General features: G+C 69.6%; 53 protein-coding genes (1 of these 53 cut by a window edge). 31 read left to right on the plus strand and 22 right to left on the minus strand.

The genetic code is table 11. The annotated features are described in order from the left end of the window. Positions 1-130 carry the 3' end of a type III effector protein gene (locus OG381_RS04200; protein WP_327714724.1) on the plus strand. The gene continues 548 nt to the left of window position 1, outside the view, so 130 of the gene's 678 nt are visible here — the last part of the coding sequence; the start codon falls outside the window, past its left edge; it ends in the stop codon at positions 128-130. Between the two features lie 244 nt (positions 131-374). On the opposite strand, the gene OG381_RS04205 is transcribed toward OG381_RS04200, so the two are convergent. From OG381_RS04205 to OG381_RS04230, 6 genes are read right to left on the minus strand one after another with little or no spacing between them, the layout of a single operon-like run. Then, positions 375-2033 (minus strand): (2,3-dihydroxybenzoyl)adenylate synthase, encoded by a 1659-nt coding sequence (locus OG381_RS04205; RefSeq protein ID WP_327714725.1) that lies wholly within the window; start codon positions 2031-2033, stop codon positions 375-377. Beyond that, positions 2026-4086 (minus strand): acetate--CoA ligase family protein, encoded by a 2061-nt coding sequence (locus OG381_RS04210; protein ID WP_327714726.1) that lies wholly within the window; start codon positions 4084-4086, stop codon positions 2026-2028. Before OG381_RS04210 ends, OG381_RS04205 begins: the two co-directional genes overlap by 8 nt. Continuing rightward, positions 4083-5636 (minus strand): FAD-dependent monooxygenase, encoded by a 1554-nt coding sequence (locus tag OG381_RS04215; protein ID WP_327714727.1) that lies wholly within the window; start codon positions 5634-5636, stop codon positions 4083-4085. The genes OG381_RS04210 and OG381_RS04215 overlap by 4 nt, the downstream gene beginning before the upstream one ends. A gap of 16 nt (positions 5637-5652) precedes the next feature. After that, on the minus strand, positions 5653-6378 hold the full coding sequence (locus OG381_RS04220) for a maleylpyruvate isomerase family mycothiol-dependent enzyme (protein WP_327714728.1): 726 nt from the start codon (positions 6376-6378) through the stop codon (positions 5653-5655). Continuing rightward, complete coding sequence (locus OG381_RS04225; RefSeq protein ID WP_327714729.1) at positions 6375-7205, minus strand: fumarylacetoacetate hydrolase family protein; 831 nt, start codon at positions 7203-7205, stop codon at positions 6375-6377. Before OG381_RS04225 ends, OG381_RS04220 begins: the two co-directional genes overlap by 4 nt. After that, positions 7202-8278: a cupin domain-containing protein gene (locus OG381_RS04230; RefSeq protein ID WP_327714730.1), complete on the minus strand. Its 1077-nt coding sequence runs from the start codon at positions 8276-8278 to the stop codon at positions 7202-7204. The genes OG381_RS04225 and OG381_RS04230 overlap by 4 nt, the downstream gene beginning before the upstream one ends. Before the next feature lie 121 nt (positions 8279-8399). Between OG381_RS04230 and OG381_RS04235 the strand changes: the two genes are divergently transcribed. After that, positions 8400-9173, plus strand: a complete 774-nt coding sequence (locus OG381_RS04235) for an IclR family transcriptional regulator (protein ID WP_327714731.1) — start codon at positions 8400-8402, stop codon at positions 9171-9173. A 75-nt stretch (positions 9174-9248) separates the two neighbouring features. Here the strand turns inward: OG381_RS04235 and OG381_RS04240 are convergent, their stop codons facing one another. From OG381_RS04240 to OG381_RS04250, 3 genes are all read right to left on the minus strand, one after another. After that, entirely contained in the window at positions 9249-10739 is a 1491-nt protein-coding gene (locus OG381_RS04240) for an aldehyde dehydrogenase family protein (protein WP_327714732.1), read from the minus strand. Positions 10740-10835: 96 nt separating this feature from the next. Beyond that, complete coding sequence (locus OG381_RS04245) at positions 10836-11153, minus strand: hypothetical protein (protein WP_327714733.1); 318 nt, start codon at positions 11151-11153, stop codon at positions 10836-10838. A gap of 21 nt (positions 11154-11174) precedes the next feature. Further along, positions 11175-12710, minus strand: coding sequence for an aldehyde dehydrogenase family protein (locus OG381_RS04250; protein WP_327714734.1), 1536 nt, complete (start codon positions 12708-12710; stop codon positions 11175-11177). 279 nt (positions 12711-12989) lie between these two features. Here OG381_RS04250 and OG381_RS04255 point away from each other — a divergent pair, with 279 nt between their 5' ends. From OG381_RS04255 to OG381_RS04265, 3 genes are all read left to right on the plus strand, one after another. After that, positions 12990-13442, plus strand: a complete 453-nt coding sequence (locus OG381_RS04255; RefSeq protein ID WP_327714735.1) for a MarR family winged helix-turn-helix transcriptional regulator — start codon at positions 12990-12992, stop codon at positions 13440-13442. 147 nt (positions 13443-13589) lie between these two features. Beyond that, positions 13590-14045 (plus strand): MarR family winged helix-turn-helix transcriptional regulator, encoded by a 456-nt coding sequence (locus OG381_RS04260; RefSeq protein ID WP_327714736.1) that lies wholly within the window; start codon positions 13590-13592, stop codon positions 14043-14045. A gap of 4 nt (positions 14046-14049) precedes the next feature. Further along, positions 14050-15024 (plus strand): Lrp/AsnC family transcriptional regulator, encoded by a 975-nt coding sequence (locus OG381_RS04265; RefSeq protein WP_327714737.1) that lies wholly within the window; start codon positions 14050-14052, stop codon positions 15022-15024. Positions 15025-15040: 16 nt separating this feature from the next. Here OG381_RS04265 and OG381_RS04270 read toward each other — a convergent pair whose 3' ends face one another. Then, positions 15041-17461 carry an MFS transporter gene (locus OG381_RS04270; protein ID WP_327722378.1) on the minus strand — a complete coding sequence of 807 codons (2421 nt, stop codon included), beginning with the start codon at positions 17459-17461 and terminating at the stop codon, positions 15041-15043. A 406-nt stretch (positions 17462-17867) separates the two neighbouring features. Here OG381_RS04270 and OG381_RS04275 point away from each other — a divergent pair, with 406 nt between their 5' ends. The 6 genes from OG381_RS04275 to OG381_RS04300 all read left to right on the plus strand — a co-directional run bounded on the left by OG381_RS04275 (position 17868) and on the right by OG381_RS04300 (position 23391). After that, positions 17868-19055 (plus strand): amidohydrolase family protein, encoded by a 1188-nt coding sequence (locus tag OG381_RS04275; protein ID WP_327714738.1) that lies wholly within the window; start codon positions 17868-17870, stop codon positions 19053-19055. A 30-nt stretch (positions 19056-19085) separates the two neighbouring features. Further along, the gene (locus tag OG381_RS04280; RefSeq protein WP_327714739.1) at positions 19086-20150 is read left to right on the plus strand and encodes a quinone oxidoreductase family protein; all 1065 of its coding nucleotides are present in this window, start codon (positions 19086-19088) and stop codon (positions 20148-20150) included. 238 nt (positions 20151-20388) lie between these two features. Beyond that, on the plus strand, positions 20389-21093 hold the full coding sequence (locus tag OG381_RS04285) for a response regulator transcription factor (protein ID WP_327714740.1): 705 nt from the start codon (positions 20389-20391) through the stop codon (positions 21091-21093). A 22-nt stretch (positions 21094-21115) separates the two neighbouring features. Continuing rightward, positions 21116-22255, plus strand: a complete 1140-nt coding sequence (locus OG381_RS04290; protein ID WP_327714741.1) for a sensor histidine kinase — start codon at positions 21116-21118, stop codon at positions 22253-22255. Beyond that, positions 22252-22713, plus strand: coding sequence for a MarR family winged helix-turn-helix transcriptional regulator (locus tag OG381_RS04295; protein ID WP_327714742.1), 462 nt, complete (start codon positions 22252-22254; stop codon positions 22711-22713). The genes OG381_RS04290 and OG381_RS04295 overlap by 4 nt, the downstream gene beginning before the upstream one ends. A gap of 57 nt (positions 22714-22770) precedes the next feature. Continuing rightward, the gene (locus tag OG381_RS04300) at positions 22771-23391 is read left to right on the plus strand and encodes a TetR/AcrR family transcriptional regulator (protein ID WP_327714743.1); all 621 of its coding nucleotides are present in this window, start codon (positions 22771-22773) and stop codon (positions 23389-23391) included. 27 nt (positions 23392-23418) lie between these two features. Here the strand turns inward: OG381_RS04300 and OG381_RS04305 are convergent, their stop codons facing one another. The 5 genes from OG381_RS04305 to OG381_RS04325 form a co-directional block, all read right to left on the minus strand. Further along, on the minus strand, positions 23419-24519 hold the full coding sequence (locus OG381_RS04305) for a zinc-dependent alcohol dehydrogenase (RefSeq protein WP_327714744.1): 1101 nt from the start codon (positions 24517-24519) through the stop codon (positions 23419-23421). Then, entirely contained in the window at positions 24516-25508 is a 993-nt protein-coding gene (locus OG381_RS04310; RefSeq protein WP_327714745.1) for a hypothetical protein, read from the minus strand. Before OG381_RS04310 ends, OG381_RS04305 begins: the two co-directional genes overlap by 4 nt. A gap of 115 nt (positions 25509-25623) precedes the next feature. Further along, positions 25624-26466, minus strand: a complete 843-nt coding sequence (locus tag OG381_RS04315; protein WP_327714746.1) for a hypothetical protein — start codon at positions 26464-26466, stop codon at positions 25624-25626. Next, positions 26459-27298, minus strand: coding sequence for a fumarylacetoacetate hydrolase family protein (locus OG381_RS04320; protein ID WP_327714747.1), 840 nt, complete (start codon positions 27296-27298; stop codon positions 26459-26461). The genes OG381_RS04315 and OG381_RS04320 overlap by 8 nt, the downstream gene beginning before the upstream one ends. Next, positions 27295-27942 carry a VOC family protein gene (locus OG381_RS04325; protein WP_327714748.1) on the minus strand — a complete coding sequence of 216 codons (648 nt, stop codon included), beginning with the start codon at positions 27940-27942 and terminating at the stop codon, positions 27295-27297. The genes OG381_RS04320 and OG381_RS04325 overlap by 4 nt, the downstream gene beginning before the upstream one ends. A 270-nt stretch (positions 27943-28212) precedes the next feature. Here OG381_RS04325 and OG381_RS04330 point away from each other — a divergent pair, with 270 nt between their 5' ends. Continuing rightward, positions 28213-29997, plus strand: a complete 1785-nt coding sequence (locus OG381_RS04330; RefSeq protein WP_327714749.1) for an FAD-dependent monooxygenase — start codon at positions 28213-28215, stop codon at positions 29995-29997. A gap of 17 nt (positions 29998-30014) precedes the next feature. Here OG381_RS04330 and OG381_RS04335 read toward each other — a convergent pair whose 3' ends face one another. Together OG381_RS04335 and OG381_RS04340 are read right to left on the minus strand one after the other, a co-directional pair. Continuing rightward, positions 30015-30593: a TetR/AcrR family transcriptional regulator gene (locus OG381_RS04335; protein WP_327714750.1), complete on the minus strand. Its 579-nt coding sequence runs from the start codon at positions 30591-30593 to the stop codon at positions 30015-30017. A gap of 225 nt (positions 30594-30818) precedes the next feature. Beyond that, on the minus strand, positions 30819-31766 hold the full coding sequence (locus OG381_RS04340) for a quinone oxidoreductase family protein (protein WP_327714751.1): 948 nt from the start codon (positions 31764-31766) through the stop codon (positions 30819-30821). A 307-nt stretch (positions 31767-32073) separates the two neighbouring features. Here OG381_RS04340 and OG381_RS04345 point away from each other — a divergent pair, with 307 nt between their 5' ends. From OG381_RS04345 to OG381_RS04400, 12 genes are all read left to right on the plus strand, one after another. Continuing rightward, positions 32074-32985: an alpha/beta hydrolase gene (locus OG381_RS04345; protein WP_327714752.1), complete on the plus strand. Its 912-nt coding sequence runs from the start codon at positions 32074-32076 to the stop codon at positions 32983-32985. A 175-nt stretch (positions 32986-33160) separates the two neighbouring features. Further along, on the plus strand, positions 33161-33760 hold the full coding sequence (locus OG381_RS04350; protein ID WP_327714753.1) for a flavodoxin family protein: 600 nt from the start codon (positions 33161-33163) through the stop codon (positions 33758-33760). 48 nt (positions 33761-33808) lie between these two features. Next, positions 33809-34201, plus strand: coding sequence for a nuclear transport factor 2 family protein (locus OG381_RS04355; protein ID WP_327714754.1), 393 nt, complete (start codon positions 33809-33811; stop codon positions 34199-34201). A gap of 38 nt (positions 34202-34239) precedes the next feature. Beyond that, positions 34240-34938: a type 1 glutamine amidotransferase domain-containing protein gene (locus OG381_RS04360; RefSeq protein WP_327714755.1), complete on the plus strand. Its 699-nt coding sequence runs from the start codon at positions 34240-34242 to the stop codon at positions 34936-34938. A gap of 180 nt (positions 34939-35118) precedes the next feature. Continuing rightward, positions 35119-35988, plus strand: coding sequence for a helix-turn-helix domain-containing protein (locus OG381_RS04365; RefSeq protein ID WP_327714756.1), 870 nt, complete (start codon positions 35119-35121; stop codon positions 35986-35988). Between the two features lie 137 nt (positions 35989-36125). After that, positions 36126-37382 (plus strand): MFS transporter, encoded by a 1257-nt coding sequence (locus OG381_RS04370; protein WP_327714757.1) that lies wholly within the window; start codon positions 36126-36128, stop codon positions 37380-37382. Positions 37383-37504: 122 nt separating this feature from the next. Continuing rightward, entirely contained in the window at positions 37505-38434 is a 930-nt protein-coding gene (locus tag OG381_RS04375) for an NADP-dependent oxidoreductase (protein WP_327714758.1), read from the plus strand. 153 nt (positions 38435-38587) lie between these two features. Continuing rightward, positions 38588-39604, plus strand: coding sequence for a zinc-dependent alcohol dehydrogenase family protein (locus OG381_RS04380; protein WP_327714759.1), 1017 nt, complete (start codon positions 38588-38590; stop codon positions 39602-39604). 75 nt (positions 39605-39679) lie between these two features. Then, positions 39680-41266, plus strand: coding sequence for a Na+/H+ antiporter (locus OG381_RS04385; RefSeq protein ID WP_327714760.1), 1587 nt, complete (start codon positions 39680-39682; stop codon positions 41264-41266). A gap of 54 nt (positions 41267-41320) precedes the next feature. Then, positions 41321-42280 (plus strand): amidohydrolase family protein, encoded by a 960-nt coding sequence (locus tag OG381_RS04390; protein WP_327714761.1) that lies wholly within the window; start codon positions 41321-41323, stop codon positions 42278-42280. A gap of 37 nt (positions 42281-42317) precedes the next feature. Then, positions 42318-43304: an aldo/keto reductase gene (locus tag OG381_RS04395; protein ID WP_327714762.1), complete on the plus strand. Its 987-nt coding sequence runs from the start codon at positions 42318-42320 to the stop codon at positions 43302-43304. Between the two features lie 312 nt (positions 43305-43616). Continuing rightward, complete coding sequence (locus tag OG381_RS04400; RefSeq protein WP_327714763.1) at positions 43617-44090, plus strand: nitroreductase family deazaflavin-dependent oxidoreductase; 474 nt, start codon at positions 43617-43619, stop codon at positions 44088-44090. On the opposite strand, the gene OG381_RS04405 is transcribed toward OG381_RS04400, so the two are convergent. From OG381_RS04405 to OG381_RS04420, 4 genes are all read right to left on the minus strand, one after another. Then, positions 44068-44829: a PIG-L deacetylase family protein gene (locus tag OG381_RS04405; RefSeq protein WP_327714764.1), complete on the minus strand. Its 762-nt coding sequence runs from the start codon at positions 44827-44829 to the stop codon at positions 44068-44070. The genes OG381_RS04400 and OG381_RS04405 overlap by 23 nt on opposite strands. Before the next feature lie 57 nt (positions 44830-44886). Beyond that, positions 44887-45180: a putative quinol monooxygenase gene (locus tag OG381_RS04410; protein WP_327714765.1), complete on the minus strand. Its 294-nt coding sequence runs from the start codon at positions 45178-45180 to the stop codon at positions 44887-44889. Between the two features lie 76 nt (positions 45181-45256). Continuing rightward, entirely contained in the window at positions 45257-47818 is a 2562-nt protein-coding gene (locus OG381_RS04415) for a GH32 C-terminal domain-containing protein (RefSeq protein ID WP_327714766.1), read from the minus strand. A 216-nt stretch (positions 47819-48034) separates the two neighbouring features. After that, positions 48035-48997, minus strand: a complete 963-nt coding sequence (locus OG381_RS04420) for a carbohydrate kinase family protein (RefSeq protein ID WP_327714767.1) — start codon at positions 48995-48997, stop codon at positions 48035-48037. Between the two features lie 253 nt (positions 48998-49250). Between OG381_RS04420 and OG381_RS04425 the strand changes: the two genes are divergently transcribed. From OG381_RS04425 to OG381_RS04440, 4 genes are all read left to right on the plus strand, one after another. After that, positions 49251-50267, plus strand: a complete 1017-nt coding sequence (locus OG381_RS04425) for a sugar ABC transporter substrate-binding protein (protein ID WP_327714768.1) — start codon at positions 49251-49253, stop codon at positions 50265-50267. A 147-nt stretch (positions 50268-50414) separates the two neighbouring features. Further along, a complete protein-coding gene (locus OG381_RS04430) occupies positions 50415-51428 on the plus strand; it encodes an ABC transporter permease (RefSeq protein ID WP_327714769.1) in 1014 nt (337 codons plus the stop codon). After that, on the plus strand, positions 51425-52261 hold the full coding sequence (locus OG381_RS04435) for an ATP-binding cassette domain-containing protein (RefSeq protein ID WP_327714770.1): 837 nt from the start codon (positions 51425-51427) through the stop codon (positions 52259-52261). Before OG381_RS04430 ends, OG381_RS04435 begins: the two co-directional genes overlap by 4 nt. A gap of 63 nt (positions 52262-52324) precedes the next feature. Beyond that, the gene (locus tag OG381_RS04440) at positions 52325-53371 is read left to right on the plus strand and encodes a LacI family DNA-binding transcriptional regulator (RefSeq protein WP_327714771.1); all 1047 of its coding nucleotides are present in this window, start codon (positions 52325-52327) and stop codon (positions 53369-53371) included. Between the two features lie 47 nt (positions 53372-53418). On the opposite strand, the gene OG381_RS04445 is transcribed toward OG381_RS04440, so the two are convergent. After that, positions 53419-53940, minus strand: coding sequence for a VOC family protein (locus OG381_RS04445; protein WP_327714772.1), 522 nt, complete (start codon positions 53938-53940; stop codon positions 53419-53421). Positions 53941-54136: 196 nt separating this feature from the next. Here OG381_RS04445 and OG381_RS04450 point away from each other — a divergent pair, with 196 nt between their 5' ends. From OG381_RS04450 to OG381_RS04460, 3 genes are all read left to right on the plus strand, one after another. Next, on the plus strand, positions 54137-54751 hold the full coding sequence (locus OG381_RS04450) for a TetR/AcrR family transcriptional regulator (protein WP_327714773.1): 615 nt from the start codon (positions 54137-54139) through the stop codon (positions 54749-54751). A gap of 83 nt (positions 54752-54834) precedes the next feature. Continuing rightward, positions 54835-55506 carry an enoyl-CoA hydratase-related protein gene (locus tag OG381_RS04455; RefSeq protein WP_327714774.1) on the plus strand — a complete coding sequence of 224 codons (672 nt, stop codon included), beginning with the start codon at positions 54835-54837 and terminating at the stop codon, positions 55504-55506. 441 nt (positions 55507-55947) lie between these two features. Beyond that, positions 55948-56145, plus strand: a complete 198-nt coding sequence (locus OG381_RS04460) for a hypothetical protein (RefSeq protein ID WP_327714775.1) — start codon at positions 55948-55950, stop codon at positions 56143-56145. Positions 56146-56354 lie beyond the last annotated feature (209 nt).

Below are 56354 nucleotides of genomic sequence, written 5' to 3' on the forward strand. Positions count from 1 at the left end.
CGCCCCTCTGACGGACGCGCACCCCTACCTGGCAGGCCACCCCGGCCTCGCCGCCCGTGTCGACGACCTCACCCACCACACCGGCCGACTCCGCCGACGCAGCGAAGACCAGCGCCGTAACCGCGCCTGACCCGCTGCGATCTCGTGATGGACGGCCGTACTACGGGCAACGACGGCCCGGGACCTGGGACTTCCAGCACCAGGGCCCGAGCCACCACCTGCCGGCGCTGCGCACAGCGCACCGCGGCCTGCACGCATGCCACCGTGATTTCGAGCGGGGCCTTCACCGCATCGCCGAGCCGGCTCGGGCCGGCGGCCCACCCCGTCGGGGAGTTGGACGCCGCCGCCGATGTCCTCGGTCCGGCCTCCTCGCGTCAGACCACCTCGACCGAGCCGGCCTCGTTTCCGACGATGTCCCGCAATCGCCTCTTGTCGATCTTGCCGACCTTCGTCAGCGGTAGCTCGTCCACGATCCGCAGGTCTTCGGGGAGCTTGTACCGGGCCACCTGCATCGCGGCGAGGGCGGTGCGGACCCCTGCGAGGGACAGGTCAGCACCCGGTTCGGCGACGACGACCACGCACACCCGCTCCCCCAGGTCCGCATCGGGCTTGGCGACAGCGGCGACGCGGGCGACACCCGGCAGGCGGTAGACGAGGTTCTCGACCTCCTCCGCGGAGATCTTCTCGCCACCCCGGTTGATCATGTCCTTGTCGCGTCCTTCGACGACGAGGTTGCCCGAAGGGTGCACCCGGACGATGTCGCCCGTGCGGTACCAGCCGTCAGGGGTGAAGGCGCGGGCGTTGTGCTCATCGGCCCGGTAGTAGCCGCGCGGGGTGTACGGGCCGCGGGTGAGGAGGGCGCCCATGCCTCCGGGGGGTACGGGGTGGTCGGAGTCGTCGACGATGAGGATTTCGTCGTCGGGACACATGGGGCGTCCCTGGGTTTCGATCTTGACGTCGTCGGGGTCGTCCCCGCGCGTGTAGTTCAGCAGGCCTTCCGCCATGCCGAACACCTGCTGGAGCGTGCCCCCGAGCACCGGTTCGGCACGGCGGGCGACCTCCGGGGCCAGACGGGCGCCGCCGACCTGAAGGAGCCGTAGTGCGGGCGGGGCGGGGTGGCGGCCGGAGGTCACGGCGTCGATCCACCGCTGGACGACGGCCGGCACGGCGGCGGTGGCCGTCACTCCCTCGGCCGCCATCAGGGGCAGCACCTTGTCGGGATCCGGGGTGCGGGCCAGAACGACACGGCCGCCGTTCATGAGGGTGCCCAGGATCCCGGGACAGGCCAGCGGGAAGTTGTGCCCGGCGGGCAGTGCCACCAGGTAGACGGAGTCCCGGTCGAAGCCGCAGACTTCGGCGCTGCGCCGCGCGTTGTACTCGTAGTCGTCGTGGGTGCGGGTGATGAGCTTCGGCAGTCCGGTCGTCCCGCCGGAGAGCAGAAAGACGGCGATGTCGCCGCTGTCCGGGGCGATCCGGTCGAGCCGGGCGCGCGCGGCGGCCGGGTCGTCGGCCGGTTCGGCCAGGGCGCGCAGATCCGTGGCGTCGGCGCCGCCCGTGCCACCCGCGACGAGCAACAGCCGTACGCTCGGCGTGGCTTGGGCGACCTCGCGTCCCAGGGCCTGGTGGTCGAAGTCGCCGATGCGGTCAGGTACGGCGATCGACGTGACCTCGGCATGCGCGGCCAGGTAGCGCAGTTCGTGACCGCGGTGCGCGGGCAGCGCCATCACGGGGGCGATCCCGGCCCGCAGACAGGCCAGGGTGAGCGTGACGAACTCCCAGCCGTTGGGCAGCTGCACGAGCATCGCGTCACCGGGGACCAGTCCGGAATCCAGCAGGCGGCACGCCAACGCGTCGGCCCTGTCGACGAGTTGGCGATACGTCAGACGCGTGTCGCCGTCCACGACGGCCACCGTGTCGCCGTAGGCCGCGGCCCATTCGTGCAGGTACGACCCGAGCGGCCGGGCCCGCCAGTACCCGGCCTCGCGATAGCGGTCCGCCGCTTCCTTGGGCCAGGGAACGAATCCTTCACGCATCGTCGGATCCTCCTTGATCCCGGGTGTCACGCAGCAGAAGTACGGCGTCGAGCGCGACGACGTCGCCGTCGGGAAGGACGCGCAGGGGGTTGATCTCGCACTCGGCCACGGCCGCGTCGGCGGCGAGGGAGGCGAGGGCCAGCAGCACGTGGGTGAGTCGTGCGCGGTCGACCGGGGTGGCGCCGCGCGCGCCGAGGAACATCTCGCGGGTGGCGAGCTCGTCGAGCATCGTGTGGGCCTCCTGCGCGGACAGCGGCGCGAGGCGCAGAGAGACGTCGCCGAGGATTTCGGCGGCGGTTCCCCCGGCGCCCAGCGCCAGCACGGGACCGAAGACGGGGTCGCGGCGTACGCCGACGATGAGTTCGGGGCCCGTGGGCGCCATCTGCTCGACCAGCAGCGCGGGGCTGGCGGGCATGCGGGCGAGGGCGTCTTCGAGCTCCTCGTGTGTGCGGATGCCGACCTGGACCCCGCCGACCTCCGTCTTGTGCAGGACCTCCGCATCGAGGATCTTCACGACGACCGGTCCGCCGAGGTCGTCGAGAGCCGCGTGCGCCGCGGCCGGATCGGCGCACACGCGGCGCACGGGCGTACGGATGCCCAGCTCCGCGAGGACGCCCTTGGCGGTGTGCTCGTCGACCGGGCCCGACGGGGGCAGGGTGGGTACTTCGGGGACGGTGACCACGTTGGCCTCGAGACGGAAGCGGGCCGCCGCGTCCTCGACGAGCGCGCGCACCATGGTCGATCCGGAGGCCGGTGTGGCCGCGCAGGGGATTCCGGCTTCGCCGAGTTGTCGGCGGGTCTGCCGAGCCTGCTCCACGGGCCCGCCGACGACGGCGACGAGCGGGGTGGCGGTGCGGGCGCCGGCCAGCGCGGCGGGAAGGTCGACGGCCGTGGGTTCCAGCAGCCCGTACACGGCGGTGACGTCGATGCCGGGATCTTCCGAGACCCGCTCCACGACCTGGGTGAGGGTGGGTGAGGGGCGGCCGGTGTCGACGGGGTTGTTCAGATAGGTGAGGGCCGGGAGCAGGTCCCGCAGCTCCTTCACCGTCCGTTCGACCAGCGGCGGGACCTGAATGCCGTGGGAGCGCAGGTCGTCGGTGAGCAGCAGACCGGGTCCGGCCTGTGCGGTGACCAGGCCGATGCCCGGGCGGGGGTGGGCGGTGAGGCGTACCCGGCTGAGCGCGGTGACGGCGTCGACGAGGTCGCGTTCGTCATCGACGAGGACGGCTCCGGCCTGGCGCAGAGCTGCCCGGGTGACGCGCCAGGAGGTGGCCAGTGCGCCGGTGTGGGAGCGGGCGAAGTCGCCGATGTCGCTGCGGCCGACGACCAGGGCCACGACGGGGACACGACCGGTCAGGCGACGTACGGCCTCGGTGAGGCGACGGCCTTCCGCGGCGGTCTCCACGTGCAGGGCGACGGCCCGTACGTCGTCGTCCTCCGCGAGGTGGCGCAGTACGTCGGCCTGCGTGACGTCCAGGCTGTTGCCCAGCCCGACCCCGAGGCGCAGGCCCACGCCGGCCTCGGCCAGGGCGAAGGCCAGCGCGTGGTTCACGCCGCCGCTCGCGGCCACCACCGCCACCGGCCCCGGAGCCAGGTCGGCCGCGCCCGGCACGAAACTGGCCGTCAGCCGTCGGTGGGGGGCGAGGAAGCCCGAGGTGTTGGGCCCCAGGACACGGATGCCGGTGTCCCGCACCACCTCGGCCAACGCCTGCTGGTACAGCGCGCCCTCGCCGCCGGCTTCGGCGAATCCTCCGGCGCACACGAGGGCGGCGCGGGCACCCGCGGCCGCCGCCTCGCGCAGCGCGTCGGCGGTCACGGCGGCCGGAATGCAGGAGATGACCAGGTCCGGTGTGACGTCGTGGGCCGCGGAGGCTTCGGCGATGCTCGGGAAGAAGCCCCGGTCTGGGTCCGGGCGGCCGGTGTTGACCTTCATCACCGGTCCGGGGAAGGAGGCGAGGGAGTCGGTCATCGCCGCGCCGAGCTTTCCGGGGGTGGCCGACGCGCCGAGTACGGCGATGGCTCGGGGCGCGAACAGCGGTTCCAGGCCGGTCACTTGATGCCTCCGACGAGGTCGGCGCGGCCGGACAGCAGCAGCGTGGTCGCGCTGTCGTCGTCGTACGCGCCGATGACGGCGGAGGGCAGGCCGTGCGCGAGCCGGGCCTCCTCGGCGACCAGCACGCGGGTCAGCGCCGTACCACCGCGTACGCCGATGAGCGGAGCGCCCGCCTCTGCCGTTTCCCGCACCTGATCGAGGGCGAGCGGCAACCCCTCCTCGGTGTCCGGGGCGTCGATCCACACGCCCGCCCCCGACGTCTGGCCGCTGAAGGGGGCCATCGGGATGCCGGTGCCGTCGGTCCCGGTGAGGACCTCGTCGCCGGCTGTCACTCGGCGTGAAGGGAGCCGGAACGGTCCGCCATGGAAGGGTGTCTCCAGGGGTGGTGCGTCGTGGCTCTGCCGCCACCATCCGTCGACGCGGTCCACGTACGCCGCGTCGCGCACGGCGAGTTTGCCGCGCGGGATGCTGCGGGTGAGGAAGTGGAAGGCGAACTGCGTCGGGGCGTCGAAGGAGCGGACGTAGCGGCCGAAGTGCTCCCACCACGACAGGCTGGGCCGCGCCGAGTTCTGGATCTTCTCGACCTTGGGGCGGCGACGCTCCTCGTAGATCTCCAGCGCCTCCGGCACGCTGTGCGGCGCCTCCCCCAGGGCCTCGGCCAGCGCGACCGCGTCCTCCATGGCCATCTTGGTGCCGGACCCGACGGAGAAGTGTGCGGTGTGCGCGGCGTCGCCGAGCAGCACCCATGTGCCCCGTCGCCAGGAACGGGCCCTGCGGGTGGCGAAGTTGGCCCAGCGGGAGTTGTTGCCGACCAGTGGGTGCCCGTCGATCTGGTCGCGGAAGAGGTCTTCCAGGTAGCTCTTGGTCTTCTCGTCGCTCAGGCCCGGCGGGGTCGACGGATCGAAGGCGTCGAGTCCGGCCCTGGCCCAGGAGTCCGCGTCGGTTTCGACGATGAAGGTGCTCAGCGAGTCGCTGATGGGGTAGGCGTGGGCGGCGAAGACACCGTGAGGGCCGACCTGGTGGACGAAGGTGAGCCCGTCGAACAGGTAACTGGTACCGAACCAGATGAACTTCGCGCTCGCCACGTCCGCCGTGGGTGCGAAGTCGTCGGCGAACAGGGTGCGGAAGCGGCTGTTGGCGCCGTCGCACACCACCACCAGGTCGAAGTCGTCCAGCTCGGCGGGATCGCGGACCTCGTGCTGGAAACGCATCTCGACGCCCTCGGCGCGGGCCCTCTCCTGCAACAGGCTCAGCAGCGTCTTGCGCACCACGGCCGCCATACCCATGCCGCCGACGCGCTCGCGGGCGCCGTGCACGCGGACCTCGATGTCGTCCCAGTGCCTGCCGTGCTTGTCCAGCGCCTCGCTGAGGACGGGGTCGGCGGCGTCGATGGCGTCGAGGGTGGCGTCGGAGAAGACCACGCCGAAGCCGAACGTGTCGTCGGGGCGGTTGCGTTCGAAGACCACGACCTCGGCCTCGGGCCGGCTCCGCTTCACCAGCGTGGCGAAGAAGAGTCCTCCGGGGCCTGCGCCGATGCAGGCAACTTTCATCGTCATTCCTTCGCGCTCACAGCCACGCGGGCAGTTTCGGCAGGGATGCCCCACCGGTCGGGTACAGGGGGCCGGGCACAGGTCGCCCGGTCGCGTAGGCGGCCAGGCTGGGCAGGTCACCGCTCACCACGACCGGTTCCGCGCTGCCGGGCGCGCCCAGGGGCCAGGTGCGATCGGCGTCCTGGGTCCGCAGTTCGACGGGGGGACAGTCCTGGCGGGCCCGGAAGGCGGCTGTCACGTCGTCCAGGAGCGCGGCGCACACCTCGTGCGGGACGTCGTCGAAGCTGGTGTCGATGTTCAGGTCGACGGCGTGCACCCACACCTCGCGCACCCGCATCCAGGCCACTTGGGAGGCGGGCACCTCACGGCCTCGCGCGGTGCGGACGGTCGCTGCCCAGCACTCGTCCGGCAGGGCGGTGAGTTCCGCGGCGAGCCGGCTGTCGGCCGCGAGCAGGTCCGCACGCAGCTCCGTGGCCGGGCGCCGGGCGCCCTGCTCGATCTCGCGGGCACGCTGGTCGCCGCTGGTGTACATGGGCGTCTCGACTCCGGTACGCGCCCAGGTCAGCAGATTGACGAGTGCGTCGGCGTTGCGGGCGACGTGGGCGACGAGGTGGGCCCGGCTCCAGCCCGGCAGGGACGAGGGCCTGGTGATGCCCGGGTCGGTCAGCCGGTGCACGGCGGCCTCGAAGGCCGCCGTGCCCTTGGCCGCCTGCTCCAGCATCGGGGCCGGGCGTGAGCTCACCGCGTCTCCCGGCGGCAGGTGTTGCGGGTCTCGCCGATCCCCTCGATCCGGGTGACGAGGAGCGAACCGTCCTGCAGATAGCGGGCGGGCTTGCGGGCATGGCCGACTCCGCCCGGTGTACCGGTGGCGATCACGTCGCCGGGCACCAGCGTGATGATCTCGGACAGGTACGCGACCAGCGTGGCCGGGTCGAAGACGAGGTCGCCCGTGTCGGCCTTCTGGACCGTGTCACCGTCGACTTCACAGGTCAGGCTGAGTCCTTGGGCGGACACCGCGGGGTCGTCGGCGGTCACCAGCCACGGTCCGATGGGTGTGGTGGCCTCGAAGGTCTTGCCCTGGTCCCACTGGGTGGTGCGGTACTGCCAGTCGCGGGCGGTGACGTCGTTGAGCACGGTGTATCCGGCGATCGCGGCGCGTGCCTGCTCCGGGTCGGCGTGCCGGACCTCGGCGCCGATGACGACGCCGAGTTCGGCCTCCCAGTCCATCTGCGCGGACGCGGCGGGCAGGGTCACGTCGTCGTAGGCGCCGACCAGGGCCCGCGCGTACTTGTTGAACAGTGTGGGGTGCGAGGGGAGTTCGCGGCCCATCTCCAGAATGTGGGTGCGGTAGTTGAGGCCGACGCACACGACCTTCTCCGGTGCGACGACCACCGGGGCGTAGGCCAGGGCGCCTTCGTAGGTCTCGCCGTCGGCGCCCGCGGCACGCGCCGCCCAGTCGGCGTGGCGCAGGAAGGCCACCAGGTCGCCCTCGCCGAGGTCCACTGCCTTGTCGTCGTCGACGCGGACGGCGCGCGTGGTGCCGTTGACCCGGATGGTGGCGAGCTTCACTTCTGTTCTCCTCGGGAGGTACGGGCGAGGCCCAGGGCCTCGTAGACGGGCTCGTCGCTGAAGCGGAACAGGTCGATCTGAGTGCGGGCGGACAGCGAGACCTCGCACCAGGACGGGACGACGAACAGGTCGCCCTTGGCGATCTCGAAGACCTTGTCGCCGACGCGGGCCACCGCCTCGCCGTCGAAGACCTGCCAGACCGCGGAGCCGACGGTGCGCACCGGGACGGTCTGGGTGCCGGCCCGCAGTCGGCGCATCTCGGTGCGCATCGTGACCAGGGCGTCCTTGCCGGTGGTGGGGTTGGAGAAGCGGATTCCGGCGTGGCCGGGCTCCAGTACGCCGGGGACGCCTTCGTCCTCCAGCTCCAGCTGGGCGGTCAGGGCGGCGTCGGTGTGTTCCCAGCGGTAGGCGTTCAGTGGGGAGTTGGGCTGGTCGGGCTGGCTGATCGGGCGCAGTCCGGGGTGGCCCCACAGTCGTTCGCCGCGTGAGCGGTCGGGGGTTTCGCGGGTGGAGAGCTCGTCGGGGCCGAACTCGAAGAAGCCGGCGTCCAGTTGGGAGACGAGGGGGATGTCGAGGCCGTCGAGCCAGGCCATCGGCCGGTCGGTGACGTTCTGGTGCTCGTGGAAGGCCCAGCTCGGCGTGAGCAGCAGGTCACCTCGCCGCATCGCCACCGCGTCGCCGTCGACGTTGGTCCACACGCCCTCGCCTTCGACCACGAACCGGAAGGCTCCCTGGCTGTGCCGGTGGGAGGGGGCGACCTCGCGCGGCCCCAGGTACTGGATCGCGGTCCACAGGGTCGCGGTGGCGTAAGGGCGGCCCGGCAGGCCGGGGTTGGACAGGGCCATGGCGCGGCGCTCGCCGCCGCGCCCCACCGGTACGAGTTCGCCGGAGCGCTGTGCGATGGGCAGCAGCTCCGCCCACCGCCACAGGTGCGGGACGGCGGCGGGCTGCGGCGACATCGGCATGAGGCCGTCCACCTGGGTCCACAGCGGGATCAGGCCCGCGTCCTCGAAGTCCGCGTACAGCTCGTCGAGCAGCTTGCGCTCGGTCTGTTCGCTGGTGGTGTCGGTCACGGAAACCTCCACGTCGTGTTGTTCGGCGACCGCCGGAAGAAGCGCGCATCGGTCCGCGCTGTTTCCTGACGCTACGCCGATGTTTCCCCTGACCGGAATCCTTGAAGAGTAGGATTCCGCTATGGAGAATGCAGTGGATAGGTCGGCCACTCCGTCGTATCCGGTGAGTGGCGCCGGCAACGCGCTGCGCGTCGTCCGGCTGCTGCACGAGCTCGACGAGCTGCGGGTGATGGATGTCGCCGACCGGCTCGGCGTCGCGCGCTCGACCGCTCACCGGATCCTCGCGATGCTCGTCTTCGAGGGATTCGCGGCGCAGGACCGCCACAAGGTGTACCGGCCGGGACCCGCCCTGCAGGCGATCAGGGGAAGCCAGGCCGCTCCTCCCCCGGATCTGGTCACGCTCGCCCACCCCCACCTGCGACGGCTGGCGGACACCGTCCGTGAGACGACCCACCTGATGGTGCTCGAGGGCAACGGCGCCCGCTTCCTGGACGGCGTGGAGGGCCCCCAGGCGCTGCGCGTCAGCTACCGCACCGGCACCCTCCTGCCCGCCCACGTCACCTCGGGCGGCAAGGCCCTGCTCGCGGCGTTGCCGGCCGACCGGCTCCGGGCCCTCTTCCCCAACGGGCTTCCCGGGGACCGGGCCAAGGCACCCAAGGACTTCGAGAGCCTCGTGAACGAGCTGGTGTCGGTGCGACGGGACGGCTACGCGATCAACCTCCAGGAGAGCGAGCGCGGAGTGCACGCCGTCGGCGCGTGTGTGCGCGACCGCACGGGAGCCGCCGTGGCCGCCGTGGCGGTCGCCGCTCCGTCGGTGCGGTGCACCCGCGCGAGCCTGGCAGCGTTGTCCCGTCCCTTGCTGGCGGCCGTGCAGGACATCGGTCAGGGTCTGTGAACGACGGCGGCGTGCGGCACCGTCATCCCACCGAGTGCCGCACACCGTCGGCCCCCGCCCGGGAGACCGGGTCGGTCACCGGCCGTGTCCGGTCACCTCGAAAGACGGCGCCCAGCGCGGTATCTCGCCCCTGCCGGAGACCAGGCGGATGTTCTTGCTGTAGCCGTACTCGCGCAGGGTTTCCGCCGAGGTCTCCCGGCCGAAGCCGCTCGCGCCGACACCGCCGAACGGCGCGCCCGTGAAGTTCCGGTTGTAGTTGTTCACGAAGACGAACCCGGTGTGCAGGGCGCGGCTGACCCGTAGCGCGCGCTCGGAATCCGGCGTGAACACCGCCGCGACCAGGCCGAATTCGGTGCCGTTGGCGATCTTGACGGCCTCGTCCTCGTCGCGGAACGGGATCATCGAGATGACCGGGCCGAAGATCTCCTCCCGCGCGATGCGCATGTCCGGGCGGACGCCGGTGAACAGCGTCGGCGCGACGTAGAAGCCGCCCGCCAGCTCGGGGTCGTCGGGGAGCGGTGCCTGCGCCGCGATCGTGGCACCCTCCTGGACACCTATGTCGATGTAGTCCAGCACCCGCTTGCGCTGGGCGGCGGACACCATCGGGCCGATGTGCGTGCCCGGATCGGCGCCGTTGCCGACGCGCAGCCGCTTCACCGCGTCGCCGTAGCGGCGCGCGACCTCGTCGTAGATGTCGGCGTGCACCAGGACCCGGGACGCCGAGGTGCACGCCTCACCCTGGTTGTAGAGGCCGCCCTCGATCGCCCACGGCAGCGCCTGGTCGAGGTCCGCGTCCTCGAAGATGATGAACGGGTCCTTGCCGCCGAGCTCCATCAGGGTCGGCGTCAGGCGGTCGGCCGCGGTCTTGATGACCGAGACCCCGGTGGTGGGCGACCCGGTGAACGAGACCTTGCCGACGAGCGGGTGCCCTGCCAGCCGCGATCCGATCGAGCCGGTGCCCGGAATGATGTGCACCACGTCGTCGGGCAGGACGGACTGGATGATCTCCACCATGCGCAGGGCCGACAGCGGGGCCTGCTCCGGCGGCTTGATCACCACCGCGTTGCCGACGGCCAGCGCCGGGGCCAGTTTGCTGGCGGTGTGAATCGGCGGCCAGTTGAACGGCACGATCGCGCCGATGACGCCGTAGGGTTCGAGCACCGTGATGTCCAGCAGGCTTCCGCCGTCGTTGACCTGGCCGGGCATGGAGTCGCACAGGCTCGCGAAGTACTCGAAGATCCCGATCGCCGCGTTCACGTCTCCGTTGCGCGCCTGGGTCAGGGGCTTGCCGTTGTCGCTGCTCTCCAGGGTCGCGATCTCTTCGGCGTGCTCGCGCACCGCCTGAGCGATCTTCCGTAGCCAGCTGCCGCGTTCGCGGGCGGTGCGAGCCTTCCACGCGAAGTGCGCGTCGTAGGCCGTCTGCACGGCCTGGTCGACCTCCTTGTCGCCGGCGCCGTGCACAACGGCCAGCGGCGCGCCGGTCGCGGGGTTGTCGACGGTGAACTGATCGGCGGCGTCCTCGGACGACCACCGGGTGCGGATCTCGGGTGGTGACGACGTGGCCATGGTCGTGCTCCGTTCAGGGGTGTGCTTGGGTCGACGGCTCGCTCGCAAGACGGGGCGGCCGCCGGTCGGTGACGGCCCCTCAGTGCCTGAAAACGATCATTCCGTTCGTGTGTCGGCGATCAGCGCGGCGAGTTCCCGCAGCACATCGGCGCTCGATGCCGCCGCGCTGCCCTCCGCCTTGGTGCCGTTCCTCGCCGCGCCCGCGAAGTCGATGATCCTGTTGATCCGTCCACTGGGTACGCCGAGTTCCAGCGCCAGTTGTACGTAGGTCGTGGCGATAAGGCTTCGCCGGGTGACCGCGGTCGAGGAGGCGGCGAGTGAGGGCTCGGCTGGGAAAGGACGGCGTGGGACATCGCCGTTCTCCCTCGGTGGTGGCGCGGTGGCTGTCCGGACGCACCATCCGCTCGCGCGCATTCCCCGCTTAACGACTGGCGGTCAGTCGGTCTTCTCGCCGCTCTCGGCCAGGATCCTGTTGCGCACACCGGCGAGAGCTCCCGCCATCGCGCCGGCGGGCCGGCCGAAGGTGGTGGCGGAGAACTGGGCGGGGCCTGTCTTGGCGGTGAAGGAGTGCGGGTAGGCGAACTCACGGAGCCCTTCCTCGCCCTGCTTGCGCCCGTAACCGCTGTCACCGCGACCGCCGAAGGGCACCGCGGGGTTGATGGAGAACACCAGGGCGTCGTTGATGCTGGTCATTCCGACCCGGAGCTGACGGGCGATGGCCTCGCCGCGGTCGCGGCTGAAGACAGCGCTGCCCAGTCCGTAGCGGCCGGTGTTGATGTGCGCGATGGCTTCCTCGGTGTCGGTGACCTTGACGACGGCGAGCGTGGGTCCGAACGTCTCCTCGGTCACCGCCAGGGCGTCGGGGCTCACGCCGACGAGGATGGTCGGGGTGACATAGCGCTCCCCCACTGCCTGGAGGCCGCCGACCGTGGCGGTGGCGCCGCGATCGAGAGCGTCCTGGATGTGCTCCCTGATGATCGGGATCTGGGTGGGCAGCGGAACCGGCCCGATCTCCGCGGCCTCGTCGCTGCCGACGCGCACCTGTCGGGCAAGGTCGCTGATCTTCTCGACGAACGCGTCGTGCACCGACTCCACGACGTAGGCCACTTCGAGGCTGATGCAGCCGTGTCCGGTGTTCTGGATGGCGCCCCAGACGACGTGACTGGCGGCCTCGTCCAGGTCGGCGTCCTCGGCCACGATGACGCCGTCCTTCCCGCCGAGTTCCAGCAGCACGGGGGTGAGGGTCTGCGCGCACTGGGCCGCCACCGTCTTGCCCGTGGCGACACTGCCGGTGAACGCGAGCTTGTGCAGCCCGGCGTCGATGAGCGCTCCGCCAGTGGCCCCGAACCCGTTCAGGCACTGCAGGACGTCCGGGAAGTCGGGGACCGCGCGCCGCCAGGTCCGCACGAGCCACTCACCGACGCCGGGGGTGATCTGGCTGGGCTTGAGGATGGCGGCGTTTCCGGCCGCGATCGCCTCGATCAGGATGGCCCCCGGTGTGAGCAGGGGGAAGTTCCACGGGCCGATGACACCGACGACGCCGTAGGGCTGGTATTCGACCCACGCACGCTGGTTGGGCACGGTGGGGCTGCCGGGCAGCTCCCGGCGTCCCAGCACCCGCTCGGCGTTCTCGACGGCGTACTGCACGTGCTCCAGAATCCCGAGCACCTCCACGCGAGCCTCGTCGAGCGGCTTGCCGTTCTCGGCGTGGATGAGGGCGGCCCCCTCCTCACCGCTCACGGCTATCTCCCGCCGCCATGCGCGCAGCCGCTCCGCGCGGCCCGCGAATCCGAGGTCCCACCAGGGCCCGGAGACCGAGCGGGCGGCAGCGACGGCCGTGGCGGCCTCTTCCTTGCCGGCCACGGGGTAACGGGCGAACTCGGCCCCGGTGGCCTGGTCGACGGTCACCACCTCGCTTCCGTCCTGTCCGATGACGCCATCACGCGTGATCGTTTCAGTGGTCTTGGTCATGGGTTTCTCCCACTTTCTGAGGACTGCCCGCGCCGGAGCACGCCCGGAGGGCGACGGCAGGTGGCGGACACGGTCTTCGGGCAGCGATGGCTCGAAGACCTTGGCAAGCATCAGATTATCAATCCAATGGCTGATGTCAAACGCTTGATAACTAGTAAGATTCTTGTGAATTGACAGCGTGGTCAAGAGGCGCGCAGCGGACGCCGCCCACACCGGAGGCCGCAACCGCTGGGTTTACCTCAAACGCTTGACGCTCATGAAGTGTCGTATCCTTCTCGCGTGACACGACACAACGAGGAGCCCGTCGGGGCCGATGCTCTTGACCGGGTGACCTGGGCCTTGCGCCGCGCGGAGCTGGCGGTACTGACACTCAAGGAGCAACGGCTGCGCCCGCTGGGCATGGCGGCGGCGCACTACACACTCCTGATCTCGGTGCACAGCGACCCGGGACTGACCGGCGCCGAGCTGGCCCGCCGCCTCAACGTGACCCCGCAGGCCGTCGCCTCATTGGTCGCGCGCCTGGAGAACCGGGGGCAGCTGGAGAGGCGCGAGCATCCGCGCCACCGGCACATTCAGGAACTGCACCTCACCGACGCCGGGCGGGAGGCGTTGCACGCCGCCGACGCGGTGATCTCCGGCATCGAGCGGCAGATCACCGACGGCCTCGGTTCGGAGGCCGGTCAGCTGCGGGCACTGCTCGAGAAGGTGGCCGAGGCGGCTCGCGAGACCTGAGTCCCGCACTGCCGTCGACTGACCGGCACCCCGCAAGTCGTGGCCTCCCTGTCCCGGGAGGCCCACCCGCACCTCCCCCAGAGGGCATTCAGGCTGCTGGCTGCCATCAGGCAGTTGATGTGTGTACAGGTGCCGTATTCTCGCCACGTGACACACGATGACGATCGGCCCATCGGTGCCGACGCACTGACCCGAGTGACCTGGGCGCTACGGCGGGCGGAGTGGGCGGCGCAGGCCCGCAAGGATCAGCGGCTGCGACCGCTGGGCCTCGCGGCCGCGCAGTACACCCTGCTGATCTCCGTCCACAGCGACCCCGGACTGACCGGCGCGGAACTGGCCCGCCGCCTCAACGTCACCCCGCAGGCAATCGCCTCCCAAGTGACCCGTCTGGAAGAGCGTGGTCAGCTCGAACGCCGACCGCACCCGCGCCACCGGCATGTGCAGGAGCTGCACCTCACCGACGCCGGGCGCGACTGCCTGCGGGACGCCGACGCCGTGATCGTGGAGATCGAACAGCGCATCGCCGAGAAGCTGGGCGCGAAGAAGGCCGCACAGCTGAGGGCACTGCTCGACGAGGTCGCCGACGTGGTCCGGGAGGCGTAGGACAGTGAGCCTGCCGACCCTCGATCCCCTCGACCTGCAGATACTGCAAGCCCTGCAGCTCGACGGACGCGCCCCGTTCAGCCGTATCGCCGCCGTCCTGGGCGTCTCCGACCAGACCGTCGCCCGGCGGTACCGCCGGCTGCGCAGCACCGTCAACGTGCGGGTGCTCGGCATGACGGACGACAACCGCCTCGGCCGGCAGAGCTGGCTGGTACGGCTGCACTGCACCCCGGACGTGGCGGAACAGCTCGCGGACGCACTCGCCAAACGCCCCGACACGCTCTATGTGAACCTCATCTCCGGTGGCACCGAGGTCATCTGCGGCATGAAACCACGCAGCCCGAAGGAGCGCGACGAGCTGCTCTTCGACCGGCTCCAGCGCACCCGGCAGATCGTCACGGTGACCGCCCACTGCCTGCTGCACTCCTTCTACGGCGGCTCCCTCAGCTGGCTGAACAAGTCCAACGCGCTCAGCCCCGACCAGGAAGCCGCCCTGCGCCGGCCGCCTCCGCCACCGCTCGATGCCCCCGTCGTTCTGGACGCGGCCGACGAGGCGCTGCTCGCGCTGCTGCGCCGCGACGGCCGGGCCACCCTCACCGACCTCCAGAACGCCACCGGCCAGCCGGAGTCCGCGGTGAAACGACGGCTCGAGTCCCTGCGCTCCACCGGCGTGCTGTACTTCGACGTGCAGTACGACCACGGGCCGCTCGGGCAGGAGGTCAGCGCCATGCTCTGGCTCACCGTGGCACCCCGCGCGCTCGCCGAGGTGGGCCGCAGCCTCGCCGCGCACCCGGAGGTGCACTTCGCGTCCGCCACCACCGGCCAGGCCAACATCGTGGCCTCCGTGCACTTCCGGAACGTCGCCGAGCTGTACACCTACCTGAGCGAGACGATCGGCGCCCTCGACGGCATTCAAGCGGTGGAGTCGGCTCTCATCCTGCGCCAGGTCAAGCAGCTCAACTACGAGCCGAGCCGCTGACCCTCGGCCGGCCGGCTCAGCTGTCCGGATGTGCCAGCTCCACGTCGAACTCGCGCCCCGGCCCGTCCACGGCCACCGGCGCGGCGACCGGCGGATAGCCACTGGCGATCACCGAGTACTCGCCCTCGTCCAGGTCGGTGAAGGCATAGCCGCCGTCCGGCCCGGTGGTCGCCGTGCCGATCACATTGCCCGCCTTGTCCACGAGCGTGACCCGTGCCTGGGTCAGCGGCCTGCGGTCCGCGCCGACCCGTACGGTGCCCCGAAGCACCGCCCCCGGCCACAACGCCACATCCAGACGGGCGAGTCGAGGACCGAACACCCGCACCGGGAGCGCTGCGGGCCGGAATCCCGCCGCGTTCACCACCACCGTGACATCACCTTCCGGCAGCTCACCGAACGCGAACGCACCTGATCCATCGGTGGTTTCAGCGGCCAGCGCCTCGCCCCGCACGTCCGTCACCGCCACCGTCGCGCCCGGCAACGGCGACCCGTCCCCGGCGATGACCACCGTGCCGGCCAACCCGCTGTTCGCGGACAGCACGATGTCGTGGGACAGCGGCTCCTCACCCACCACCACGGTGGACGCCTGCGGTTGACGGCCCTCCGCCGCCGCGATCAGGACGTACGATCCCGCACTCGGCACGTCCAGACGGTAACGGCCTCCGGAAGGGGCCACGGCCCGGCCCAACTGCCGCCCGCCCGGAGAGATCAGCGTCACCGTGGCACCCGCCACCGCCTCCCCCGCCGTCCCGCGTATCCGGCCGTGCAGGGCGGGACCCCACTCCCCGTCAGGGACGAATGTGTCACCACCGGTTGCGGAGCCGACCCCACCCGACCGCTGCCCCGACTGTCCCGACCGCCCCCGGGCAGCGGCACCGACCAGCACCGGCTCCGGCGCGAACTCGACGGACGGTGTGGCGTCCTCGGGTGCCGCCTGATCCGCGGAGCCGGCCACGGGCGTCATGGTGCGCTGCGGAGTCCGCAGCAGTACCGCACCCACGAGCGCGGCGACCAGGGCCAGACACGCGGCCACGATCAGGCACAGGTAGAGGCCGTCGAGGAAGGCCTCACCCACCGCGCCCATGGCCCGGCCGGTGTCCTGACCGAGGTTCACGCGGGCCGCCGCTCCCAGACCGCCCGCGTTCACCGCGCCGGTGATCCGATCGGCCACGGGCCCGGTGAGGCCGGCGTCGCGCAGGTGGCCGGGCAGGGTGTCGACACTCCGGGTCGTCAGCAGGGTGCCCAGCACGGCCGGGCCGAGCGCACCACCGACCTGCCGGAAGGCGTTGTTGCCCGCCGACGCCATGCCGGCCAGATGATGCGGCACCGACGCGACCGCCGTAGCGGTCATGGGGGTGATCACCAGGCCGAGACCGAGACCGAGCAGGGCCAGCCGCCAGGCCAGCGGACCGAAGGCGGTCCCGGCGTCGATCGCGGTCAAGGACAGCAGCGATCCCGCGGTGAGCAGCAGGCCGGTGGTGATCATGGCTCGGGGCGGGATGCGGTGCATGAGGCGCCCGGCCAGCGTGCCCACGACCAGGGACACGAAACTGACGACCAGCAGCCGGTAGCCCGCGTGCAGGGTGTCGAGGCGCTGCACGAGGCCGAAGTAGAGGCTGAGGACGAAGAAGAAACCGATCAGCCCCAGGAACGTGATCATGGCGATCAGGGTCGTGGCGCTGAAGGCCGCGCTGCGGAAGAGCGACAGGTCCAGCATCGGGCTGGGGCTGCGGCGCTCGGCCAGGACGAAGGCGAGGGCGCTGACCGCCGCCAGCGTCAGGGCCGCGATCACCCGGCCCTCGGTGAACGATGCGGCGCCGCCTTCGATGACGCCGTAGACCAGCGCGGTGATCGTCACCGCTGCCGTGATCTGACCGGGCCAGTCGAGCCGTCGCTGACCGGGAGCCCGGGAGTCGGTCACCAGCGGTGCCGCGACCGCCAGGGTGACGACCGCGACCGGTACGGCCGGCAGGAAGATCCATCGCCAGGTGGTGTGGTCCAGGATCACCCCGGCGATCAGCGGTCCGACGGCCAGTGCGGCCATCAGGGACGCCGCCCAGAGTCCGACGAACGTGCCGCGCTTGCGCGGGTCGGGCACGGCATGACTGATCAAAGCCAGCGTCGACGGCAGCAACGCGGCCGCGCCCAACCCGGCACACGCCTGACCGACCCACAAGACCTCGACCGACTGTGCCGACAGCGCGATGACGGCTCCCGCGCCGGCCAGCGCGAGGCCCGCCAGGTACACCTTCTTGCGGCCGTGTACGTCACCGAAGACCCCGGCGGTCAGGATGAAGGCGGCCATCGGGAGCTGGAACGCGGAGGAGACCCAGGTCAGTTGGGAGGTGGACGCGTGCAACGCGCTCGCGATGGCGGGCAGGCTCGCCGAGACGGTGGTCACCGGCAGATAGGCGACGAACATCCCGAGACAGGCCATGACCAGCGTGGCCACCTGCCGTTCTCGCGGATCGTTCACCGTGGGCACGACGTTCACGAAGCTCTCCCTTGTGGCGCGGCGGGGCCGCACTCGACTTACAGGCCGCTACCTTCCGGCCCATTCCGCCTTCCGAGCCAGCCACAGCTTCCAGAACCGGGAAAAGCGACATCCGCGGCGGCCTCACGAGGGATATCCGACGGGCCAGGCCCGGAAAGTGGGCGCCGGTCCGGGCAGGTCCGCTTCATGGAAGCTTCATAGGCCGAGTGCTACGTGCTTTATGGGACGGCTGTTACCTGGCGGACATGCAGGGGTTCCCCCGCATCAGCGCCGCACCCGCCTGGCCGCGGCGCCACGACCCCATGCGTACGACCTGACTCCCCCCACAGAACGAAGAGGAGCACCGGAAATGAACCTGCGACGGAACATCTCGCGTCGAAGGGTGATCGAAGCGACCTCGGCCGCGGCGCTCGTCGGGGCGGCGGCCGCCTCCATGCCGGCCGCCATGGCCTCCGGGGAGGCGGCGGCACCCGGCGGGCACGGGCTACCGAAGGGCAACTGGCGTATCGACACCCACGCGCACTACTCCCCCGACGTGTACAACGACTACCTGAAGCGCTACGGCCTGCTCGGCGCCATCACCGGGGCCTACGGGCCCTGGTCGGTCGATCGGCACGTGGCCTTCATGGACCAGTACCGGATCCAGGCCAGCGTCCTGTCGTTCGGCGACCTCCAGGTCACCGTCGGCCCGGTCGACGACCGGCGCGCCACCGCCCGCGCGGTCAACGACTTCGCGCGTGACCTCGTGCAGACCCGCGGTGACCGGTTCGGGATCTTCGCGGTCACCCCGATGCCCGACATCGAGGGCTCGGTGGCCGAGGTGGACCGCGCGCTCGGCGAACTGGACCTCGACGGCATCTGCCTGCTCACCAACTACAAGGGCACCTACCTGGGGGATCCCTCCTTCACGCCGCTGTACGAGATCCTCAATGACCGCGGTGCCTACGTCTACGTCCACCCGACGGGTCCGGAGGTGAACCCGGCTCCGAAGCTCTGCTTCGGTCCCGACATCCCGGCCGGGAACAACGTCTTCGAGTACACCTTCGACGCGACCCGTGCGATGACCAGCCTGATCTACAACGGTGTCCTGCGGGACTACCCGAACATCCGCTGGCACTTCACGCACAGCGGCGGCGCCCTGCCGTTCCTGGCCTACCGGCTCGCGACCCGGCACTCGGCCTTCCCGCCCTTCAACGAGGTGCTGCCGGAGGGCCCCCTCACGTACATCAAGCGGATGTTCTTCGACGACGCACAGGCGTTCACCGCCGCGCAGTTGGAGCCGCTGTCGTCCCTCGTGCCCGCCGACCACATCATGTTCGGCAGCGACTGGCCGGCGACCCGCCACCTCTACGCGGCCGACAACCTCGAGACCATGCCCTTCCTCAAGGGCAGCCTGCCGGTCCTCAAGACAGGCGACCCCGAGCCGACCGTCGACGGGATCTACAGCCGGCGCCAGCGGATCGCCCTGGAGCGGGACAACGCCCTCGACCAGTTCCCGAAGCTGCGGGCGCGCATCCGCCGCGCCGGCTCGCGCTGATACCGCGTAACGATCCGAAGGAACGTGAGAGTGGAACAGACCATGATGGCGGTCCGCCTGTTCGAACATGGCGGACCCGAGGTGCTCCAGTACCTGGAGGTACCCATCCCCCAGGTCGGCCCCGACGACATCCTGCTGCGCGTGCACGCCACCGCCGTCAACAGCTGGGACATCCGCTACCGCACCGGCAACCTGCCCGAGCCCCTGCCGGGACGACCCGCGTGGCCGCTGCCGTTCCAGCTCGGCCGGGACGCCGCCGGCGAAATCGTCGCCACCGGCACCAACGTCACCAAGTGGCACCCCGGCGACCGAGCCGTCCAACTCCCCCACCCACCATGCCGCAACTGCGCCCTGTGCATCCGCGGACTGGAAAACCTGTGCGTCGACACCGCCTACCCCGGACACCAGACCTTCGGCGGATACGCCCAATACGTCGTACGCCACCAGGACACCGTCCTGCCCATCCCCGACGGCATCGACTACGCAACCGCCGCCGCCACCATGTGGACCTACACCACCCCCCTCAACTGCGCACGCCAGGCACCCGTCGGCCCCGGCGACACAGTGCTCATCACCGGCGCCAGCGGCGGCATGGCCACCGCCTGCGCCCAACTGGCCAAACTCAGCGGCGCCACCGTCATCGGCACCACCACCAAAGCAGACCGCGACGACGCACTCAAGACGCTCGGCTACGACCACATCCTGCACTCCACCGACCCCCACCTGCCCGCACAGGTCAGACAGCTGACACACGGACTGGGCGCCGACGCCGTCTGGGACTGCGTCGGCGGCAACGACTTCTTCCAGCTCTCCCTGTCCTGCGCACGCCTCGGCGCCACCGTCACCGTCCTGGGCACACCCCCCAGCCAAAGCTCCCGCCTCGAACTGGACGCACTCACCCTCATCGGCCAGCAAGTGAAGATCGCCGGGGTACGCGGCGCCACCCGGCGCGACCAGCAACTGTGCCTTCAACTACTGGCCGCCGGACACATCCACCCCATCATCGACCGGTCCTACCCCCTCGCAGAAGCAGCCCAGGCCCACACCTACCTGGAAAGCCACCGCCAGGTCGGCAAAGTCATCCTCCTGCCCTGACACCTGGGGCCCGCGGCCGTTGGAGTGCGACGTTCGTACTCCACCGGAGCAGCACGCCCACCGCGAAGCGCCGGCGCCCTCGCCGCGGCCCGGCGCCGGATGGGCGACGCCAGGCACGACACGCACCGTACGCTGGCCACATTCGAGGCCTCCGCCTCCGGGCCATCGGTCGCCCCGCGGCCCTGACGGCCCTCCCCCGCCCCCTGCCCCTCCCCCTCGGCGACCGAAAGCGAGCACGATGAGTACGCAGCGCGTTCTGGTCGTCGACGACGAACCCAAGATCCGCATGACCGTGCGCGGTTACCTGGAATCGGACGGCTTCCACGTCGTCGAAGCCGCGGACGGACCCTCCGCCCTCAAGGCCGTCACCCGTGACCGGCCGGACCTCGTCGTGCTCGACGTGATGCTTCCGGGACTGGACGGATTCCAGGTCCTGCGCCGCATCCGGGAGGCCAGCCAGATCCCGGTGATCCTGCTGACCGCCCGCGACGAGGAAGTCGACCGGCTGATCGGCTTCACCACCGGCAGCGACGACTACGTCACCAAGCCGTTCAGCCCTCGCGAACTGGCACTGCGGGTGCGCGCGATTCTCAGACGCACCGACAACCGCGCCGAGACGGCCCAAGAGGACGACGTGCTCCGCTTCGACGGACTGACCGTCGATCCCGAGACACGAACCGTCCTCGTCGACGCCGACCGGACGGTGGAGTTGTCAGCCCTCGACTTCGATCTGCTGTTCGCGATGGTCCGGGCCCCCGGGCGGGTCTTCACCCGGCGTGGCCTGCTCGCCCAGGTGTGGGGCGAGGACTTCTTCGGCGACGAGCGCGTCGTCGACGTACACATCCGCACCCTGCGACGCGCGCTCGGCGACGACGCGAACGCACCCCGGTTCGTCGGCACCGTTCGCTCCATCGGCTACCGGTTCATCGGGCGCCCTGCCTAGCGGCCAGGAAGGACACCCACCCATGTCTCCCTCCCGCTTCCCGGCCCACCCCGGGTACCGTGCGCGGCTGCGTCGCGTCCAGGCCCGACTGTCGCTGCGCAACCGGCTGGTGCTCTCCCATGTCATGGTGCTCCTCCTGGCACTACTGGCCATGGCGATGATCAGCGCCCTGATCGAGGTGTGGCTCGACTTCGACGACATCGAAGGCGACTTCGTCGTGCAGGTCGGCCTGTTGTCCGGGGTAGCCGCGGCGTTCCCGGCGTCCTACGCCCTGTCCCGGTTTCTGCTGCGCCCGCTCGACAGGGTGCGCGTCGCCACGGCCCGGCTCGCCGAGGGACACTACGACGACGTCCTCGAACTGCCCAGCGAGCCGGGCCTGGCAGCGTTGGTACAGGACGTCAACAAGCTGGCGGCGGCCCTCGCCGACACCGAGCGCCGCCGAGCAAGACTGATCTCCGAGGTCGCCCACGAGATGCGCACCCCCATCACCATCCTGCGCGGCCAGATCGAGGGCATCGCCGACGGCATCTTCACCCCCGACGAGGCGATGTTCGCCTCCCTCGCCGACGACCTCGACCGGCTGCAGCGCCTGGCCGGCGACCTCTCCAGCCTGTCCCGTGCGGAGGAGGGCGCCTTCGACCTCGACCGCAAGCCCACCGACGTGGCCACGCTGGCACGGGCAACGGCCGAGCGACTGCGTCCCCAGTACGACGACCAGATGGTGACCCTCGTCGTTGACGCGGACACACCCGTCGTCGCCCGCTGCGACCCGGACCGCATCACCCAGGTCCTGGTGAACCTGCTCGGCAACGCACTCGTCGCAGGCGACCGGCACGGGCATGTGGCGCTGTCCGTGCACACCGAACCGTCTCCCGCGCACCAGGTGATCGTCCGCGTCACCGACGACGGCATCGGCATCGCCGGACATGACCTCGAGCGCATCTTCCACCGCTTCGAACGCCTCAACCATCCCCACCGCCCCACTGCCGCCGGTGGCAGCGGCATCGGCCTGACCATCGCCCGCGGTATCGCCCGGGCCCACGGCGGAGACCTCACCGCGGAATCCCCCGGGCCGGGCAACGGAGCAACGTTCACCTTGCGCCTCCCGCAGGAACCCGCCCTGGAGGGCAGCACCCCGCCCTCTCGTAGACTGCGGCCGTGACCGACGCGACGTTCCCCACCACCGGATATCTCACCTGGCAGTTCTCCCAGATCATCGCCGGACGACTGGAGCGGGCGCTGCGCGCGGAGGACCTCACACTGGCTCAGCACAACGCTCTGCAGCAGGTCCTCTGGACGCCGGGGGTGTCCGCCGCGGAGATCGCGCGCCGCTCCGGCATCACGGCCCAGTCCATGGGAGTCGCGGTGAGCCAGCTCGTCGAGCGAGGACTGCTGCGACGTGAACCGCATCCGACCAGCCGCCGCAGCATGCGCCTGTTCGCGACCGCCGAGGGACACGCGACGGCCGGTCGTGCCGCGTCGATCGCCCGGCAGATCGAACAGGAGACGACCTCGCCGCTCTCCCCCGAGGACAAGGACACCATTCACCGTCTGCTGTACCGACTGGTCGAGGAACTGAACCCCGACGCCCTCGCCATCGACAGCCGCTCCTTGAACTAGCCCTGGCTGAGCAGCGGTTGCCCTGTCGGCTGCGGCGCGTCGACGCGAGGAAGAGATATGGAAAGCAGTCCGTCACCGTACCGACCCACCCGCGGCCGCCCCCGCAGCGAGGCCGTGGAACAGGCCATCCTGGAGGGGGTGATGAAGCTCCTGGAGGACGGCGTCCCGCTGGCCGACATCTCCATCGAACGCATCGCACGCTCCGCCGGCGTCGGCAAGGCGGCCATCTACCGGCGCTGGAGCGACAAGGAGCAACTGTTCGTCGACGTCATGCGTGCCGCCGAGCCCGCCGAGCGCGAACTGCCCGGTACGTCCATGCGGGACGACCTGGTCGTTCTGCTGGAGTCACTGCGCCAACGCGCTCTGGCGGGCCGTTCGTCGGCGATCCTGCACAACGCGCACGCCCAGATGAGAAGCAGCCCCAGGATCTGGGCCGCCTACCATGCCACCGTGATCACGCCCCGGCGCGACCTCGGGCTGGAGATCCTCCGACGGGGCCGGCTCAACGGCGAACTCCACGCCGACGTCGACCTGGAACTGGCCATCGACATGTTCGTCGGCCCCCTGCTCATCCGCTCGTTCGCACGCAATGACCCCGACCTCCCTGACGGACTGGCGGAGCAGATCGTCGACAACGCCCTCCACGGCCTACGCCCCGTCAGCTACCGGAAGCCATAATCCTGTTCCGAGGACGCGCGCCCCGGGTCAAGGGTTGATCACGGGCATCCACATGGGTTCGTCGCGACGTTGGACGGCGTCGAAGGCGCCCAACGCATCGCTGAGCGGGAACCGGTGCGTGATGAGCTCATCGGCGGTGAGGGCACCGGTCTCCAACAGACGCAGAACTTCCAGCGCGTCGTTCCGGGTACAGGTACGGGTACCGACGAACCTCCACATGTTCATCATCATGGCCATCGGTGAGAGCGGCAGCGGCGTCTGGTTGCCTCCCATGTGCACGAGTGCGCCGCCGGCCGCGAGCCCGGCCATGGCCTGGCCGGTGACCGGCCCGTCGGGCACGTAGTCGAGGACCGCGTGTGCTCCGCCCGGTGCCAGTTCGCGCAGTCGCCCGGCGAGTGCGCGGGTGTCCGCCCAGCCGTCGGGCAGTTCGTCAAGGGCGACGATGCCGGCCGGGACGCCACCGGACAGGTCGGCGACGGCCTTGAGCCGGTCTCTGTGGCGGCCGACGAGGATGAGCTCGGCGACACCGAAGTGCTTCGCGAGCTTGACCGTCGCAGTGCCCATGGCACCGGTCGCGGCGGTGACGACGACGGTGGATCCCATCGGCAGCTCGGCCCACTTGAACGCCCGTACGGCGTTGGCCAAGGTGTGCACCTTGGCCGCCACGTCGAAGGGGACCGACCGCGGCAACGGGTCGACCAGCCAGTACGGGAGGCGCACGTACTCCGCGAGGACGCCGTTGTGGTAGTCGGCGTAGAGCGGCATCTCGGTGTCGTTGAAGGCGGCGTAGCCCATGAATGCCTGCTGCGCGCACATCATGTCGCGGTCGGTACGACAGTAGATACAGGTACGGCAGTTCAGAAAGGGGTGGACCCGGACCCGGTCGCCGACGTGGACGCCGGTGGCGTCGCTGCCGACGGCGGCGATCGTGCCGGCGCCCTCGAAGCCGAGGGTGGTGGGCAGATGCTTGAACGCGCCCATTTTGAGCAGGCGCATGATGCCAGGGGCCAGACCGGCGGCGGCGACCCGCACCACAACGTCCATCGGGCCGGGCTCGGGGACGGGGACGTCCTCCAGGACGAGGGTGCCGGCGTCGCGGTGGGCGCGCAGGGCGAGCATCGTGGTCATGAGTGGGCCTCCGCGTCGAGGGCCGCGAGCCGTTCGGGTGAGTACTGGTCGGCGGTACGGGAGGTCTTGGCGACCTGCGGAACCTCGCTGCGCGAGAGCAGGCTGACGTAATCGCCTGCCTCGGTCACGACGTCGGCGTGCGAGATGCCGAGCGGGATGCGCACGAAATCGCCGGGCTCGAGGTCGACGACGCCGTGCTGGGTGATCAGGGTGCGGTGGCCGTTGGCCTGGTACTGGATCTCGTCGGCGTCGAGGGTACGGCGGTAGCGGCGTTCGGCGCCGGGCACGCTGGTGACGAGACCGATACGGACGCGCTCGGTGCCGTACAGCCAGGTGGTGTCCTGGGCACGGTCGGGGCGCAGTACCTGGATCCGGCGGTCGTCACTGTGCACGTGTTCGAGCAGCTGCTGTTCGTCGACCCCGAAGATGGTGATGTCGCGGCCGGGGGTGCCCAGGTTCCAGCTGACGGCTTCGTTGGCCGGGGCGGGCTGCCAGCCGGGAAACGGCGGGAACACCGCCTGGGACTCACGCTGAGCCGGTACGAGTTCGGCGACCGGTGCGGGGATGTAGAACAACAAGTGGCTTGCGGCGCGGCTGTAGTTGTCGTGGGCCACGCCCCGGGGGATGCGGGAGAACTCGCCCGGCCGGTGCTCGACCACGCCGAGTTCGGTCATCAGGGTGCGCTCGCCGGCGATCTGGTAACAGAGCTCGTCCACGTCGCAGTTGCGGTGGTAGAACGGCTGCCGCCCGTCGAGCTTCTGCCACTCGACGCGGATCTCGTCGTTCTCGTACACACCGCGGGGCGGGGCGTACGCCTCGTCCTGGTAGTCCTGCGGGTAGTGCACCACGGTCAGTGGCGGCTGCTCGTCCCACAGCTTCATGGGCACCTTGGACGGATGCGGCGGCGCCAGCAGCAGGTGTTCGTCGCGGACGACGCTCTGCAGTGGCTGGTCCGATGCCATGACCATGAGGTCCTCGTTGACCTTCACGGCAACCTCCTTGTTCGGGGTGGCGTCGCGTAATGCGGCTCTGGTTGTGAGGCGATCCCGCTGTCCGGAACGTGGCAGGATCGGGTTGTCGGCGCGATGGGTGGCGCCGGTGCTGTTACTTCTTTCGGCCCCAGAACATCTCGATACCGCGCCATTCCATCAGCTGCGGGCTGTCGACCGTGTCTCCGAATGCGTCGCGGATCTCTTCGCCGGAGTAATAGGGAATGTCTTCCGCAGGAACGTGCTGGAAGAGCTTGTCGAACCATTGCCGGAGATGGACATCGGCGTCGATACGGGCGTAGAACGACGATCCCTTCAGGACCGCCTCGGCCAGCACGATGCGACGGCCCGGCTTCATCACACGCAGCAGGTCCCCGGCCGTCTCCTTCCAGTCGTCGGAGTGCTGGGTGGCCTGGAGCACGGCGACGCAGTCGTAGGACTCGTCGGCCAGCGAGTCGGCGTAGTCCCAACGCCAGCAGCCGGTCTGGCCGTTGCGTCCGGGGATCCGGCCCAGGACCGCCTTCCGTCCGTCCTGGATGATCTCGACCTCGTCCACGGCGCCCTCCGGTCCCACGAGTGCGCGCATGTCCTCGAGCCACCCGGCCGGTGCGATGCCCTCACCGATGAGCAGGACCTTGTCTCCGGGGCGGAGTTCGAGCAGGCCGTAGACGATTTCGGAGATCGGCCGAGCCAGTTCCTGCCAGATATAGGGAAGTCCGCCGGCGATGGCCATGGCCATCTCCCATTTGGTCCGCTGACCCTCGTCGTGAACTTCCGGACCGAAGCGCTCCTCGTCCCACGGCTGGATGTAGTTCCACGGGTTTCCGCCACCGAAATCGTTCTTGATGTCACTACTCATTTTCATCGCTTCCTGTGGGAAGACCGCCGGCTCGTGATGGCCGCCGGGTGCTGTTTGGCGGACGCTGCCCTCTGTCGGCCCGATCGGCTTGTCAGGCACAGGTGTTCGTGAGGGTGCCGATGCCCTCTATCTCGATCCGGACCTCGTCACCTGACCGCAGGAACAGGCCTCGTTTGTGTCCGACTCCGACCGGGGTTCCGGTGGCTATCACGTCGCCGGGTTCGAGGGTCGTCTGGCGCGACAGGTAGGAGACCAGCGCTGGAACCCGGTGGATGAGCTGCGAGGTCCGCGCGTCCTGGCGCAGCTCGCCATTGATCCAGGTGCGCAGGTGCAGGTCATCGGGATCGGCGAACTCATCCAGCGTGACCAGGGCCGGGCCCATGGGGGTGAAGGTGTCAAAGCTCTTGGCCGCGGTGACATCGGCGGCTCGGCCGGGAACTCGACCTTTTTGGACATCGCGCGCGCTGACGTCGTTGCAGATCGTGAAGCCGGCGACGAACGCGTACGCGTCCGCTTCGGGCACGTCGGTGGCGCGTGTGCCGATGACGACGGCGAGTTCGCCCTCGTAGTCGACCTCCTCCGAGGCCGCCTTGGGAAAGCGGATCCGCTCTCCCGTGCCGATCACCGAGGAGGGTGCCTTCAGGAAGATGACCGGATCGTCGGCCCTGCCGGCGTATCCCACCTCGGTGCGATGGCCGGCGTAGGCGTAACCGACCGCCCAGATCTTGGAGGGCCTCGGCACGGGGGCGATGAGCTGCGCCTGGGCCACGGGGATCCGGTTACGGACCGCGGCCGTGGCGAGGGAGGTGATGTCCAGGCCCGCTTGCAGGGCGGCGCCGAGGTCCGGCGCGTCGAGGTCGAGGAGGGCGACGCTCTCGCCCTCATCCTCCAGCCTGCCGATTCCCTTGGCGGTGCTGGCGAGCCTGGTCACAACGCCACCGCCGCATTGTCGAGGCGCAGCAGCTCGTCCTTGGGGTCACCGGCGCGGTAACGGGCCACAAAACGCTCGGGGTCCAGTTCCAGGCCGGAGGGGTTCGCCGCGAAGACAGGACCGGACATGAAGGCCACCTCTTCTTCGGTGGTGGCGAAGTTCGCGCAGGAGAACTCGACGATGTTCCCGTCCGGATCCCGGTAGTAGAAGCTGGTGGCCTGGCCGTGGTTGGCCGCCCGGTGCGGACGCGCACCGAAGGCTGCCATGTGCTCGGCCTGGGTGATGAGTTCGCCCAGCGAGCCGACGGCGAACTGGAAGTGATGCAGGCCCGGCCCCGAGGCGTCGGTCCCGGCCAGGCGGTCGATGCCGAACAGGGCCAGGACCTGACTGGCGTGCGGGGCGTCATGGACACGGAAGAAGCCCAGCCGGACATCGACCGCCCGCTCCGGCATCCCCGCCGGACGCGGCGGGGCGTCGGGGTCAGGGGTGCGCTCATAGAACGGGCCGTGCCCCAGCACGTGGGTGTAGAAGGCGGCCATCTCGTCGTAGCGGCCCGTCTTCAGCACGACCTCGCCTATCTGCAATGCGACAGCTTGGGTCTCGGTGGCCGCGTCGGCGGCCGTGCTCTGGGAAGTCGTCGTCATCGTGGGGGCCTCCTTGCCCGTCAGACGCTGGGGTGCAACGGCCTCGATGTGCGGTGCGTGATCCGCCACTGCCCGCCCAAGTGGCGAAACCGGTGAACGGTGTCGAGGACGCGGTCCAGGAACACATGGACGTCTGCCGGCCGATGTCGGCCTCTCCTCGCTTCGTTCAGCCGGAGACACCACGACGTTCTCCTGCCTCTTGAACTCGGGCCAAGCGTAACACCGCACACTCTTATCGACAGGTGCCTGTTAATCAAGCTCTTCCATGGAATGGGTTGCGCATGCGACTCTGACCCGGGTTCAAGAGGTTGGGTCGCGATCGATCCCATCCGTGTTCAGGAAGGCAGGTCCCCTGTGTCTGACCGCAATGCAAGAGGCGGATCCCGGCGTGTCCTGGTGGTGGGGGCGGGGCCTGTGGGTCTTGCGCTCGCGATCGAGCTGGGGTGGCGCGGAGTGCCGGTGACCGTGCTCGATCAGGGCGACGGCCGCGTGCCGTTCCCGGCGGGCGAGGCGATCTTCTCGCGCACCATGGAACATCTTCGGCGCTGGGGCTGCGCGGAAGAAGCGCGCTCGGAGTCGGCGCCGCCTGCGGACTTTCCGCACCGTACGGTGTTCGCCACGTCGGTGACGGGACACGTCCTGGCCGAGTTCGACTACGGAGTCACCAACCGCTCCCCCGGCATCTACGGCTCGCTGACGCCGGAGGGCCCCGCGTTCTTGTCCAAGTTCTCCTTCCTGCCGCTGCTCGAACGGACGGCGCGCGCTCTGCCCTCGGTTGACATCAGGTTCGGCGCGCGGCTGGAGTCGTTCGAGCAGGACGGCGACGGTGTCCTGGCCGTGGTGCGCGATGTGAAGAGCGGGGCATCGGAAACACTGTCCGGCGACTATCTGGTGGCCTGTGACGGCGGCCGCAGCAGTGTCCGGCGGGCGCTGGGCATCACCTTCGAGGGCATGTTCGCGCAGGGCCACAACTATGCGGTGCACTTCCGTGCGCCCGAGCTGCTGGACCTGCTCCGTAAGCGGCTGGGCGGCCCGGCCGTGCAGATCCACACCCTGTCATCGGCGCGCAGGCCCTACATCACCGTCGTCAACGGCGTGGACGAATGGCGGCTCTCGGTCTACCTGGACGACGAGCCAGAGCCCGGGGATGCGGTCGCCTGGGTGCACGAAGCCGTCGGCGCGCCGATCGACGTGGAGATCCTCGCCGCCCAGCCCTGGAGCGGGCACTGCGTGGTGGCATCCAGCTACCGCGCGGGCCGGGTGTTCCTTGCCGGGGATGCGGCGCATCTGCTGTGGCCCAAGGGCGGCTTCGGCGCCAACACCGGCATCGGCGACGCGGTCGACCTCGGCTGGAAACTCGCCGCGGTCCACCAGGGCTGGGCAGACCCGGCCCTGCTCGACAGCTACGAGCAGGAACGGCGCCCGATCGCCGTCCGCAACGTCACCGAAGCATCCACCAACTGGAAGTCCGACGCCCAACTCGTACCCGATGCCGTACTCGGCCGCGCGGACGCGGACGGCGACCGGGCCCGCAGCCGGATGGGTGAGCTGATCCGCCGCTCCCGGGGCAAGGAGTTCCGCTGCACGGGCATCCAGCTCGGCTACCGCTACCGCGCCTCCCCGATCTGCGTACCCGATAACACCCCGGAACCGCCCGACGAACCGGACGACTACGCGCCGTCGACCTGGCCCGGCTGCCGCGCACCGCACGCCTGGCTCCCCGACGGCAGCTCGATCCTCGACCACTACGGCCGCGGCTTCGTCCTCGTGGTCTCCGGCCCGGCAGACCCGACACCGCTACTGGAAGCCGCACACCAGCAGGGCGTGCCCTTGACCGTGCTGCGTCTCACCGAACCGGCCGCAGCCAAGCTGTATGGGCGGCCGCTGGTGCTGGTCCGCCCCGACGGACACGTCGCCTGGCGCGGCGAACAGCCCCCGGCCCACCCCGGTGCGGTGCTTGACCGGCTGCGCGGGGCAAAGACCGGGAATCCGGCCGCGGGCTCAGTCATGGAGACGCAGGCGGCCGCGGCGAAAGTCGGCACTCGCCACCTCTGACTCGCCGGGCTCGGCGGTCACTCCTTCCTGATCGGCGCATGCCCGGCCAGGACGGATTCCATCAGGAGGCGGATCATCTCGTGGGCCGGTCTGTTGCGGTCATTGGGCACGTTAGCGCCTTCGAACACGGCCACCACGGTGTCGCGCAGGAGCGCGGCATCGATGCCGGAGTCGCCGTCGAGGCCGTGCTCGGCGATGACCTCGTCGACCAGTCCCACGATCCAGCCCAGGAAGGTGTTGTGGGCGGCCCGAACCGCCTCGGAATGCGGCAGCCGGTCGTGCATGGCCTGATGCAGCGGCCGTGAATAGCGCATGTCGGACAGCCCCCGCACCAGCCGGCTCAACGGGTCGGCGCCCGCCTGCTCCGCGCTGAGCGTACGGATCTCACGGCTGAGCATCCGGTCCATCACCGCGGCGAAGATGTCGTCCTTCGAGTCGAAGTACCAGTACACATTGCCCCGGGCCACACCGGCGGCAGCGCTGATGTCCGCCATCGTGGTCTTGGCATAGCCCTTGGAGAGAAAGAGCTCCGTCGCCGCGGCGAGCAGATCACCTGCCCGCTCTTCACGGGGGATCTGCTGGCGGTTCCGCGGCATCCCGGGCTCCTCTGATGGGTTCAGCTCGTCTCAACTGAGTGTAGACAGCGAGCTGGACCGGCCTGTCGGCAGTGAAGTGATCTTGGCGAGAGGCCTGCGAGATAGCCGTGCGTTCAGACATGGCTGTGTCCCCTGCCGATGGCAGGGGACACAGGCACCTCGGTCTGCCGACCGAAGCCACGACGTCCGTGCACGGCCGTCGGTCGGCGGAACGGATCCGGTTGTCTACGGCACCAGGACGATCTTTCCGCTGGTGCGACCGGTCATGATCTGGCGATGGGCGGCAGCGGCTTCCCTGAGTGGGTGGCTGCCTGCGATCAGGACGCGCAGGCGCCCTGCCTCCGCGGCCTCGGTGAGCCGCAGGCGGGCGGCGGTACGGATGGCCCTGCCCGGGTCTGCGCCGGGCGAGCCGCCGAGGAGCTTGATGCCGGCCTGGGCCCCACGCGCGAACCCCGCGATGGTGGCGATGCGGGAACGGTCCGCCACGAGTTCCACGGAGACGTCCACCGCCTCGTCGGTGCCCACCAGGTCGGCCGCCGCGTCGACGCCCTCCGGTGCTGCCGCGCGTACCCGGTCGGCCAGGCCGGGCCCGTAGGCGACCGGGGTCGCTCCCAGGTCTCGCAGCAGATCGTGCTTGGCCGCGCTGGCCGTTCCGAGGACCGTGGCGCCGCGTGCCACCGCCAGTTGCACGGCCATCAGGCCGACCCCTCCTGCGGCGCCGTGGATCAGCACCGTTTCGTCCTTGCTCAGACCGATCGCCTCGAGAACGTGCACGGCGGTGACGCCGGCGGCCATCAGGCCGCCGGCCTGCTCCCAGGAGAGAACCGTGGGCTTCGGTACCACCGAGGAGGCCGGGACGACGAGTTCGGTGGCGTACGCGCCGGGCGCGGGATAGACGATCACCTCGTCGCCGACCTCGACCGGACCGGCGGGGCCGGTCGCGTCGGCGCCCACCGCGGTCACCACGCCCGCCGCCTCGACTCCGAGCCGTAGGGGCAACTTCGCGGGATCGGTCCCGAAGGCGCCGCTGTACACCTTCTGGTCAAAGGGGTTGACGCCCGCGGCACGGACCGCGATGCGCACCTGGCCCGGCCCGGGATCAGGGACGGCGACATCGATCACCGACAGCACCTCGGGACCGCCGTACGCGCTCGCTACTACTGCTTCGCTCATGTCAGAGACCAACTCTGTTTCGGAGGGGGTCATTCCGCCCACTCGTGGTCGCCTCCCGTGCCGCCGACCGGGGCTTCGCGCCCTACGGGCCCGACCCTCACTGACCATAAGTTACCTTACTGTCTCGGCGTCGAACGGCCCGTGGCACCCGCGTGTCCCCTTCGGGGGACGAATCGCTTACCACGAGATCGATATCCAGGGGAAAGTTTCTTCCCCCTCACCATGAATAGACATCATCCCGGCTTCGGCGAACCATGGCACAAGGACCGCCTGACGGCGGACCAAGGCCGAGGAAGAGGCAGAAATCATGGTCAGAAGTGTTTCCTTCAGGAACAAAGAAGTAGAAATTGCGGGACACCTGCACCTGCCGGACGACTTCAGGGACGACGAGAAATATCCGGCTCTCGTCGGAATCCACCCGGCTGGCGGCGTAAAGGAACAGACCATCGGAGCCTATGCCAGGAGGCTATCTGCACAGGGATTCGTCACGGTGGTGTACGACTCCTCCTACCAGGGAGAGAGCGGCGGCGAACCTCGCCTCTTGGAAGACCCGACGATCAGGGTGGAGGATGCCCGCTGCGCAGCCGATTTTCTGACCACTCTTCCGTTCGTCGATTCCGAACGGATGGGAGTTTTCGGCATTTGCGCCGGGGGCGGTTACGCAATCAGCGCGGCACAGACCGAACGTCGTTTCAAGGCGGTGGCCACCGTCAGCGCGGCCCCCATGGGCGAGGGCTCCCGAGCCTTTCTGGGGCACATGTCCCCGGTGGCCGAGCAGATCGGGACGCTGGAAATGGTTGCCGGGCAGCGCACGGCGGAAGCGAGAGGAGAGGCACCTCTCTACGCCCCGTTTGTTCCGGAAACGCTGAAGGAGATCAACGAAAACACACCGGACCTCCTGCGCGAAGGATACGACTACTACAGGACTCCCCGAGGCCAACACCCTAATTCGAAGGGCCGCTTCCTGCTGACCAGCATGGACAAGATGTTCGCCTTCTCGGCGTTCGACCAGATCCCGGAACTGCTGACCCAACCGATGCTCCTGATCGCAGGGAGCAAGGCGGATACAAAGGTGTTCAGCGACCAGGCCTACGAGCTTTCCCAAGGGCCGAAGGAGTTGTTCGTCGTCGAAGGCGCGACGCATATCGCCATGTACGACGTGCCCGAGTACGTAGATCAAGCGATCACCAAGATGGTGACGTTCTTCGCTGTCCTGTAGCACCGCCGAGGCCTGTGCTCACGCCCACCCGGCAGGCATCGCTTCGGTGCCGTTCGGCGCGACCAGCCCTCAGCGTTCCATTAGACAGGGGAAATTTTCTTCCCCCTCACAGCGCGCTCTTCCGGTGCAAGTCTTGGTCACAAGCAGAACACGCGCATTCGAGGAGCACGACACCATGTCCCATTCCGCCCCGCCGTCAGTCGCCGTTGCCTTTCATTCGGGCTACGGCCACACAGCCGTCGTCGCCGAAGCCGTGGCGCGGGGGGCTGCGGGAGCCGGCGCCGAGGTGGTCTCGATCTCCGTCGACACCATCACCGACGAGCAGTGGGCACAGCTGGACGCCGCCGACGCGATCATCTTCGGTTCCCCCACGTACATGGGTACCGCCTCCGCGGCCTTCCACGCGTTCGCCCAGGCCAGCACCAAGCGCTGGTACTCCCAGACCTGGGTGGACAAGCTCGCCGCGGGCTTCACCAACTCCGGTGCCAAGAGCGGCGACAAGTCATCCACCCTGGGCTACTTCGCCACCATGGCCGCCCAGCACGGCATGCACTGGATCAGCCTGGGTCTGCAGCCGGGCTGGGATTCCACCACGGGCAGCGAGGACGACATCAACCGGCTCGGCTTCTTCCTGGGCGCCGGCGCCCAGAGCCCCACGGATGCCGGTCCGGAAGCGGTCCACACGTCGGACATCGCCACCGCCGAACACCTGGGTGCGCGCGTCGCGCGCCAGGCCGCGGTCTTCCGCGCCGGGCGCGCCGCCCTCGCCGCCTGATCGCAAGCCACGTTTCCCCTGTCCCATCCCCCACGCAAGGAGCTCACCATGTCCGACTCCGCGAGCCTCGCCCTCATCCGCCGACTGTACGAGTCCGGAATGTCCCCGGAGGTCACCAGCGAGGTCATGGCCCCCGACCTCGTCTGGGACATCACCCCCGGCTTCCCGAACAGCGGCGTGTACCACGGTTGGGCCAGTGCGGCACAGGACTTCTTCGGCAGGACGATGCCGAACTACGAGTCCTTCGGCGCGGTGCCCGAGGAGTTCTACGCGGACGACGAGGGCCACGTCTTCGTGTTCGGGCACTACCACGCCGAGACCAAGACCGGGAACAAGGCCGACGTCCGGTTCATCCACCTGTGGACCGTCCGCGACGGCAAGGCCGTGAGCATGCGGCAGGCCGCCGACAGCCACGTCCTCCAGGAAGCCCTCAAGGGCTGAAAACCCCCACCACTTCATCAGGCCATCAGGAGCACACCATGGCGAAGATCCTCTTCGTGATCACCGCGTCCGACCACTGGACCCTGGCCGACGGCACCCGACAGCCGGCCGGCTTCTGGGCCGAGGAAGCAATCGGCCCGTACCAGGTCTTCAAGGAGGCAGGATTCGAGATCGCGGCCGCGACACCCGGCGGTGTACCGCCCACGGCGGACGCGCTCAGCCTCACCGCGGAGTTCAACGGAGGCGAGGAAGGCGCCGAGCGCATGCGGACCGCACTGCGCGAGGCCACCGAGCTGGCCCACCCGATGCGCATCGAGGACGTGGCCATCGACGACTACGCGGCCGTGTTCTACCCCGGCGGCTGGGGCCCGATGGAGGACCTGCCGGACAACGCCGCCTCCGGCAGGCTGCTCACCGAGTGGCTCGCTTCCGGCAAGCTGGTGTCCCTGGTGTGCCACGGCCCGGCCGCACTGCTGGCCACCATCGGCCCCGACGGGACGTCCCCGTTCACCGGCTACCGCCTGACCGGCCTCTCCAACGCCGAGGAGAAGCTGAACGGCCTCGCGGACCGCGCGAAGTGGCTGCTCCAGGACCGCCTCGTCAGCGACCTCGGGGCCGACTACCGCGAGGCCGAGCCGTTCACCCAGCACGTCGAGGTCGACCGCACCCTGTTCACCGGCCAGAACCCGGGCTCGGCGGTTCCGCTGGCCCAGGAGTTGGTCAAGGCACTGAGCTGACACCTCAGCCGCGCACGGAAGACGGCTCGGCGGCCCGGTACGCATTCCGGGCCGCCGAGTCGTCTTCCGCGTACCGCCCGAACAGGTCGTCGTCGGTATGGTCCTCGCACCTCGGCCGGTCCCACAGGGCAAGACGCTCGCCCCGTTACAACGCCGGGCTTCTGTGCGAGGCTGGAGATCATGAACCGCAACCCCCATCTGAACGAGCTGGGTGAGTTCCTCAAGGCCCGCCGCGCAGAGCTCAGCCCTTCCGAGGTCGGACTCCGCGGCGGGCAACGACGACGTGTGAGCGGTCTGCGCCGCGAGGAAGTGGCTCTTCTCGCCGCGATCAGCACCGAGTACTACACCCGGATCGAGCAGGGCCGACTCCAGGCATCGGCGCCCCTGCTCGACGAGATCGCCAAGGTGCTCCGTCTGAGCGAGGACCAGCGGACCTATCTCTTCGAGCTCGCGGCGAAGGAGAGAGTGCGCCCGCCCGTGTCAGGTGACCGTCAGCAGGTGGACACGCAGCTTCAGCGCATGCTGGACGACCTCTCCGCCTCCCCGGCCTTCGTCATCGGCCGGCGCACCGACATCCTTGGCTGGAACCAGCTCGCCGCCGCCCTGTGGACCGACTTCGGGGACTACCCGGAGCAGGAGCGCGTGTTCGTCCGGCTGCTGTTCACCGAACCCTGGATGCGCGAGCTGTACGCCGACTGGGAGGAGGTCACCCGGCTGGCCATCGCCCAGCTACGTATGGAGAGCGCGCGCTACCCCGGCGACGAGCGCCTGACCGCTCTGGTCGAGGAACTCTCCGCCCGTGACGCACAGTTCCGGGAGTGGTGGACCGAACACGACGTCGCGATGCGGGGCAAGGGCGTCAAGAAGCTCCGCCATCCGGTGGTGGGCGAGCTGACCCTCGACTGGAACACGCTCACCTGTGGCACGGACCCCGACCAGCACATCATCGTGTGGAACGCCGAACCCGGCTCCTCGTCCCACGACGGCCTGCGTCTCCTGTCCTCCTGGGCTGCCGAACAGAAGCGGACGGCCTCCGGCACCATCGCGTGAGCGCACGCGATCACTGGGCTTTCCTGGTCGGAAAGTCTCCCCTGCACGGGCTCGCAGAAGTCAGCGAGCATCGCTGAACGGAAGAGCGATCTCACCCGCTGTCTCGCGCATCAAGCCCCACCTGGAGGAGAAGGACCATGGCCACGCCGGACAAGTCAGGGCCACCGCCGACTGCGACCGAACCCGAAGCCCTGACGCCACCGGCCACGCACGGGACGTTCATGACCCGCGGGCTGACCTTCCTGTTCGCCATCGCGGGCGGTGCGGCCGTCGGGAACCTCTACTGGGCGCAGCCGCTGCTCGACTTCATCGCACAGGACCTGCACGCCTCGACCGCGGCCGCGGGGTGGCTCGTCACGGCCACCCAGATCGGCTACGCGACGGGCATCCTCCTCCTCGTGCCGCTCGGTGACGTACGCGACCGGCGAAGGCTCATTCCCGTCATACTGCTGTGCTCCGCGATCGCGCTGCTCCTGTGCGCGCTGGCGCCGTCATTCGGAATGCTGCTGGGCGCCATCACGCTGCTGGGCGTGACGACCGTCTCCGGACAGCTGCTCGCGCCCCTCGCCGGTGACCTCGCCGACGACGACAATCGCGGCGCCGTGGTCGGGACCGTGGTGTCGGGCATCCTCACCGGCATCCTCGTATCCCGCACGGTCAGCGGTCTGATCGCCGGTGCCGCCGGCTGGCGCACCATCTACGTCGTGGCGGCGGCCGTCGCCGTCCTGTTCGCGGCGCTGCTGCACCGCGCGATCCCGTCGCTTCCGCCGAAGACCCACATTCCCTACCCCGCTCTCATCGCCTCTGTCTGGACGGTCGTACGACGTGAGCGCACGGTGCGCTGGACCCTGGTCCTGGGAGCGACGGCGTTCGCCTCGTTCACCATGTTCTGGACGTCGCTGACGTTCCTGCTCAGCGCCCCGCCGTTCAGCTATTCCGTGACCGCGATCGGGCTGTTCGGGCTCCTCGGTGTGGCGGGTGCCCTCGCCGCGCAACGGGCCGGCCGACTGCACGACCGTGGGTTGTCGTTGCCCGCGACCGGAATCGCGTGGGCCCTGGTCCTGGCGTCGTTCGCCCTGGCAACGTTCGCCGGGCACTCGGTGGCGCTCCTCGTGGTCGTGATCGTCCTGCTCGACGTGGCGGTCCAGGGCGTCAACCTGCTCAACCAGTCGCGGATGCTCGCCGTGTCCAACGAGGCGCGCAGCAGGCTCAACACGGCCTTCGTCACGGGCAACTTCCTCGGCGGCGCGGTCGGTTCGGCCGTCGCTTCGGTGCTGTGGACGACGGGCGGCTGGACGGCAGTGATGATCGCGGGAATGGTCCTGAGCGGCTTCGCACTCCTCGTGTGGGCGCTCGGACGCCGGGGCCCGCTGCGACTCTCGTCGGCGGTATAGGGGGGAGGATCTCTCCCCCCTATAGGCCTGTACCAGCCAAGAACCTTCCCCTTTTCCCGGCTTGCGCGAGAGGCGAATATCGAAATCCTCAATGAACGCATGCCGAGCAATGAGGTAATTCGATGAAGGCGGTAGGTTTCACGGAATTCGGCGGGCCGGAGGTGCTTCGGGTCTTGGAGCTGCCCGCCCCCGAAGCCGGTCCCGGCGAGGTACGGATCCGGGTGCACGCGGCGACGGTCAACGCGGTAGACGCCTTGCAGCGCGGCGGCCCGGGATCGCCGGACGCCCAGCCGCCGTTCGTTCCCGGCATGGAAGCCGCCGGGGTCGTGGACCGGATAGGCCCGGGTGTGGACACGGACCTGAGCGTCGGCGACCCCGTGATGGCGATCGTGCTCCCCAACGGCTCGCAGGGCGCCTACGCCGAGCAGGTCGTGGTGCCGGTGGACTCGGTCGTCCGCGCTCCTCACGGTGCGACCGACGCGCAGGCGGCGTCGCTGCCGATGAACGGCCTGACCGCGCGCCTGGCACTGGACACGCTCGGCCTGGAACCCGGTCGGACTCTCGCGATCACCGGAGCTGCCGGGGCGGTCGGCGGTTACGCCGTCCAGCTGGCCAAGGCGGACGGGCTGCGCGTGGTGGCCGACGCCTCGGAGCAGGACGAGACCCTGGTCAAGGAACTGGGTGCCGACGTCGTACTCCGCCGCGGTGCCGAATATCCGAACCGGGTACGCGCCGCAATCCCTGAAGGTGTCGACGGACTCGTCGACGCCGCGTCGCTCGGCGCTCTCACCGCTCGGGCGGTCCGCGACGGCGGCCGAGTGGTGACGCTGCGAGGGTTCGACGGACCCGGCGAACGAGGCGTCGTCTTCGAGCCGGTCGTCGTGTTCCGCTACGCCAGGGAGCGCGCCAAGCTCGACCGGCTCCGACAGCAGGTGGAGGCGGGCAGCCTCACCCTGCGTGTCGCGAAGACGTTGCCGGCGGAACAGGCGGCCGAAGCGCACCGCCTCCTCGCCGCGGGCGGAACCCGTGGCCGACTGATCCTCACCTTCTGAGAAGGGGGGTAAGGATTACTCCCCTGGATGAGTCATTCCCCGGATGGAATTCTTTTCCTTTGCGGGCGCACCGGGTGACCCAACGCCATAACCGCGATGACGCGGCTCAAGCAAATCGTGGACAACACCGACCAGTCCGACTGAGAAGGCACCATGCGAGCAACCATCATTCACGCCCCCGGTGACATCCGTGTGGAGAACGCCCCGGAACCGAGGATCACGGCACCGACGGACGCGGTCGTCCGTACCGTCGCCGCCTGTGTGTGCGGCTCCGATCTGTGGAGTTACCGGGGTGTCCTGCCGGTCACCGGGCCGCAGCCGATCGGCCATGAGTACGTCGGCATCGTCGAGGAGGTCGGCAGCGACGTATCGAGCGTCAAGCCGGGCCAGTTCGTCATCGGCTCCTTCGTCGCCTCCGACAACACCTGTCCGATCTGCCGGGCCGGCTATCACACCTCCTGCCAGCACGCGCAGTGGGTCAACGGCTGCCAGGCCGAGTACGTCCGCGTGCCCCTCGCCGACGGAACCCTGGTCGCCACCCCGGAGCAGCCGTCCGAGGAGCTCATCCCGGACCTGCTGGCCCTGTCCGACGTCATGGGCACCGGCTGGTACGCCGCCAAGGCAGCCGAGGTCAAGCCCGGTGCGACGGCCGTGGTCGTCGGTGACGGCGCGGTCGGCCTGTCCGGCGTCATCGCCGCGAAGGAACTGGGCGCCGAACGGATCATCGCCATGAGCCGGCACGAGTCCCGGCAGAAGCTCGCCCTGGAGTTCGGTGCCACCGACATCGTCACCGAGCGCGGCGAGGAAGGCGTCGCCCGCGTCAAGGAACTGACGAACGGCATCGGCGCCGACTCCGTCCTCGAGTGCGTCGGTACCCAGCAGTCGATGCAGCAGGCCCTCCAGTCCACCCGCCCGGGCGGCAACGTCGGCTTCGTCGGCATGCCGCACGACGTGCAGATCGACGGTCTGCAACTGTTCTTCTCCCACGTCGGCCTGCGCGGTGGTCCCGCCCCCGTACGCGCCTACCTTCCCGACCTGATCGACCGCGTCCTCAGCGGCCGTATCCATCCGGGCAAGGTCTTCGACCTCACCCTGTCCCTGGACGAGGCCGCCGAAGGCTATAAGGCCATGGACGAGCGCCGCGCCGTCAAGGCGTTGCTGCGTCCGTGACATGAGGTCCGCTCACACTGCCGGTGGAGGCCGCCCACCTCCGTCAGCAGTCCGCCCGACACAGGAGTAGGCACCATGATCGGACTCGAACTCGTCGTACTCCTGGGCGTGGCCGTGCTGGTCGGACAGGCCGTGGCGCAGCGCCTCGGCGTCGCGCCGCCCGTCGTGCTGCTTGTCGTGGGTGCTCTTGTGGGGCTGGTCCCAGCCGTGCGCCAGACGCAGCTTCCGCCGGAGGTGGTGCTGCTGCTCTTCCTGCCGGTGTTGCTGTACTGGGAAAGTCTCACCACGTCCATGCGGGAGATCCGTTCGAATCTGCGCGGCATCGTGCTGCTCAGCACGGTCCTGGTGATCCTCACCGCAGGGGCCGTGGCGGTCGCGGGGCACGCGCTCGGGCTGCCGTGGGGGCCGGCGTGGGCCCTGGGCGCCGCAGTGGCGCCGACCGACGCGACGGCGGTAGGTGTCCTGGCCCGCTCTCTGCCGCGCCGTCAGGTCACCGTGCTGCGTGCCGAAAGCCTCGTCAACGACGGCACGGCACTGGTCATCTTCGGCCTGGCGGTCGGGCTCACCGTCGGCGAGGAGCACCTCACCCTGCCGCACGTCGGAGCGCTGTTCCTGCTGGCCTACGGCGGCGGGGCAGCGGTCGGTGTGGCGGTCGCCTGGGTCAACATGAACCTGCGGCGCCGCCTGGCCGATCCCCTGCTCGGCAATCTCGTCATGATCCTGGCCCCGTTCACGGCGTATCTGCTCGCCGAACTGATCCACGCCTCCGGTGTCCTCGCCGTCGTCGTGAGCGGGCTGATCATGGCCCAGGTCGCACCCAGCCTCATCCGCGCCGATCACCGCCGCCAGGCACTGGCCTTCTGGCCGCTGCTCACCTTCATCATCAACGGCGCACTGTTCGTCCTGGTCGGAGTGGAACTCCAGTACGCGCTCCGCCACTTGAACCGGTCGGATCTCCAAGACGCCCTGATCGCGATCGGCATGGTCAGCGTGGTGCTGGTCGCGGTCAGGTTCGCGTTCCTGTTCTCCTCCGCCTACCTGATCCGCGCCATCGACCGGCGTCCCCAACAGCGGCTGCGCAGAATCAGTGACCGTGCCCGCGTCGTCAGCGGCCTCGCGGGCTTCCGGGGCGCCGTGTCGCTCGCCGTGGCCCTCTCGGTACCGGTGACCCTCGACTCCGGCGCGCCGTTCCCCGACCGCGACTTCATCGTCTTCGTCACCTCCGGCGTCATCGTGGTGACCCTCGTGGTGCAGGGACTGCTGCTGCCCGGCGTCGTGCGCTGGGCCCGGCTGCCGCACGACACCTCAGTCGACGAGGAGCACGTCCTCGCCGAGACCACGGCAACCGAGGAAGCCATCGAGGCACTGCCGCGACTCGCCGCCGAACTGGGCACCACCCCGAAGGTCATGGAGTGGCTGCGCCAGGAGTACGAGGCCCACCTGGCCACCGTACGAGCCCAGGGCGCGGGCACCGACGACGATCCCGCCCTGCTCCACAACCGCCACTACACCGACCTGCGCCTCGCCCTCATCGCCCACAAGCGCGCGACCGTCGTGCGCCTGCGCGACGAGCGGGACATCGACGACACCGTGCTGCGCCGGCTCCAGGCAACCCTGGACAACGAAGAGGTACGCCTGGCCGGTCGCGAGCAGGTGGAGTGAGCCGGCTCCGACACCCGGCCTCGACCAAGCCCCACGTGAAGGGACCCCGCCGCCATGTCCTCCGGCCTCATCGACGTACACGCCCATCTCCTGCCCGACTTCTACGTCCAGCGGGCGACAGCGGCGGGCCACGCCCACCCTGACGGCATGGGCGGCTGGCCGCAGTGGTCCGTGGGAGCCCACCTGGATCTGATGGACCGCAACGGCATCGAGACCGCGATGCTGTCGATGTCGTCTCCCGGCGTGCACTTCGGCGACGACAAGGCGGCCCGGCTCCTGGCCCGGCGCGTCAACGAGTACACCGCCGAGCTGACCCGGGACCACCCCGGCCGCTTCGGCAACTTCGTGTCGCTCCCCCTGCCGGACGTGGACGGCGCGTTGGAGGAGATCGCCTTCGCCTTCGACGAACTCGGCGCCGACGGCGTGGCCCTGCTGACACACACGCACGGCGTGTACCTGGGCGATCAGCGCCTCGACCCGGTCTTCGCCGAACTCGACCGCCGCCGGGCCGTGGTCTTCCTGCACCCCACCTCACCGGTGTGCTGGGAACAGTCCGCACTCGGCCGCCCGCGCCCGATGGTCGAGTACATCTTCGACACCGCCCGCACCGTCACGGACCTGGTGATGGCGGGCGTCCTGACACGTCACCCCAACATGCGCGTGATCGTTCCCCACTGCGGCGGCGCGATCCCTGTCCTGGCCGACCGCATCAACGAGTTCATGAAACTGTTCGTGCCCTCGGAGAACGCACCCTCACTCGACGCGGTGCAGCAACTACGGGGCCTGTACTACGACTTGGCGGGCACCGCCTTCCCACGCCAGGTCCCCGCGCTGCTGAACCTCGTCGACACGGACCGCGTGCTGTTCGGCAGCGACTACTGCTGGACGCCTCCCCCACTGGCCGACGCCCACATCGCGGCGATCGACGCCACCGAGTCACCGGTGGAGGGGACCACCTGGCGTTCCCTGACCACGGCCAACGCCCGGCGTCTGTTCCCGGGGGCAGCGCGGTGAACGATCCGACCCGTTTTGGCATCATCAAGGAGGAAGAATGCACACGCGAACGCTCGGGCGAGACCTCCGGGTATCCGCCATCGGCCTCGGCGCCATGGGCATGTCCCAGAGCTATGGCCCCAACCCCGGTGATCGAAACGACATGATCGCCGTGCTCCGCGGCGCCGTCGACCGCGGGGTCACGCTTTTCGACACCGCGGAGGTGTACGGGCCCTACGTCAACGAGGAACTCGTCGGAGAAGCGCTCGCGCCGGTGCGTGAACAAGTGGTGATCGCCACGAAGTTCGGGTTCCGCATCGAGAACGGTGCCTCGGTCGGACTCGACAGTCGGCCCGAGCAGATCCGTGCCGTCGCCACGGCCTCCCTCGAACGGCTCGGGGTCGAGTGCATCGACCTGTTCTACCAGCACCGCGTTGATCCGGAGGTGCCGATCGAAGACGTCGCCGGCACGGTGGGCGAGCGCGTGCAGGAGGGCAAGGTCCGCTGCTTCGGGCTCTCGGAAGCCGGTGCCGAGACCATCCGCCGTGCTCACTCGGTCCACCCGGTGGCGGCAGTGCAGAGCGAGTACTCGCTGTGGACCCGGGACCCCGAAGCAGAGGCCCTGCCGACGTGCGCCGCACTCGGGATCGGATTCGTCCCCTTCAGCCCGCTCGGCAAGGGGTTCCTGACCGGGTCAGTGGACGCGTCGACGCCGTTCGCGGCCGACGACGTCCGCACCACCATTCCGCGGTTCACCGCCGAAAACCGGGCCGCGAATCAGGTTCTCGTCGAGCACATCGCGACGCTCGCCCAGGCCAAGGACGCCACACCGGGGCAGGTCGCCCTCGCCTGGCTGCTCGCGCAGCACCCGTCGATCGTTCCGATTCCCGGAACGCGGCGCCTCGCGCGCGTCGAGGAGAACACCGGCGCCACCCAACTCCCGCTGTCCGCCGACGAACTGGCGGACCTCAACGAACTCGCTCGTCACGTCGGCGTACAGGGAGACCGCTACAACGAGCACCACATGTCGCTGGTCGACAAGTAACAGGTGCGGGCTCAGTCCTCGTCGGGAGCGGGTGGCGGGTATGCAGGGTTGTCGATGCCCCATGACGTGACGAAGTCGGGTAAGACCTCGACCCAGTTCGGTCCGAACCCCGGCCCCAGCACCTCGAGGACCCCGCGCGGCGGGCCACCAGGACGACGTACTGCCTGTTCTTGGTGGAGCAGGACAGCGGAGGCGGTGTGGCGGATGCGCTGTCGAGGGGGGCCGGTCCTGTGTCGAGAACACGGCGTCGGCTCCGTCCCAGGGACACGAGCGGCCACGACGGGCCGCGTGCCATCAGAAGGGACCGTCGTCATGGCTGTCGCAGATGACCTCGACCACGCCACCGACTCGCAGTGGGACTGGGTCGCTGAGCAGACTCGGACGTATCTCGCCTCGGGCGGCACCGAGGGGCACGAGTCGAACGGCGTCTACACGCTCCTGCTCGCCACCACCGGACGCAGGACCGGCATCCCGCGCCGCACGTGCCTGATCTACGGCACCGCGGGCGAGGACTTCGTCGTCGTCGCCTCCAAAGGCGGCGCCGACGACGATCCGGCGTGGTTCAAGAACCTCCGGGCGGATCCGAGCGTCGGGGTGCAGGTCGGCGGCCGTCGGTTCACCGCGCGCGCCCGGGTCGCGTCCCCGGCCGAGCGTGAGGTCCTCTGGCCCCGGATGGCGCGCATCTTCCCGCTGTACGACGAGTACGCGCAGAAGACGAGCCGCGAAATCCCGATCGTCCTGCTCACTCCGCAGAACTCCCGGGTCAGTCCTGTTCGGCTTCGGTGAAGAACTCCGGTGGCGCCTGGAGGTCGTGGGCACGGAACAGGACGGCGTGCTCGACGCCCATGGCCTTGCCGCTCAGCGCGGCGAACTTCGGGATGAAGTCCGCGGGAGCCGGGTGGTCAGGGAGCGCGGCCAGGTACGCGGCGTGCGCCTCGAGCGAGGCGACGCCGCGGCGCAGCGGCTCGCCCGTCACGTCGACGCCGTGGGTCGCGCCGGAGCCCGGGAGGCCGGGGAGGATGAGCCAGCGCACGGAGTGCGGTGGGAGGTCCTCGTCGTCGACCTGTTCCGGGAAGACCCACCGGTTGCCCGCGTCGCGCACCGCGTCGAGCGTCGCGAGCCCGGCCGCGCGGTGGTCGGCCTGGTCGAAGCCGAAGGGCGTCTCGATGTCGTAACCGGTGCCGAGCACGACATCGGGCTTGAACCGGCGGATCTCCCGACAGATGTCCCGGCGCAGGTCGAGGCCGTAGACGAGGACTCCGTCCGGATGTTCGAGGACGGTCAGGTGCTTGACGCCGACGACGGCGCAGGCGGCCTGTTGCTCGGCGACACGCAGGCGTGCCGTCTCCTCGGGAGGATTCGGCATGCCGGCCTCACCGCGGGTGAGCAGGAGGTAGCCGACCTCGATGCCGCGCGCGGTCCAGCGAGCGACGGCCGCGGACACGCCGTACTCCATGTCGTCCGGGTGCGCGACGACACAGAGCACGCGCTGGAAGGACTCCTCGGGTAACGCAGGCAATGTCATGCGGCCATCCTTCCCCTTCACGTGCACGAGTCCAAGGGGGAGGGCGCGGTCAGCGCGTCAGGTCACCGGATCGAGGAAAGTCAGCACCGAGGCGTCTTCCTCGATCAGCGGGACGAGCGCCGCGTTGAACGGAGCGCCGTACGGTGCCTTCAAGTGCGCTTGGAAGGCGTCCTCGTCGCGGTACACCTCGAAGATCCAGAAGGCGCGTGGGGCGGCCGCCTTGGTGTAGACGTCGAAGGCGATGTTGCCTTCTTCCTCGCGCACCTGCTTGGCGTACTCCAGGAGCAGGTGGGATACCTCGTCCTGTGCTCCCTCGCGGGCGGTGAACTCGGCGAGCAGGGTCTTGTTCACGGTGTGGTGTCCTCCGGGGTCGAAGTCGGTCGGGAAGGTCGGGATGGTCGGGAAGGAAGGTTGAGATCCGTCGGCGTCAGTCGCGGTAGGAGTCGAGGTGCCAGACGACGGCCTGGTCCAGCTTCACCGAGCCGTTCTCGGCGAAGACCTGCACTCCCTGGCTGGCGGGGTCGGGGAAGATCTGGTCGGTGATGACGGCCTCGCCGCTGCCGCCGAAGACCTCGACGGACGACCAGTCGACGAGGATCCGCAGCTTCACCTTGCCGTTCTTGGCCTTCAGAGGCGCGGTCTGGACGCCGGGGAAGGTGCTGTTGAAGTCGACAGCGCCGGAGTGGGTGCGGTCGACGTACAGCTCCTGTGTCGTGGTGTCGTAGCCGATGACGGTCTCCTCTCCCCCGGCGCCGGTACGCACCTTCAGGCCGAACCGGGCGGCGTCCTGGAGGGAGAAGGTCGCCTCGATGTCGAGAGCCTTGCCCTGGGCCGCGGGGCCGATCAGGGTCTCGGCGGTGTTCTTCACGGTGACGCCCGCCGCGGTCGCCGGGGGCTCGTGGCGCAGGGACGTCACGCTGTCGACGGGCCGGCTGGTCAGCCGGACACGTCCGTCGACCGTACGCAGGGTCATCTCCCGGGGGATGCTCTGCGCACCGCGCCAGGGCGAGGTGGGGACCGCGCCGCCGTAGTCCCAGTTGTTCATCCAACCGATCATGTACCGCTTGCCGTCCGGCGCGCCCTCCCAGGACACCGCCGCGTAGTAGTCCTTGCCGTAGTCGGCCCAGTCGGCGCGCTGGACGACGGACTTCGCGGCGGTGTCGGCGGTGGTGAACCGGTCGGCGAGGAGGTGGCCCCAGCCGGCGGTGTTCATGTCGACGAGCTGGATCCGTGCCTGTTTGCCGGCGTAGGGGCGCATGTCGAAGGAGGCCCAGTCCAGGGTCTCGCTGTTGGATCCGGTGGCGCTCTGGACGACCTTGCCGTCGACGATCAGGTTGACGGACGTCTCCTGTGAGACAGGCTGGGCCTGGGTGTCGGAGAGCATGATGTGGTCGACGTTGAGGTGGCCCCAGCCGCCGCTGTTGTCGTCGACGATCTTGATCTGTGCCTTCTTGCCGGCGAGGTCCTTGACGTCCCAGGAGGCCCAGTTGAGTGCCTCGCCGTCGCCTCCGGTGGCGCTGCGGACCGCCTTGCCGTCGACCAGCAGCTCGATCGCGGTCGGGTTGTCGGAGCCGGCGGGGTGGTTGCCGCCGCCCACAAGGAAGTTGACGTAGTTCTTGTCGATGGTGAACTCGGGCGAGGTGAGCGTGCCGGTGGTGGCGTCGCCGCCCAGGAAGCTGTTGGCCAGGCCGTCGCCCAGGAACCCGGAGACCTCCTGCTGGCCGCCGAGGGTGCCGGTGGCCGGTGCGGTGCCGAAGGCGTCCCCGGTCGTCGTCCAGTCGCCGTAGGTGCCGCCCTCGAAGTCGGCGAGGACCCTGCCCGCGGGCGGGTCCTGCTGCTCCATGACGGTGCCGTCCACGTGCGGGTGGCGACCGCCACCGACCTTGAAGTTCAGGTACTTGCTGTCGACGGTGAAGGGGGGCGAGGTCAGGGTGCCGGTGGTGGCGTCACCCGAGTGGAAGCTGTTGGCCAGGCCCTTGCCGTCGTAGCCGTCGACCGTGCCCTGCCCGTCCACCGCCCCGGCTGCCGGCGCCTGGCCGAACGCGCTGCCCGTGGTCGTCCACGTACCGAAGTCGGTGCCCTCGAAGTCCTGCGTCACCGTGCCGGTGGGCGGGGTGTAGGTGCCCTTGTCGTCGGCGGTGAACTTCTTGCCGTCGAAGTCGCCGACGAAGTACTGGGCGGCCGAACCGCCCGCGATACCACCGGGGTTGATGTTGACGACCAGGACCCACTTGATCTTCTTCTTGTCGCCGTCGACCGCGAGGGGAAACAGATCCGGGCACTCCCACACGCCGCCCGTCGCGCCCGCCGGCCCGAACTCGCTCTGCAGCGTCCAGTCCTTGAGGTTCTTGGAGGAGTAGAAGCGCACCTTGTGTTCGGCGGACATCGACACCGTCATCAGCCAGCTCTTCGTGGGCGCGTACCACTGGACCTTGGGATCGCGGAAGTCCTTGGAGCCGATGTCGATGACGGGATTGCCCTGGTACTTCGTCCAGGTGCGGCCGCGGTCGGTGCTGTAGGCGAGGGACTGCGCCTGGGTGCCCGTCGCCTTGTTGTGACTGGTGTAGATCGCCACCATGGCCGGGTTCTTCTTCGCGCCGAAGCCGGTGGTGTTGTCCCGGTCGATGACCGCGCTGCCGGAGAACACCATCTCGTTGTCGTCGTGCGACAGGGCGAGCGGCAGGTCCTTCCAGTGGACGAGGTCCTCGCTCACCGCGTGCCCCCAGGACATGTCGCCCCACGAGTTGCCGCCCGGGTTGTACTGGTAGAAGAGGTGGTATTCGCCCTTGTAGTACACGAGGCCGTTGGGGTCGTTCATCCAGTTCTTCTCGGGCGTGAAGTGGAACTGGGGGCGGTACTTCTCGGAGTACGGCGGGGTGTCGGCGGCGACGGCCTGGGGGGCGAGCGGGGCCGCCGACAGGGCGCAGACGGTCGCCACCGCCGCGATCATCCGTATGCGGGCATGCCGGGATACACGTCCAGAGCTCATGAGGTCTCCTGTGCCGGCCGTCCGCGCGACGAAGCTGCCCGGCGCGGGTCCGGCGGAAAGTGACGCCCTTCTCGGCGCCGTCGTCCATGGCATGGGCAGGGGGTGTCATCGTTGACTTGTGTCATCGATGACATCGAGTGGCCCGATGATGTAGGCAATCCGGCCGGTGCGTCAACGGTGTTGCCGCGATGTCGTGTTGAGGGCCATGCCCGCCTGTCATGCGCGGTCGGCCGTGGCGATCTGGGTCAGCCGGCTCTGCCACGGCGGGTTGGGGCCGGCGACCGAGCAGGTCAGGGCCGCGACGCGGGTGCCGAAACGGCAGGCCGCCTCGACATCGTCGAGGCGCAGGTCCGTCAGCCGGCCTCCCAGAAGCCCGTGGGCGCCGAGGTGGTGCAGCAGGCCGGCGGTGAAGGAGTCCCCGGCACCGACCGTGTCGACGACCTGTGTGGTCACCGCGGGCACCGTGACCCGTTCCCCGTCGAGTGAGGCCAGGGCGCCGTCGGCACCGCGCGTGATCACGACGAGCCGCGCCCCCGCCGCATGCCAGGTGTCGCACGCCTGCTCGGGCGGTGTTCCGGGCAGCAGTAGATCCAGGTCGTCCTCGCTCAGCCGCAGCACGTCCGCGAGGCCGCACCAGTGCGTCAGCCGGGCGCGGTAGACCTCGGGGCGCACCAGGAGCGGGCGGACGTTGGGGTCGACGCTGATGGTGGCCCGGGAGGCGGCCGCGGCCAGGAAGTCCTCCACCACCGCCGCCCCGGGTTCCTTGACCAGGGCCAGTGATCCGGTGTGCACGCAGGCGGTGTCGGTCAGGTCCACCCCGGCCAGTTCCGCGCCCGTCCACTGCCAGTCCGCGGTGGCCTGCGCGTGGAAGGAGAACGTGGCCTGTCCCTGAGCGTCCAGCTCGGCCACGGCCAGCGTGCTGGGCTCGGCGGCGTCCACGGCGCACGAGAGGTCGACTCCGGACGCCTCCAGATGGGCCCGGAACAGGCGGCCGAACACGTCGCCGGACAGCCGCGCGAGGAAGCGGGCCGGGGTTCCCAGCCGGGCCAGGGCCGCCGCCGTGTTGGCGGGTCCGCCGCCGGGCAGCACCCGCAGGGCGAGCTCGTTCCGGGAGGCTGCGGGTTCGGTGAACGCGTCGGCGACGCACTCGCCCAGGACGGTGATCTGGCGCGGGCTCATGGGCTGCTCACTCTCGGAACTCTGGGAACGCGCGGACAGAAACGGGCACGTCGCGGGCGTTCGCCGAACCGCTTCGGGCGGCGACGCTCGCGGGCGTTGCCGATTTGTGACGGGCACAAGGCATTGACGTTGCCCGGAAGCGGAGTCCATCATCCTGGCCAAGCAGTGTCAACGATGACATAAGTCAACGATGACACTTCGGGACGGCATGCCCGATGCCGACCGCTCGCCCGCAATCCCGCAGGAGTTGTTCATGTCACGCATCTCTCGTCTGCCGTCCTCCTTGCTCAGAGTCGCCGCTTGCACGGGTGTCGCGGCCCTCACCCTGACCGCCTGTGGATCCGGATCCGGATCGGACTCCGCGAGCTCCGGTTCGGGCACCGTCAAGGTCGGACTGATCACGAAGACCGACACCAACCCGTTCTTCGTGAAGATGAAGGAGGGCGCGGAGAAGGCCGCCAAGGAGAACGGCGTCGAACTGTCCACCGCGGCGGGCAAGTTCGACGGGGACAACGCCGGCCAGGTCACCGCCATCGAGAACATGGTCGCCGCCGGGGTCAAGGGCATCCTGATCACGCCGAGCGACTCCAAGGCGATCGTGCCGGCGATCGAGAAGGCCAAGGCCAAGGGCGTTCTGGTCATCGCCCTGGACACCCCGACCGAGCCGGAGAGCGCCGTCGACGCCCTTTTCGCCACCGACAACGTCAAGGCGGGCGAACTGATCGGCGAGTACGCCAAGGCCGCCATGAAGGGCAAGACGGCGAAGATAGCCGCCCTCGACCTCGCGCCGGGCGTCTCCGTCGGCGTCCAGCGGCACGAAGGCTTCCTGAAGGGCTTCGGCGCCACCGACAAGGACGTCGCCTGCGCCCAGGACACCGGCGGCGACCAGTCCAAGGGCCAGACGGCGATGGAGAACTGCCTCCAGAAGGAGCCGGACATCAACGTCGTCTACACGATCAACGAGCCGGCCGCGCTGGGCGCGTACACCGCACTCAAGGCCAAGGGCCGGGAGAAGGACGTGCTCATCGTCTCCGTCGACGGCGGCTGCACCGGCACGCAGGCCGTCAAGGACGGCAAGATCGCCGCAACCTCGCAGCAGTACCCGCTGAAGATGGCCGCCGAGGGCGTCAAGGCGGTCGCGACCTACGCCAAGGACGGGAAGAAGGCGTCCGGTTACACCGACACCGGCGTCACCCTGATCACCGACAAGGCACAGGACGGGGTCACGTCCAAGGACACCGCATACGGCCTGGAGAACTGCTGGGGCTGAGCCGGCCCCTGAGGACCGTACGACTCAGCCCGTCCCCTCAGCGGGGCGGCCGCCCCTTCCTCCCTGACCGGGGGCGGCCGCCCGCTCGTCCGCTGCTCCCGGCGGCCGGAGGGGACAACGACTTCTGTCTTCCGACAAGGACTTCGCATGACAGCCACGACCACACCCCCGGACACGTCCTCGCCGTACGCCGACCTCAAAGCGCCGACCACGGCCCGCCGGCTGCTCACGGCACCGACCACCGGGCCGCTGGCCGCCCTCCTTCTGGCCTGTGTCTTCTTCTCCGTCTCGACCGACCAGTTCCTCACCGGCGGGAACTTCTCCCTGATCGTGCAGCAGGTCATGGTCGTCGGCACCCTCGCCATCGGCCAGACCCTGATCATCCTCACCGCGGGTATCGACCTGTCCTGCGGTGCGGTGATGGCGTTCGGCAGCATCGTGATCGCCAAGATGGCGGCCGAGGGCTCCCTGCCCCCGCTGGTCGCGATCGCGCTGGGCCTGGTCGTCTGCGGCGGCTTCGGCCTGCTCAACGGGACCCTGGTGCAGAAGATCCCGCTGCCGCCGTTCATCGTCACCCTCGGCATGCTGAATGTGGCGTTCGCGCTGACGCACATCTACTCCGAGGAGCAGACGGTCACCAATCTGCCGGGCCCGCTGACGGCACTCGGTGAGACCTTCCCGCTCGGCCACACCGACATCACCTACGGCTCCCTGGTCACCATCGGCCTGTTCCTCCTTCTCGCCTACGCGCTGAGCAACACCGGCTGGGGCAGGCACGTCTACGCCCTCGGCAACAGCCCGGAAGCGGCCCGGCTGAACGGCATCCGCACCTCCCGGCTGACCATCGGCGTCTACACCGTGGCCGGCATCCTCTACGGCATCGCCGCCCTGCTGCTCATCTCCCGCACCGGCGTCGGCGACCCGCAAGCCGGGCAGACCGACAACCTCGACAGCATCACCGCCGTGGTCCTCGGCGGAACCAGCCTCTTCGGCGGCCGCGGCTCGGTCCTGGGCACGTTCATCGGCGTCCTCATCGTCGGCGTCTTCCGCAACGGCCTGCAGTTGATGGGCGTCGCCTCCATCTACCAGACCCTGATCACCGGCGTCCTGGTGATCCTCGCGGTGACCGTCGACCAGATCTCCCGGAAGAGGGCCCGATGACCTCCATCTCCTCCCCCACGCCTGTCCTTCAGGCCCGCGGCCTGGTCAAGCGCTACGGTCACGTCACCGCCATCGACGGTGCCGACTTCGACCTGCTGCCCGGTGAGGTCCTCGCCGTCATCGGCGACAACGGCGCCGGCAAGACCAGCCTCATCAAGGCCCTCACCGGCGCGGTGACCCCCGACGCGGGCGAGATACGGCTCAACGGCGAACCCATCTCGTTCTCCGGCCCGCAGAGCGCCCGCGCCCACGGCATCGAGACGGTGTATCAGGACCTCGCGGTGGCGGCCTCCATGGACATCGCCTCCAATGTGTTCCTCGGCCGCGAACTGCGCCGCCCCGGCATCCTCGGCAGCGCCTTCCGCATGCTCGACAAGAAGCGCATGCGTCAGGAGGCCGCCGAGCACATGGCCGACCTGAAGATCGGCCTGCGCTCGCTGACCCAGTCGGTCGAGACGCTCTCCGGCGGACAGCGGCAGGCCGTCGCGGTCGCCCGCGCCGTCGCCTGGGCCCGCTCCGTCGTCGTCATGGACGAACCCACCGCCGCCCTCGGCGTCAAGGAGTCCGGTCAGGTCCTCGACCTCATCCGCCGGGTTCGCGACAAGGGCATGCCGGTCGTCCTGATCAGCCACAACATGCCCCACGTCTTCGAGATCGCCGACCGGATCCACGTCCACCGCCTGGGCAGGCGCGCCGCCGTGATCAAGCCCTCCGACTACTCCATGGCGGAGGTCGTCGCCATCATGACCGGCGCGCTCACCGTGGACGAGGCCGGAGGTACTGTCGTGGCGGATTCCAAGGCCGCGAAGGCCGCGGGAGTCCAGGCCAACTGAAGCACTCACAGGTTCCGGCCGAGGCCGCGGCCGGACCGACGAGCACAGGAGACTGTTTCCTCCATGGCAGCGAACCGCCGCCCGACCCTGGCAGACGTCGCCCGAGAAGTGGGCGTCAGCGCCAAGACCGTCTCCCGCGTCCTCAACGAGGACGGGCCCGCCTCCGCCGAGACCAGGGAACAGGTACTCGCCGCCGTCGCCAAGCTCGGCTTCCAGCCGAACCTCATGGCCCGCAACATCCGCGTCGGCGGCCCGGACACCACCGTCGGCCTGGTCATCCCCGACCTCGCCAACCCCTTCTTCGGAGCCGTGGCCCGTGCCATAGAGGATGTCGTCGGCGAACGCGGACTGACGTTGCTCATGGGCTCCTCCGCGGACGACCCCGAACGCGAACGTGCCCTGACGGACAAGTTCCTCGCCCGGCGCGTCAGCATCCTCATCGTCGTACCGTCCGTCGGCGCCGACCACTCCCACCTCAAGTCGCACCGCACCGCGGGACTGCCCATCATCTTCCTCGACCGCCCCGGAGTCGGCCTGCCCGCCGACAGCATCGTCAGTTCCAACCGCGCCGGGGCCCGGGACGGCATCGCCCATCTCATCGCCCACGGGCACCACCGTGTCGGCTTCGTCGGCGACCTGCCCGTCAAGCTGTACACGCGCCGCGAACGCCTCGCCGGATACCGCGCCGCGCTGCAGGAAGCCGACATCCCCTACGACCGCTCGCTGGTCGCCAACGCCCACGACCAGCCGGGCGCCCAGGCCGCGACCGCCCAACTCCTCGACCTGGCCGATCCCCCCACCGCCCTGTTCGCCGGCAACAACATCATGGCGCTCGGCATCGTCGCGGAACTCGCCCGCAGCAAGCGCAAGGACGTGGCACTCGTCGCCTTCGACGACCTGTCACTCGCGGAGGCACTCGAACCGGCCCTGACCGTCGTGGCCCAGGACCCCGAAGAACTCGGCCGCAGCGCCGCGGCCACCGCCCTGGCCCGCCTCGACGGTGACCGCTCCCGCGCTCGCACCATCTCCGTGCCCACCCGGCTGGTCATCCGGGGCTCGGGAGAGCAACCCGCGCCCAAGCAGGCGGAGTTCGTCACACGATCTCGTTGAGAGGTACTGGTCGGGCGTGACCGACCGACGAATCGACGCCCCGCGACTCAGGTACCGGGGCTCGGGGTCTGCGTACCATCCGAGTTGGAGGCCTCCGGGAAGAAGTCGGCCCCCTGCACGTACGCCATCGCCTCGGCCCACTTGGGGTCGCTCAGGCGGCGTTCCATCTCCTCTGTGCTGACGTCCTCCACCCGTGTCTGGAGCCACCAGAGATTGCCCAGCGGATCGCGTACCCGTCCGACCCGGTCGCCGAAGAAGAGGTGGGTCACTTCGGTCACGGATGTACCGCCGGCCGCGACGGCCCTGCGGTGCGCGGCGTCGGCGTCCTCGACGTAGAGGCGCAGGAAGGCGGGTGTCGGCGGCCAATGGGGCGGTGCGTCGAACGGCATGACGATCGAGTCGCCGATCCGTACCTCCGCGTGCCCGATCCGGCCGTCGTCCCCGACGACCCGGGCGATCTCCTCCGCGTCGAACGCCGCCTTCAGGTAGTCGATGAGCCCAGCCGTGTCGCGGGAGATGATCCACGGCGTGACGGTGTGATAGCCGTCCGGGATCGGCCTTGCGGTCATCCGTTGCCTCCTGAGTGCGTGTGGTCCGTCTGACGTTAGGTGGCTTGTAGGCCAGCTTCTGTCCTCATTGGCCACCGCTGGAGACGAGGCTCGCCAGGATTGCTCTTCCCCTTGCATGTTCTATGCCATACCCCATAAGTTACCGGCAGGTAGCTCGCTCGGCGGGCCGTCTCGTCGTTCGGAGGGTGACAGGCACATGAGTCCGCGCAAGAGTGACAGCCGTGACCGGATGATCCTCAGTGCCGCCGCTCTGCTGCGTGAACACGGGGCGAGCGCGACCAGCATCGACCGGGTACTCGCCCACAGCGGAGCCCCCCGAGGCTCGGTGTACCACCACTTCCCCGGCGGGCGGACACAGCTCATCGACGAGGCGGTGGCACTGGCGGGGGACTTCATCGCCGGCCTCATCGACGCCGCCATGCAGGTGGACGACCCCGTCGAGGCCGTCGACGCGTTCTTCGCGTTGTGGCGCGACCGGCTCATGGAGAGCGACTTCAGGGCCGGCTGCCCGATCGTGGCGGTGGCCGTCGAGACCAACGACGACGCACCCCAGCTCGCCCTCTCGGCCGCCGCCGTCTTCGCCCGCTGGCAGGAGGCTCTCGCGGCCCTGTTCGTCCGGCACGGCCTGACCGAGGAACGCAGCCGCCGACTGGGCGCCTTCATCATCGCCGCGGTCGAAGGCGCGGTGATCATGAGTCGGGCCGAGCAGAGCACCGCCCCGATCGAGGGGGCGGCCGCCGAGATCCACGACCTGCTCCTGCACACCCTGCGCGACCGTCCCGGCGCCGCCGGAGCAGAGCCCCGGCCGTAACCCGAAGCCACCTCACCCCGCCACCTCAACTCGCCAGTTCAGCAAGGACGTTCAGTTCACCAGTTCAGCCCGAAGGAGTCGCCATGCCCTCGCTCGACCGCCACGACAACGTCTTCGTCCTCGACCTCGGAGACGGCGAGAACCGTTTCCACCCCGACTGGCTCGCTGCCGTCGGCGCCGCGCTCGACGAGGTGGAGAAGGCGGACGGGCCCCGCGCCCTGGTCACCACCGCCACCGGCAAGTTCTACTCCAACGGGCTCGACCTGGACTGGCTGTTGGCCAACGGCGACCAGCACCAGGACTACGTCGTCTCCGTCCAGGAGTTGTTCGCGCGCATGCTGTCGCTGCCGATCATCACCGTGGCCGCGCTGCAGGGGCACACCTTCGCCGCCGGCGCGATGCTCTCCCTCGCCCACGACTTCCGTGTGATGCGCGCCGACCGCGGCTTCTGGTGCCTGCCCGAAGCGGACATCAAGATCCCCTTCACCCCCGGCATGGCCGCCCTCATCCAGTCCCGGCTCACGCCGCAGACCGCGCACGAGGCCATGCTCACGGCCCGCCGGTACGGCGGCTCCGATGCCGCGGCCGTCGGCATCGTCGACCAAGCGGTCGGCGAGGACGCCGTGCGCTCCACCGCCCTCGAGATCGCCCAGGCACAGGCGGCCAAGGCCGGTGACACGCTCGGCACCATCAAGGCCCGCATGTACGCCCCGGCCCTGGCCGCCCTGCGCGACACCACCAACCCGCTCGGCTGACCGGCTCCCCACCCACGACCTGGGCTGAGTCCGGGTCGTGGAACACGCCGGCCGCCCACCGTATGAGGAGACAGGGCAGACCTCACCTGCGCGACCCCAGCACCAGCACGTCCCCGCCCGCATCCAGTTCCCGCCTGACGCTTGATCCATGGTGGGCCGGGTGTGGAACCGGCCGCGTCGGTGAGGCCAGGTCATCGACAAGTTCACACAGGGCCCGTCACCGGCACCTGGCCCGGCCGCCCACTGCGCATCGGACCAACTGCCGCCTGCGTGGGCCGAGTTCGGCCGAGGTCACTGCTGCGCCAACGCCGACGGTCGGGGTGCGGACGCCCTGACGGGAAGGATCGTCATCGACGCGAACAACTACTACCGCGTGCGGGACGGCGTCATCGCCGAACTGAAGACGGGCGCCTGACGGCAGGAGAGCTTTTCTAGCGGTACGTGCCGGGGGCGCGGACGGTCAAGACCTTCAGCACCATCCACTTCGGGCACCTCCTCTCCCCCCATCCCTCCGGGGCCCTCGACCACAGCGCGCTGCCCATCTCCGGTGACGACGACGCGGCCAATGAGTCCGTCACCGCTCTGCTCGACCGCCTCGACTACGACACCGTCGACGCAGGCTCCACCTCGCAGAGTTGACGCGTCCAGGACGGCAGCCCCGCCTACGTCCTCCCCTACCTACCTGTCCGACCCCCGCTTGCCCTGGCCCCGGGACCCGGGAAAGCCGGCCGATGCCCGGGAGATCCGTACCGCCCTGGAAAAGGCGCGCAACAGCTCCTGACACGGCGCACCGCCGGACACGTGCCGTCATCGTGGTTCTGGCAACACCGTGGGTCCTGCGGTGGGAG

This window comes from Streptomyces sp. NBC_00490 (genome assembly GCF_036013645.1).
Lineage (GTDB): Bacteria > Actinomycetota > Actinomycetes > Streptomycetales > Streptomycetaceae > Streptomyces > Streptomyces canus_F.

Coding starts and splice junctions, on each gene's coding strand:
- OG381_RS04395 (WP_327714762.1), top strand. CDS start 42,318: ATGCACACGCGAACGCTCGGGCGAGACCTCCGGGTATCCGCCATCGGC.
- OG381_RS04325 (WP_327714748.1), bottom strand. CDS start 27,942: ATGACGACGACTTCCCAGAGCACGGCCGCCGACGCGGCCACCGAGACC.
- OG381_RS04400 (WP_327714763.1), top strand. CDS start 43,617: ATGGCTGTCGCAGATGACCTCGACCACGCCACCGACTCGCAGTGGGAC.
- OG381_RS04345 (WP_327714752.1), top strand. CDS start 32,074: ATGGTCAGAAGTGTTTCCTTCAGGAACAAAGAAGTAGAAATTGCGGGA.
- OG381_RS04420 (WP_327714767.1), bottom strand. CDS start 48,997: ATGAGCCCGCGCCAGATCACCGTCCTGGGCGAGTGCGTCGCCGACGCG.
- OG381_RS04330 (WP_327714749.1), top strand. CDS start 28,213: ATGGGTTGCGCATGCGACTCTGACCCGGGTTCAAGAGGTTGGGTCGCG.
- OG381_RS04305 (WP_327714744.1), bottom strand. CDS start 24,519: ATGACCACGATGCTCGCCCTGCGCGCCCACCGCGACGCCGGCACCCTC.
- OG381_RS04380 (WP_327714759.1), top strand. CDS start 38,588: ATGCGAGCAACCATCATTCACGCCCCCGGTGACATCCGTGTGGAGAAC.
- OG381_RS04370 (WP_327714757.1), top strand. CDS start 36,126: ATGGCCACGCCGGACAAGTCAGGGCCACCGCCGACTGCGACCGAACCC.
- OG381_RS04355 (WP_327714754.1), top strand. CDS start 33,809: ATGTCCGACTCCGCGAGCCTCGCCCTCATCCGCCGACTGTACGAGTCC.
- OG381_RS04365 (WP_327714756.1), top strand. CDS start 35,119: ATGAACCGCAACCCCCATCTGAACGAGCTGGGTGAGTTCCTCAAGGCC.
- OG381_RS04350 (WP_327714753.1), top strand. CDS start 33,161: ATGTCCCATTCCGCCCCGCCGTCAGTCGCCGTTGCCTTTCATTCGGGC.
- OG381_RS04270 (WP_327722378.1), bottom strand. CDS start 17,461: ATGGCCTGTCTCGGGATGTTCGTCGCCTATCTGCCGGTGACCACCGTC.
- OG381_RS04285 (WP_327714740.1), top strand. CDS start 20,389: ATGAGTACGCAGCGCGTTCTGGTCGTCGACGACGAACCCAAGATCCGC.
- OG381_RS04450 (WP_327714773.1), top strand. CDS start 54,137: ATGAGTCCGCGCAAGAGTGACAGCCGTGACCGGATGATCCTCAGTGCC.
- OG381_RS04440 (WP_327714771.1), top strand. CDS start 52,325: ATGGCAGCGAACCGCCGCCCGACCCTGGCAGACGTCGCCCGAGAAGTG.
- OG381_RS04205 (WP_327714725.1), bottom strand. CDS start 2,033: ATGCGTGAAGGATTCGTTCCCTGGCCCAAGGAAGCGGCGGACCGCTAT.
- OG381_RS04290 (WP_327714741.1), top strand. CDS start 21,116: ATGTCTCCCTCCCGCTTCCCGGCCCACCCCGGGTACCGTGCGCGGCTG.
- OG381_RS04275 (WP_327714738.1), top strand. CDS start 17,868: ATGAACCTGCGACGGAACATCTCGCGTCGAAGGGTGATCGAAGCGACC.
- OG381_RS04445 (WP_327714772.1), bottom strand. CDS start 53,940: ATGACCGCAAGGCCGATCCCGGACGGCTATCACACCGTCACGCCGTGG.
- OG381_RS04415 (WP_327714766.1), bottom strand. CDS start 47,818: ATGAGCTCTGGACGTGTATCCCGGCATGCCCGCATACGGATGATCGCG.
- OG381_RS04300 (WP_327714743.1), top strand. CDS start 22,771: ATGGAAAGCAGTCCGTCACCGTACCGACCCACCCGCGGCCGCCCCCGC.
- OG381_RS04405 (WP_327714764.1), bottom strand. CDS start 44,829: ATGACATTGCCTGCGTTACCCGAGGAGTCCTTCCAGCGCGTGCTCTGT.
- OG381_RS04235 (WP_327714731.1), top strand. CDS start 8,400: ATGGAGAATGCAGTGGATAGGTCGGCCACTCCGTCGTATCCGGTGAGT.
- OG381_RS04435 (WP_327714770.1), top strand. CDS start 51,425: ATGACCTCCATCTCCTCCCCCACGCCTGTCCTTCAGGCCCGCGGCCTG.
- OG381_RS04215 (WP_327714727.1), bottom strand. CDS start 5,636: ATGAAAGTTGCCTGCATCGGCGCAGGCCCCGGAGGACTCTTCTTCGCC.
- OG381_RS04390 (WP_327714761.1), top strand. CDS start 41,321: ATGTCCTCCGGCCTCATCGACGTACACGCCCATCTCCTGCCCGACTTC.
- OG381_RS04385 (WP_327714760.1), top strand. CDS start 39,680: ATGATCGGACTCGAACTCGTCGTACTCCTGGGCGTGGCCGTGCTGGTC.
- OG381_RS04425 (WP_327714768.1), top strand. CDS start 49,251: ATGTCACGCATCTCTCGTCTGCCGTCCTCCTTGCTCAGAGTCGCCGCT.
- OG381_RS04455 (WP_327714774.1), top strand. CDS start 54,835: ATGCCCTCGCTCGACCGCCACGACAACGTCTTCGTCCTCGACCTCGGA.
- OG381_RS04430 (WP_327714769.1), top strand. CDS start 50,415: ATGACAGCCACGACCACACCCCCGGACACGTCCTCGCCGTACGCCGAC.
- OG381_RS04245 (WP_327714733.1), bottom strand. CDS start 11,153: ATGCGCGCGAGCGGATGGTGCGTCCGGACAGCCACCGCGCCACCACCG.
- OG381_RS04360 (WP_327714755.1), top strand. CDS start 34,240: ATGGCGAAGATCCTCTTCGTGATCACCGCGTCCGACCACTGGACCCTG.
- OG381_RS04335 (WP_327714750.1), bottom strand. CDS start 30,593: ATGCCGCGGAACCGCCAGCAGATCCCCCGTGAAGAGCGGGCAGGTGAT.
- OG381_RS04340 (WP_327714751.1), bottom strand. CDS start 31,766: ATGAGCGAAGCAGTAGTAGCGAGCGCGTACGGCGGTCCCGAGGTGCTG.
- OG381_RS04375 (WP_327714758.1), top strand. CDS start 37,505: ATGAAGGCGGTAGGTTTCACGGAATTCGGCGGGCCGGAGGTGCTTCGG.
- OG381_RS04240 (WP_327714732.1), bottom strand. CDS start 10,739: ATGGCCACGTCGTCACCACCCGAGATCCGCACCCGGTGGTCGTCCGAG.
- OG381_RS04250 (WP_327714734.1), bottom strand. CDS start 12,710: ATGACCAAGACCACTGAAACGATCACGCGTGATGGCGTCATCGGACAG.